This is a genomic window from Rhodococcus sp. P3_B8, assembly GCF_056402775.1.
In genome coordinates, this window is record NZ_JBFUGT010000029.1 from 1 (window position 1) to 57,422 (window position 57,422).

At 68.5% G+C, this 57,422-nt stretch carries 20 protein-coding genes and 2 pseudogenes; 4 read left to right on the forward strand and 18 right to left on the reverse strand.

What is annotated here, in order from left to right; translation table 11 throughout:
- Positions 1-247: pseudogene (locus AC1D1G_RS13750) on the forward strand (prephenate dehydrogenase/arogenate dehydrogenase family protein); the annotation flags it as partial.
- A complete protein-coding gene (locus AC1D1G_RS13755) occupies positions 244-1,203 on the forward strand; it encodes a diiron oxygenase (RefSeq protein WP_477952515.1) in 960 nt (319 codons plus the stop codon). The pseudogene AC1D1G_RS13750 and the gene AC1D1G_RS13755, both read left to right, overlap by 4 nt.
- A gap of 73 nt (positions 1,204-1,276) precedes the next feature.
- Here AC1D1G_RS13755 and AC1D1G_RS13760 read toward each other — a convergent pair whose 3' ends face one another.
- The 7 genes from AC1D1G_RS13760 to AC1D1G_RS13790 all read right to left on the reverse strand — a co-directional run bounded on the left by AC1D1G_RS13760 (position 1,277) and on the right by AC1D1G_RS13790 (position 44,413).
- Positions 1,277-35,002, reverse strand: a complete 33,726-nt coding sequence (locus AC1D1G_RS13760; protein WP_477952516.1) for a non-ribosomal peptide synthase/polyketide synthase — start codon at positions 35,000-35,002, stop codon at positions 1,277-1,279.
- Between the two features lie 1,324 nt (positions 35,003-36,326).
- A complete protein-coding gene (locus AC1D1G_RS13765) occupies positions 36,327-38,270 on the reverse strand; it encodes an acetoacetate--CoA ligase (RefSeq protein WP_283332959.1) in 1,944 nt (647 codons plus the stop codon).
- A 48-nt stretch (positions 38,271-38,318) separates the two neighbouring features.
- Positions 38,319-39,164 carry an HpcH/HpaI aldolase/citrate lyase family protein gene (locus AC1D1G_RS13770; RefSeq protein ID WP_283332958.1) on the reverse strand — a complete coding sequence of 282 codons (846 nt, stop codon included), beginning with the start codon at positions 39,162-39,164 and terminating at the stop codon, positions 38,319-38,321.
- Complete coding sequence (locus tag AC1D1G_RS13775; RefSeq protein ID WP_105412677.1) at positions 39,161-39,646, reverse strand: MaoC family dehydratase; 486 nt, start codon at positions 39,644-39,646, stop codon at positions 39,161-39,163. Before AC1D1G_RS13775 ends, AC1D1G_RS13770 begins: the two co-directional genes overlap by 4 nt.
- On the reverse strand, positions 39,643-40,803 hold the full coding sequence (locus AC1D1G_RS13780; RefSeq protein ID WP_105412678.1) for an acyl-CoA dehydrogenase family protein: 1,161 nt from the start codon (positions 40,801-40,803) through the stop codon (positions 39,643-39,645). Before AC1D1G_RS13780 ends, AC1D1G_RS13775 begins: the two co-directional genes overlap by 4 nt.
- Positions 40,800-42,809 carry an acetyl/propionyl/methylcrotonyl-CoA carboxylase subunit alpha gene (locus AC1D1G_RS13785; protein ID WP_317569202.1) on the reverse strand — a complete coding sequence of 670 codons (2,010 nt, stop codon included), beginning with the start codon at positions 42,807-42,809 and terminating at the stop codon, positions 40,800-40,802. Before AC1D1G_RS13785 ends, AC1D1G_RS13780 begins: the two co-directional genes overlap by 4 nt.
- Positions 42,810-42,823: 14 nt before the next feature.
- Positions 42,824-44,413: a carboxyl transferase domain-containing protein gene (locus AC1D1G_RS13790; RefSeq protein WP_283332957.1), complete on the reverse strand. Its 1,590-nt coding sequence runs from the start codon at positions 44,411-44,413 to the stop codon at positions 42,824-42,826.
- 116 nt (positions 44,414-44,529) lie between these two features.
- Between AC1D1G_RS13790 and AC1D1G_RS13795 the strand changes: the two genes are divergently transcribed.
- Entirely contained in the window at positions 44,530-45,135 is a 606-nt protein-coding gene (locus tag AC1D1G_RS13795; protein WP_029539478.1) for an SACE_7040 family transcriptional regulator, read from the forward strand.
- A gap of 109 nt (positions 45,136-45,244) precedes the next feature.
- Here AC1D1G_RS13795 and AC1D1G_RS13800 read toward each other — a convergent pair whose 3' ends face one another.
- The 3 genes from AC1D1G_RS13800 to AC1D1G_RS13810 all read right to left on the reverse strand — a co-directional run bounded on the left by AC1D1G_RS13800 (position 45,245) and on the right by AC1D1G_RS13810 (position 47,488).
- On the reverse strand, positions 45,245-45,514 hold the full coding sequence (locus tag AC1D1G_RS13800) for a GlsB/YeaQ/YmgE family stress response membrane protein (protein WP_105412681.1): 270 nt from the start codon (positions 45,512-45,514) through the stop codon (positions 45,245-45,247).
- A gap of 148 nt (positions 45,515-45,662) precedes the next feature.
- A complete protein-coding gene (locus AC1D1G_RS13805; protein ID WP_477952517.1) occupies positions 45,663-46,289 on the reverse strand; it encodes a response regulator in 627 nt (208 codons plus the stop codon).
- Entirely contained in the window at positions 46,286-47,488 is a 1,203-nt protein-coding gene (locus AC1D1G_RS13810) for a sensor histidine kinase (RefSeq protein ID WP_477952519.1), read from the reverse strand. The genes AC1D1G_RS13805 and AC1D1G_RS13810 overlap by 4 nt, the downstream gene beginning before the upstream one ends.
- A 163-nt stretch (positions 47,489-47,651) precedes the next feature.
- Here AC1D1G_RS13810 and AC1D1G_RS13815 point away from each other — a divergent pair, with 163 nt between their 5' ends.
- Complete coding sequence (locus AC1D1G_RS13815; protein WP_280783599.1) at positions 47,652-48,236, forward strand: GlcG/HbpS family heme-binding protein; 585 nt, start codon at positions 47,652-47,654, stop codon at positions 48,234-48,236.
- 85 nt (positions 48,237-48,321) lie between these two features.
- Here the strand turns inward: AC1D1G_RS13815 and AC1D1G_RS13820 are convergent, their stop codons facing one another.
- The 8 genes and pseudogenes from AC1D1G_RS13820 to adh form a co-directional block, all read right to left on the reverse strand.
- Entirely contained in the window at positions 48,322-49,959 is a 1,638-nt protein-coding gene (locus tag AC1D1G_RS13820) for an AMP-binding protein (RefSeq protein WP_477952521.1), read from the reverse strand.
- Positions 49,960-50,120: 161 nt separating this feature from the next.
- The gene (locus AC1D1G_RS13825) at positions 50,121-51,461 is read right to left on the reverse strand and encodes an MFS transporter (RefSeq protein WP_411194600.1); all 1,341 of its coding nucleotides are present in this window, start codon (positions 51,459-51,461) and stop codon (positions 50,121-50,123) included.
- A 122-nt stretch (positions 51,462-51,583) separates the two neighbouring features.
- Positions 51,584-52,129, reverse strand: coding sequence for a hypothetical protein (locus AC1D1G_RS13830; protein WP_105412686.1), 546 nt, complete (start codon positions 52,127-52,129; stop codon positions 51,584-51,586).
- A gap of 78 nt (positions 52,130-52,207) precedes the next feature.
- Positions 52,208-52,975 carry an ethanolamine ammonia-lyase subunit EutC gene (eutC, locus tag AC1D1G_RS13835; RefSeq protein WP_283332952.1) on the reverse strand — a complete coding sequence of 256 codons (768 nt, stop codon included), beginning with the start codon at positions 52,973-52,975 and terminating at the stop codon, positions 52,208-52,210.
- Positions 52,972-54,384: an ethanolamine ammonia-lyase subunit EutB gene (locus AC1D1G_RS13840; RefSeq protein WP_265147272.1), complete on the reverse strand. Its 1,413-nt coding sequence runs from the start codon at positions 54,382-54,384 to the stop codon at positions 52,972-52,974. The genes eutC and AC1D1G_RS13840 overlap by 4 nt, the downstream gene beginning before the upstream one ends.
- Positions 54,381-55,835 (reverse strand): ethanolamine permease, encoded by a 1,455-nt coding sequence (gene eat, locus AC1D1G_RS13845; protein ID WP_477952523.1) that lies wholly within the window; start codon positions 55,833-55,835, stop codon positions 54,381-54,383. Before eat ends, AC1D1G_RS13840 begins: the two co-directional genes overlap by 4 nt.
- 154 nt (positions 55,836-55,989) lie before the next feature.
- Positions 55,990-56,532: a DUF779 domain-containing protein gene (locus tag AC1D1G_RS13850; RefSeq protein ID WP_280783594.1), complete on the reverse strand. Its 543-nt coding sequence runs from the start codon at positions 56,530-56,532 to the stop codon at positions 55,990-55,992.
- A pseudogene (adh, locus tag AC1D1G_RS13855) lies at positions 56,532-57,422 on the reverse strand (aldehyde dehydrogenase); the annotation flags it as partial. The gene AC1D1G_RS13850 and the pseudogene adh, both read right to left, overlap by 1 nt.

The window sequence follows — 57,422 nt, forward strand, 5'->3', positions numbered from 1 at the left end:
CTACCGGGACATCCAGGCGGGCAATCCGTTTGCGGGCGAGGCCCGCCGCGCGCTCGCCGCCGCACTGACCACTCTCACGGAAACCGTCGAGCGGGGCTCGGAGGACGATTTCGCCTCGCTCATGTCCCGCTCGACGTCGACGCTCGGCGACCGGAGCGAACCCCTCGCCCGGCTGTGCGCCGACCTCTTCACCGATCTCGTTCGCAGGCAGCCGCAGTCGTGGGACAGGAACGGAGATTCGTCATGACGCCCCAGAAGACTCCCTCGCTCCCGGAGTACGACCCGGCGGATCCGGTGGAGAGCGCCGTCGTGTCCCGGCTCGCCCGGAACTGGGGACAGCGGGCGACCGTGAAGAAGCCGGAACCGGACCTCGACGCGCTGTTCGATCTCGACAAGCAGGACTACCCGAACGAGTTGCTGCCCTTCGCCGATCACGATCGGTTCCTCGGCATGCGCGAGGAGCAACGGAACCAGCTTCGGGCCTGGGCCTGGATCGCTTTCAACAAGAACGTCATGGACATCGAGCAGTACGTGGTCAATCCTGGGTTCGACCTCGTCGCGCACGATGCCCTGGACACCGGGCTCGGGGACACGTTCGCCGTGGCCGTCCACCAGGCGATGGTCGACGAGCAGTACCACACCCTCATGCACCTGAACGCGAGCGCGGTCACGCGCAGGCAACGCGGTTGGGCGATGCCGAACAACGCCCTTCCCGACGTCCTGACGTTGCGCCGTCAACGCGCGGCGACTGCCGATGCCGCCGACCCGAGGAAGCGGGCGATCACCACGTTCGCCTTCATGACGGTGGCGGAGATCTCGATCAGCTCCTACCTCGACCTGATCTCCGAGAACGACGTCATCCAGCCGGTCAACCGGGCGACGGTCCGCCTCCACAACCGCGACGAGTACTGTCACGCCTCGATCGCCGACGACATCGCGGTCGTCGTCTACGACACGCTGAGCCCCGACGACCGCCACCACTTCCTGGACGGGCTCGTCGACGCGATGACGGCATTCAGCAGCAACGACTACTCGACGTGGCACACCATCGTCGACATCCTGGAGCTGGGCGGCGGACAGGCGATGATCGACGACGCCGAACACGACACCCGCCGATCCGCACTGGTCCAGGATTTCGGTGRCATCCACAAGCTGTGCAAGCACCTCGGCGTCGCGGGCGAGATGTCCTTCGAGTGGGCCTGACTCCGCGGCGACGGGAACCGACGGGGCCACGTGGTGGGAAGGCTCGGGGCCTTCCCACCACGGGCCGCGGAGATCAGCGCCCGGATCGCTCCTCGGCCTGAGCCACGAGCGCGGCGAGCGCGGCCACCCAGAACTCCCCGAAACGGTCCACCTCCGGCGTCGAGAGGACGCCGGGCGGGAAGGACATGAACGCCGACAACTGCAGGCCCTCTGCGGTTTCCGAGATCACCGACTGGATGTCGAGAACGGCCTGGGCGGGCATCGCGCTCTTCTCGAATCCACCCGTGACGGGCGATTCGAAATCGGGCAGCCAGTCGAGTCCGCGTACCGCCTCGGGAACCTCGGCCGCGCTGACGCGTCCGATGTAGTTGAACACGATCTGCGGTTCCGACCAGTTCCTCATGACCGCCGACGTGTCGGGGTTCAGGTACCGGAGCAGCCCGTACCCGATTCCCCGGTCCGGGATCGCGCTCAGCTGATCCCGCACCGCGTGTACGGCGTCCGCCGCGCTCGCGCCACCCTGGAGGGCATCGGCGATGTCGACCCCGGCGAGGTCGAGACGTGCCGGGTACATCGTGGTGAACCAGCCGACCGTCCGCGACAGATCCGCGCCCGGCACCGTGGACTCTTCACGTCCGTGGCCCTCGAGGGTGACGACCGTCGACGAAGCCTCGACTCCGCGGTCGCGCCGCCATGCGGCCACCGCCAACGCGAGCGCTGCCGCGAGGACGTCGCCGATCTCACCATCGAGCGCACCCGGCGTGCCACCCAGCAATGCCTCGGTGACCGGTGCCGGAACATCCACCCGGGTTCGTTCCAGCGTGCTGACCAGATCGGTTCCCAGGTCCAGCTCACGCGATCCGAGCAGCGGATCCGGGCCGGTCAGCATGTGTTCCCACACCTCGAGTTCGGCCACCCGCTCCGGCTTGACCGCCGCCTCGAGCAGACCGTCGGTCCAGCGCCGCAGCGACGTTCCGACCGGCTCGAGTGACGGCGACGTGCCGGCGGCGATCTGCGCGCCCGCGGTCGCGAAGTCCGGCACCAGGATCCGCCACGACACGGAGTCGATGACGAGGTGGTGCGGCACCACGAGGAGCCGTCCGCGCCGATCCGACTCGGCGGGGTCGAGCCAGACGAACTGGAGCATCGACCCGGTGCGCGGATCGAGGCGATCCAGCGCCGCGTCGAAGGCCGCACTCGCCACCGCGTCGAACTCCGGCGAACCGGGCTCGTCGCCGGCCGCGATTTCCACCCGCTGCACGGTGGCGTCGATATCGACGCTGCCCGCGGGTGCGATCTCGAGCGCGTCCTCTACACCGGACGTGACCAGAGTCGATCGCAGCACGTCGTGCTTGTCGACCACGGCGGCGATCGTCGCGGTCACCTGCTCGCGTTCGATCCCGGCGGGCAACGTCAGCATCAAGGGCATGACGAACCGGTCGAAGTCGCCGCCGCGCTCCACCATCTTGCGGGCGACCGGGGTGAGCGGCACAGTTCCGACGCCACCACCCTCGTACTCCTGCAGTGCGGCCGCCGCGGACTCGCCCGAATCGGCCACCGCGGCCAGCTCGGCAACGGTGCGCCGCTCGAACACATCTCGCGCGGTGAAGTGGATACCGGCCGAACGTGCCCGCGCCACCAGCTGGATGGACACGATGCTGTCGCCGCCGAGCTCGAAGAAGGAATCGTCGATTCCGACGCCCTCCCGGCCGAGCAATTCGCCGAACACGGTCGCGAGTGCACGCTCGGTGTCGGTGCGCGGCGCCCGGAAGTCGGCCGCCGACGCGAAGTCCGGCACCGGCAGCGCGCGCCGGTCGAGCTTGCCGCTGGTTCCCAGCGGAAGTTCGGCGAGAATCATCACGGAATCCGGAATCATGTACTCGGGCAGCGATTCCGCGACGAACCCGTTCAGTGCCGCCGGGTCGAGAACCGCGTCCGGCTTCGGCACGACGTAGGCGACGAGCCGCGCACCCACCTCGCTGTTGTGGACGATCACGGCGGCCTGCGCCACGTCGCGATACCGGACGAACGCCTCCTCGACCTCGCCGAGCTCGATACGCAGCCCGCGCACCTTCACCTGGAAGTCGGTGCGGCCCACGAACTCGAGGACGCCGTTCTCGTTCCACCGGACGAGGTCGCCGGTGCGGTACATTCGCGCACCCGAATCGCCGAACGGGTTCGCGACGAACCGTTCCGCGCTCAACGCGGAACTGTTGACGTATCCGCGAGCGAGTTGCGCGCCGTCGAGGTACAGCTCAGCGGGAACACCGATCGGCGCCGGGTTCAGATGAGCGTCGAGCACGTAGGCCCGCGTGTTCCAGGCCGGCGAACCGATCGGTGCGATCGTCGTCGTTCCCGACGGCTCCACCACGTGGGCCGTCGAGTTGATGGTCACCTCGGTCGGGCCGTACAGGTTCACCAATTTCGCGGAACCGAGACCGGCGACCCGCTCGGCCGCCGACTGCGGCAGCGGCTCACCGCCCGCGAAGACCAGGCGCAGCGAACCGCACCGGTCGGCCGTCGCGGCATCGAGGAACATGCTCAGCACCGACGGGACGAACTGGATCACCGTCACCGCTTCCGTGCCCACGGTCGCTGCCATGTAGTCGGGGTCGCGGTGACCGTCCGGCGACGCGATCACGAGAGTGCCACCGACCACCAACGGCAGGAACAGCTCCCACACAGAGGCGTCGAACGTGAACGGTGTCTTCTGCAGCACCACGTCCTGCGCGCCGATGCCGTAGACGTCCCGCATCCACGCCAGCTGGTTGGCCAGCGCCGAATGCGGAATCGCCACGCCCTTCGGACGTCCCGTCGAACCCGACGTGTACAGCGCGTAGGCCAGGTTGTCCGGGCGCAACTCGGCGAGCCGCTCGGAATCGTCGACCGGGCCGTCCGCGTACTCGGACAGGTCGAAGTCCTCGACCAGGTACACCGGCACGTCCACGTCGAGATTCGCGATGTCGTCGGCCAGGCTCAGCACACACGTCGGCATGGCACTGTCCACCACGTACGAGGTGCGGTCCGCCGGGTGCTCCGGGTCGATCGGCACGTACGCGCCGCCCGCCGCGTGGACGGCGTAGAGGCTGATCACCATGTCGAGCGAGCGTCGCATCGCGATGCCCACCACCGAGTCCGGCCCCACCCCGATCGACATCAGGTGCCGCGCCAGACGATTCACCCGCGCGTCGAACTCCGCGTAGGTGAGGCGCACATGGTCCGCCACCACCGCCGTTCGATTCGGTGTGCGGGCGACCTGGGCGCCGAACATCGACACCACGGATTCGTCGGTGACGTCGTGCCCCGAGTCGTTCCACCCGGACAGGACGAGTTCGCGTTCGTCGCCGGTCAGCAGATCGAGATCGCCCACCAGCGTGGAACTGCCTGCCGCGATGGTCTGCAGGATCCGGTTCAGCCGGGACCCGAGCCGCTCGACGGTGTCGGCGCCGAACACGTCCGGGAGGTACTTCAGGACCAGTTGCACCTCGCTGTCCGACTGGGCCAGCAGGCTCAGCGGGTAGTGCGAGGCGTCGCTGATCTGCACTCCGGCGACCCGGAGCCCGTCGATGTCGCTGTCCTCGGTGAGACCTGCGCGGTCCACCGGGTACGACTCGAACACCGTCAACGTGTCGAACAGCCCACCGATTCCGGCGATCTGCTGGATCTCGGGAAGACCGATGTGATGGTGGTCGAACAGCGTCGACTGTTCCGCCTGCAGTCGCTCGAGCAGTCCGAGGAGCGACTCACGGGGATCGATGCGCACGCGAATCGGGATGGTGTTGATGAACAGGCCCACCATCGACTCGATGCCGGCGACCTCCGGCGGGCGACCCGAGACGGTGGCGCCGAAGACGACGTCGTCCGAGGCCGTCATGCGGGCCAGCAGCAGACCCCATGCCGCCTGGACGATCGTGTTCATCGTCAGGCCGCGGTCCCGGGCGATGCGCGCCAGGTTCTCGCTGACCACCTCACCGAGGTGCAGCGCGAACTCGGCCGGCTCGGGTCGGTCCTCGCTGCTCGGCGCCGGGGCCAGCACGGTCGGACCGTCCAGTCCCGCCAGTGCGTGCGCCCACGCGCTGCGCGATGCGTCGGTGTCGCGTTCGGACAGCCAGCCGAGGAAGTCGCGGTAGCTGCGCACACGCGGCAGCACCGAACCGTCTCCGCGGGTCGCGTACAGCACCAGCAGGTCCTTCATCAGCAACGGCATCGACCATCCGTCGAGCAGGATGTGGTGGTTGCTGATGGAGAACCGGTAGCTGTTCTCACCCGTGCGGATCAGCAGGAACCGCATCAGGGGCGGACGACTCATGTCGAACCGTGCCGAACGATGTTCGCTCAGAACGGAACTCATCTGCTCCTCGCGTTCGGTCCCGGACAGACCGGAGAGGTCGAGCTCTTCCCAGGGCAGTGCGACGCGGTCGACGACCACCTGGACCGCGGTCCCCGAATCGTCGGGGACGAACGCCGTGCGCAGGTTCGCGTGACGTGCGATCAACGCCTCCGCCGCGCCGCGGAGCCGGCCGGTGTCGACGATGCCCTGGAAGTCCAGCACCACCTGAGCGGTGTAGACGTCGAACGCGTCCTCGGCGAGAACGGAATGGAAGAACATTCCGGACTGCAGCGGGGCGAGCGGCCACACGTCGGTGGCGTCGGGGTAGCGCCGCTCGAGCGCCTCGAGGTCGTCCTGCGTCACGGACACCAGCGGAACGTCGGATGGTGTCAGACCGCCGCCGTTCGGCCCGGAGGCGTGCTCGGCCAGCGCGGTCGCCGCGGCGTGCCACAGTTCGGCGAGCTCCCACACGTCCGCCTCGTCGAGAATCTCGGTGGCGAACGAGATCTTGGCTTCGATCTGGGGACCGGACGCCRTCTCCGACGTCACCGCGTTGATGCTGAGCACCGCGGGCGCCACCATGTCGTCGTCCATGGCACCGCCGAACTCACCCGAATCGCTGTCGGGGATCCAGCCGAGATCCCGGATCTCGGCGGGCAGATCCACCGAGCCCGCGCGACCGAGGTAGTTGAACCCGATCTGCGGAGTCGGCAACGATGCCAGCGCCGCAGCGGTCTCCTCGTTCAGGTAGCGAAGCAGGCCGTAGCCGATGCCCTTGTCGGGCACGGCAAGCAACTGTTCCTTGACCGCCTTCAGTGCCGCGCCTGTCGACGTCCCGCCGTCGAACGCGTCGTCGAGATCGGCCCGGGAGACGTCCAGCCGCACCGGGTACAGGCTCGTGAACCAGCCCACCGTGCGGGAGAGGTCGGCACCGGGCACGGTCGCCTCTTCCCTGCCGTGTCCCTCGAGGTTGATCAGCACCGAGCGATCCTCGGTCCCGTTGCGGAGTCCACGCCAGCGCGCGACCGCGAGAGCGAGAGCCGCGAGGAGGCCGTCGTTGACACCGCCGTTCACGGACTGCGGGATCGTGGTGAGCAGCGCCTGCGTCACCTGCGTCGAGAACGTCATGCTCAGGCGGTCGGTCCGGGCGATCACGTCGCGTGCGGGATCGAATGCACGCTTTCCGATCAGCGGATCCGTGCCCGCGAGCATCCCGCGCCAGAAGTCGAGTTCCGCCACGCGGTGCGGCGACTTCGCCTCCTCGACCAGGCCGTGCGCCCACGCACGGACCGAGGAGCCGACCGGTTCGAGCTGCGCCGGCTGTCCCGCCGTGATCTGCGAACCCGCGGTCGCGAAGTCCGGCAACAGCACTCGCCAGGACACACCGTCGACGACGAGGTGATGCGCGAGCACCAGCAGGCGGCCGCTCTGCCCCGGCAACGACGCCGCGGGAGCGAACCACACGAACTGCGTCATCCGGCCCGACGCCGGATCCAGCCGCTCCGCCGCACGGTCGAGAGCCGCGCGTGCCAGTCTCTCGAATCCGTCCGTTCCCGGCTTGTCGGTGAACTCGATCTGCTCGATCAGGTCGTCTGCACCGAACGCCTCTTCGGCGGGGAGAGCCTCGAACGCCCAGTCGTCCCCGGTCCGGGTGAGCCGGGATCGGAGAATGTCGTGGCGTTCCAGGACAGCATCCACCGTGGCCACCAGCTGATCCCGCGTGACCGCGGGCGGGGTGGTCAGCAGAACCGCCTGCGAGAACTTCTCGAAGGTCCCTGCCGTCTCCACCAACCAGTGCGCGATGGGCGTGAGCGGAATCGATCCGACGCCGCCGCCCGGCAGCTCCTCGAGCTTCACCGACTCGACGTCGGTGGCCCACGCGGCCACGTCGGCCAGCGCCGAGACGGTCTTGCGCTCGAAGACGTCCCGAGCCGTGAACAGCACCCCCGCGTTCTTCGCGCGGGTCGTCAGCTGAATGGACACGATGCTGTCGCCGCCGAGGGCGAAGAACGAGTCGTCGACGCTGACGCGGTCCACACCGAGCACCTGCGCGAAGACGTCGGCGATGGCCTTCTCCATCGGCGTCGACGGCGCGCAGTACTCACTGGCAGCCGACACGAACTGCGGCTCGGGAAGCGCCTTGCGGTCGAGCTTTCCGGCGGGCGTCAGCGGCACCGAGTCGATCGCCATGATCGACGACGGCACCATGTACCCGGGCAGGGTCTCGGACACGAACGCCGACAGTTCCGCGACGTCGATCGACGCGCCGGCAGCGGGCATCACGTACGACACCAGCACGGTCTGACCGGTCTGCTCGCGGTGATGGCCCAGCGTGACGGCGAAGTCCACGCTCGGGTGGCTGCCGAGTTCGGCGTCGATCTCACCGAGTTCGATGCGGAACCCACGGACCTTCACCTGGAAGTCGGACCTGCCGACGTAGTCGAGGACGAGGTCGCCGGTCTCCCCGTCGTGCACCCAGCGGACGACGTCGCCGGTGCGGTAGAGCCGCTCACCGGGACCTCCGAACGGGTTGGCGACGAAACGCTCCGCCGTCAGGGCGAACCGGTTGTGATAGCCGCGTGCCACGCTCGGACCCGCCACGTACAGCTCACCCGCGACCCCCACCGGGACGGGCGTGAGCCGGGAGTCGAGCACGACCACGTCGACGCCCCGGGTGGGACCACCGATGGTGACGGGCAGATCCGCCTTCATCGGGTTGCTCGACGTGCTCCAGATCGTCGCCTCGGACGGGCCGTACAGGTTGAACATGCGCCGGCCCGGCGCCCACTTCTGCATGAGTTCCGGCGGGCAGGCCTCGCCGGCAACCGACAGCACCTCGATACCGTCCAACCCGGCCGGGTCGACCGTGGTCAGAGCCGCGGGCGTGATGAACGCGTGCGTGACCTTCTGCTTCTTCAGCAACCGGGCGAGTTCGTCGCCGCCGTAGACGACGCCGGACGCGATGACCATCGTCGACGCGGCGGCCACGGCGTGCAGCAGTTCGAACACGGACGCGTCGAAGCTCGGCGAGGCGAAGTGCAGCACCCGCGACTGCGGAGTGAGGCGGAGTCGCTCGACCTGCTCGGTCGTGACGTTCGCCAGCCCGGTGTGGGTGACGACGACGCCCTTGGGCAGACCCGTCGACCCCGACGTGTAGATGACGTACGCCGCGTCGTCGACCCGGGTAGGACGGATGCGGTCGGCGTCGGTGACGGCCTCGCACGACACGGACGCGCAGTCGCCGTCCATCTCGTCCTCACCGAGCACCAGCCAGCGCACGGTGTCGGGCAGCTCGCCGACGTGGGCGCCGGTGGTGAGACCGACCTCCACGCGGGAGTCCGTGACCATGTGCAGGATCCGGTCGAACGGGTAGCTCGGATCGACGGGCACGAATGCGGCGCCGGTCTTCGCGACCGCCCAGATGGAGAGGATCGATTCGACGGAACGCGTCAGCGCCAGTGCGACGAAGTCGTCGGCCCCGATGCCCCTGCCGATCAGGACGCGGGCGAGACGGTTCGAGCGCTGGTCCAGATCACGGTAGGTGACCTGTTCGTCGCCGCACACGACGGCGACGGCATCGGGATCGACCGCTGCGGCGGTGGCCAGGATGCTCGACAGGAGCTCGGGTACGGCGCTGTCGGCGCCGCGCACGGGTGCCAGCACCGCGTGCTCGTTCTCGCTCAGGACGTCGATGTCCCCGATCAGCACGGAGGCGTCGGCAGTAATCGCCTCGAGGATGCGCTGGAAACGGAACGCGAACGACGCGATCGTGCGTTCGTCGAACAGATCCGTCGCGTAGGTGAAGACGCCCCGCATCGGCGCGGCCCCGTCCGCGCCGGCTGCGTCCGCGAGCGTGAGCTGCAGATCGAACTTCGCGGCGCTGATCCCACCGTCGAGTCCCTCGACCGTCAGACCGGGCAGCTCCAGGTGCGCCTGCTCGATGTTCTGGAAAGCGAGTGCCACCTGGAAGAGCGGCGAGAACGCCGTGGAGCGTTCCGGCTGGAGGATCTCGACCAGCCGCTCGAACGGCACGTCGGTGTGCGTGAACGCACCGAGGTCGTGCTGACGCACCTGCGCGAGGAGATCGGCGAACGTCGCGTCGACGTCGACCTGCGCGCGCAACACCAGCGTGTTGACGAACATGCCCACGAGGTCGTCGAGCGCGGCCTCGCCGCGACCCTCGATCGCCGTACCCACCGCGATGTCGTCCGTGGCGCTCAACCGAGCGAGCAGCACCGACAGGGCCGCGTGCGCGACCATGAACAGCGACGCGTTGTGCTCGCGCGCCAGCGCCCCGAGCCGGTCGCGCAGTTCCGCGTCGATCTCGAAGTCGAAGTTCGCGCCGCGCATCGACTGCGCGGGCGGCCGCGGCCGGTCCGTCGGCAACGGCAGCACGTCCGGCAGACCGCTGAGCGTGGTCCGCCAGTAGTCGATCTGCTTGGTGGCCAGTGAATCCGACGCGTTCTCGTCGCCGAGCAACTCGTGCTGCCAGAGCGAGAAGTCCGCGTACTGGACGTCGAGCGGCGCCCAGGCAGGTTCGGACCCGGCGGCGCGGGCGCTGTAGGCGATCACCACGTCGCGCGCCAGCGGTGCCGTCGAGGCACCGTCCGACGAGATGTGGTGGACGACGATGACCAGCACATGCTGCTCGGCGTCGATCCGCAGGAGACGCGCGCGGACCGGGACGGCCTTCGCGACGTCGAAACCGGCGGTGACGAGGGAGATCACGCGCTCACGCAGGGTGTTCTCGTCGGCGACATTCTCCACGTCCAGCGAGGTGAAACTCCGGGTCCGCGACAACACGACCTGGCCCGGACCGTCTCCGGTGTCGGGATACGTCGTGCGCAGCGTCTCGTGCCGTTCGACGACGTCGCCGAGTGCCTGCTCGAGCGCCGAGACGTCGAGGTGGCCGGTCAGCCTGATCGCCAGCGGAATGTTGTAAGCCGCCGACGCCGGGTCGAACTGGTTGATGAACCACATGCGGGACTGCGCCGGGGACAGCGGAATCCGGGCCGGACGCGGTTGCGGCACCAGGGCCGGGCGGCTCGCGCCCGCCGAATCGGACTGCTCGGCGCGAGCCGACAGCGCGATCACCGTCGGAGCCTCGAACAGTTCGCGCACACCGATCGACGTGTCGAGCGCGGCGTTGACGCGGGCGACCACGCGTGTCGCGACCAGCGAGTTGCCGCCGAGGTCGAAGAAGCTCGTGTCCACGCTGACCCGCTCGTGACCGAGCACGTCCGCGAAGACTCCCGCGACGATCTCCTCGACGGGCGTACGCGGAGCCTTGTAATGGTTCACGGCGCCACCGAACTCGGGTTCGGGGAGCGCCTTGCGATCGAGCTTGCCGTTGATGTTCAGCGGCAGCGCATCGAGGGCGATCAGCGCGGACGGCACCATGTATCCCGGCACCGACCGGCCGGCGAACGTGAGAACGTCCGCGTCGTCGACGGAGACGCCCTGCTCCGGCACCACGTAGCCGACGAGCCGGTCCCCGGTGTGACGGTCGTGGTGGACCACGACGACGGCCTGCGCCACCGACGGGTGCGCCACGAGCGCCCGCTCGATCTCGCCGAGTTCGATCCGGAAACCGCGGACCTTGACCTGGAAGTCGCTCCGGCCGACGTAGTCGAGGTTGCCGTCGCGGTTCCATCGCACCAGGTCACCGGTGCGGTACATGCGCTGTCCGGCGGCGCCGAACGGATTGGCGACGAACCGTTCCGCAGTGAGGTCGTGGCGGCCGAAGTAGCCGCGCGCCAATTGCTCGCCCGCGAGATAGAGCTCACCCGTGACGCCGGCGGGAACGGGGTGCAGACGCGAATCGAGAACGTACGTCTGCGTGTTCCATTCGGGCCTGCCGATCGGCACCGAACCGTCGCGCTCGTCGCCGCACCGGTAGTGGGTGACGCTGACGGCGGCCTCGGTGGGGCCGTACAGGTTGAAGATCTCCGCGTCGGAGACGTCGCGGAAGCGGAGCATCGTGTCGGCAGGCAGTGCCTCACCGATGCAGAGCACACGTGTCAACGACACCAGCTGGGCCGGTTCTGCCACCGCGACGAACGCCGACAGCAGCGAAGGCACGAAGTGGACGGTCGAGACCTGCTGCTCCGCAACGAGTGCGGCCAGGTACGACGGGTCGCGGTGGCCGTCCGGTGTGGCGACGACCAGACGTGCGCCCGCGGTCAGCGCCCACCAGAACTCCCACACCGACAGGTCGAACGTCGCCGCCGTCTTGAGCAGCACCGAGTCTTCTGCGTTGAGCGGGTATTCCGACTGCTTCCACCGCAACTGGTTGGCGATCGCTCGGTGCGCGATCGCCACACCCTTCGGGCGGCCGGTCGAGCCGGACGTGTAGATCACGTACACGGCGTTCTCCGGCCGCAGCGGCGCGATCCGCTCCGAGTCGATGAGCGGGGACGGGTCGATTCCGCCCAGATCCAGTTCGTCGAGAAGGAGGTAGTCGACCTCGCCCGGCAGTCCCCCGACGACGGCGCGGGTCGCCAGGACGCAGACGGGTTGCGCACTCTCGAGCAAGTACGCGGTGCGCTCGGCCGGATGGTCCGGGTCGATCGGCAGGTACGCACCGCCGGCCGCGGCGATCGCGTACATGCCGACCAGCAGTTCCACCGAACGCGGAATCGCCAGGCCGACCACGGTTTCCGGGCCGACCCCGCGGCCGACGAGATGCCGGGCCAACCGGTTGACCCTCGCCGAGAAGTCGGCGTACGTCAGCGACTCGCCCTCGAACACGAGAGCGGTGACGTCCGGGTTCTCCGCGGCGGCGGACGCGAACATGTCCGCGAGCGTCGTCTCCGGCAGGGCCCGCTCGGTGTCGTTCCATCCGGACACCACGAGCGCGCGCTCGTCGCTGCTTGCGAGCGGCAGGTCGCCGACCGCGGTCCGCGGCGAATCCACCGCGGCGGCCAGGACGCGGCGGAACATGTCCGCGAAACGCTTGACGGTGGCGGCGTCGAACAGGTCGGTGGCGAACGTGAACACGCCCGACATCTGCTCACCCTCGGGGCTGTCGCCCAGGATCAGATGGAGGTCGAACTGGGCGGTGTCGCCCTCGACCTCGAGCGGTGTGACGGTGAGGTCGGGCAGTTCCAGCTCGGCCTTCGTCGTGTTCTGGAACGAGTAGCCCACCTGGAAGATCGGATGGTGGGCCATCGAGCGTGCCGGGTTCAGGACCTCGACCAGGCGCTCGAACGGGACGTCGGCGTGCGAGAACGCCTCGAGGTCGGCCTCCCGGGCACGATCGAGGATCTCGTCGAACGTCTGCTGCCCGTCGACCTGCACCCGTAGTGCGAGGGTGTTGACGAACATGCCGACGACGTCGTCGAGGTCGCGCTCGCCGCGGCCTGCGATCGGGGTGCCCACCGAGATGTCCTCGGCGCCGGACAACCGGCTGAGCAGCACCGCGAACGCGGCGTGCACGGCCATGAACACGCTGGCGTTGTGCCTGCGGGCCAGCGCTGCCAGACCGCGGTGCACCTCGGCGTCGATGGTGAAGTCGATCCGCGACCCGCGCAGGGACTGCACGGGCGGTCGCGGCCGGTCCACCGGCAGCTCGAGGAGGTCGGGCACGCCGGCCAGCGTCTTCTTCCAGAAGGCCAGCTGGGCGGCGATCAGGCTGTCGGGGTCGTCCTCACTGCCGAGGAGTTCACGCTGCCAGATCGCGTAATCCGCGTACTGCACCGGGAGCGGCGCGAAGCCGGGTTCCCGGCCTGCCGCCCGCGACGCGTACGCCACCATGACGTCGCGCACGAACGGCGCCGTGGATTCGCCGTCGGTGGACACGTGGTGCACGACGAGTGCCAGCACGTAGTCCTGCGGGCCGACCTCGAACAGTCGCGTCCGGATCGGCGGAACGTCGGCGGTGACGTCGAATCCGGCGGTGACCATCTCCACCAACTGCTCGCGCAGTTCGTCGTCCGACACTGCGGCGGGCGTCAGGTCCAGCCGGACCTGGTCGGCGGAGAGGATCACCTGATGCGGGCCCTCCGGCGAGTCCGGGTAGATCGTGCGCAGCGACTCGTGCCGGTCGAGCACGTCGAGCACCGCGGACTGCAGCGCGTCCACGTCCAGCGCACCGGTCAATCGGACCGCGAGCGGAATGTTGTAGGCGGGCGAGTCCGGGTCGAAGCGGTTGATGAACCACATCCGGGACTGTGCCAGCGACAACGGGACGAAGGCAGATCTCTCCCGCGGCGCGAGGACGGGCCGCGGTCGGACGTTCTCGTCGGGGGTGCCGATGCGGGCGGCGAGGCCCGCGACCGTCGGCGCCTCAAACAGTTCCCGCACTCCGATGCGACGACCGAAGACCTGTCCGGCGCGCGACACGACACGGGTGGCGCTCAGCGAGTTTCCGCCGAGGTCGAAGAAGCTGTCGTCCACGCTGACCTGCTCGAGTCCGAGCACGTCGGCGAAGATGCCTGCGATCGTCTCTTCCGCCGGCGTCGTCGGGGCACGGAACTCCGCGCCCGCGGTGACGAACTCCGGCTCGGGCAGCCGCGCGCGATCCAGCTTGCCGATGCCTGTCAGCGGGATCTCGTCGAGGAGGATCACGACGGACGGCACCATGTACGGCGGAAGCGTCTCGCCGACAACCGACTTCAGCGATTCCGGATCGACCGTCGCGCCGTCGGCGGGCAGGACGTACGACACGAGGGTCGTCAGCCCGGCCGGGTTCTCGCGACCCACGGTCACCGCGAACTCGACGTTCGACTGCGCGGCGAGTGCGGCGTCGATCTCCCCGAGTTCGACGCGGAACCCGCGGACCTTCACCTGGAAGTCGGACCGGCCGACGTACTCCACCCGGTGTCCGTCCGCCCAGCGCACGACGTCGCCGGTGCGGTACATGCGCGCGCCGGGTTCACCGAACGGGTTGGCGACGAACCGCTCCGCCGTGACCGACGGACGGTTGTGGTAGCCGCGGGTCACCGACGGGCCGCAGATGTAGAGCTCGCCGGGAACGCCCTCCGGCACCGGACGCAACCGCGAGTCGAGGATGAGCGATTCGACGCCACGCAGCGGCGAACCGATCGTCACGCGCTCGCCCGCCACCATCGGTTCGGTGATGGTGACGATGACCGTGGTCTCGGTGGGTCCGTACGCGTTGCGCATCTCGCGGCCGGGAGCCCACCGCGCCACGAGTTCCGGTGTGCAGGTGTCGCCGCCGACCACGACGGACGTGACGGAGTCGAGGCCGTCGGGGTCGACGGTCATCAGCGCCGTCGGTGTCATGACCACGTTGTTGACCCGTTCGCGGCGGATCAGGTCGGCGAGTTCGTCGCCGCCGTAGACGTCCGCGGGCGAGATCACCAGGGTGGCGCCCGCGCTGAACGCGGCGAGCATCTCCCCGACCGACGTGTCGAAGCTCGGTGACGCCACGTGCAGGAAACGGGAGTCCGGTGACACGACGTAGTGCTCGCGCACCTCGCGGGTGAGGTTCGCCAGACCGCGGTGGGTGACCACGACGCCCTTCGGCTTACCCGTCGAACCCGAGGTGTAGATGAGATACGCCGGGTGGTCGACCGTCAGCGCGCGGCGCAGATCCGCGTCCTCCACCGCGTCCGCACTGCGGGCACCGATCTCCTCGGCAGCCGCGGTCTCATCGAGGACGATCCACGGCACCGTGCCGGGAAGGTCGTCGTGATGGCGGGCGACCGTCAGTCCGAGGACCGCCTCCGAATCGGACAGCATCTCGCCGATCCGCTCGAACGGCAGCTTCGGGTCGACGGGCAGGTATGCGCCGCCGGCCTTGGCGATCGACCAGATCCCGAGGATGGATTCGACGGAACGCGTGATCGCCAGGGCGACATAGGTCTCCGGCCCCACGCCCCGATCGATCAGGACGCGCGCCAGCTGATTCGACCGCTCGTCGAGTTGCTCGTACGTGACCTCGCGTCCCTCGAAGGTCACCGCGACCGACTCCGGGGCGATCTCGACACCCGAACGCAGCAGTTCGGGCAGTGTGCGCGGCTCGATCGACTGCGGTCCGCGGACCGGGGCGATCGCGGCCTTCTCCGCGGCGTCGAGGATCTCGATGTCGCCGAGGACCACGTCACGGTCGGCCGACACGGCATGGAGGATCCGGCCGAACCGGTCCGCGAAGCTCAGAACGGTCTGCTCGTCGAAGATGTCGGTCGAGTAGTTGAACGTCGCGGCGATACCCGCGGCGGCCCCGTCGACGTAGCGCTCGCCGACGCTGAGCTGGAGGTCGAATTTGGCGACCTCGAGTGGGGCGTCGAGCGCCGAGATCTCGAGACCCGGGAACTCCATCCGAACCGATTCGTTGTTGTCGAACGACAACGCCACCTGGAACAGCGGCTGGTGCGCCGTCGACCGTGGGACGTCGAGTACCTCGACGAGACGCTCGAACGGAACGTCGCTGTGGCTGAACGCATTCAGATCGGTGGCGCGCACCTGTGCCAGCAGGTCGGCGAAGGTGTCGTCGGGACGCACCGACGCGCGGAGCACGAGGGTGTTGACGAACATGCCCACGAGCCTGTCCAGTTCCTGCTCGCCGCGGCCGGCGACCGGCGTGCCGATCGCGACGTCCGTCTGCGAAGACAGCCGCTCGAGCAGGACCGCGAGCGCGGCGTGCACGACCATGAAGAGGGTCGAGTTCGTTTCCTGGGCGATCGCGAGCAGCCCACGGTGGGTCTGCGCGTCGATCGTGAACCGTGCCGACGCGCCGCGCAGCGACTGCACCGGCGGCCGGGGCCGGTCGGTCGGCAACTCGAGCACCTCGGGGAGCCCGCCGAGCGCCTGCTGCCAGTAGCCGAGCTGGCGGGAGACCAGCGATTCGGGGTCGGACTCGTCACCGAGCGACTCACGCTGCCACAACGCGTAATCGGCGTACTGGACGGGCAGCGGTTCCCACCCGGGAGCGCTGCCGGCGGAACGCGCCGCGTAGGCGGTCATGATGTCGGTGAAGAGGGGCGCCAGCGACGCACCGTCGGCCGAGATGTGGTGCACGACCATCATCAGGATGTGGTCGGTGGGGTTCACCTCGAAGCAGGCGACCCGCACCGGCACCGTCTCGGTGACGTCGAATCCGGTGGCGCCGAGTTCACGCAACCGCGCGTACAGGTCCTGCTCGTCGGCGACCGGGGTCGGGGTCAGATCGGACACCACGTCGGCTGCGGGCAGCACGAGCTGGTGCGCGTCCTCGTCGCCGACCGGGAAGACCGTCCGCAGCGACTCGTGCCGCTCGACGACGTCCGCCCACGCCGCATTCAGCGCCGCCGGGTCGATCGAGCCGGTCAACCGCACCGCCAGCGGCAGGTTGTACGCCGGGGAGGACGGATCGAACTGGTTGACGAACCACATCCGCTGCTGAGCCAGCGACAGCGGGATGCGGTCGGGCCGCGGACGGGCGACGAGCGCGGGACGCTGTTCGCCGGTACTCGCGGTCGCCTCGAGCAGCTCCGCGAGTTCCGCGACCGTCGGATTTTCGAAACACTCCCGTACCGACAGGTGCGCACCGAGCGCGACCCTGAGCCGGGCCGTGAGCCTCGTCGCGCTGATGGAGTTGCCACCGAGGTCGAAGAACGAGTCGGTGGACCCGACTCGATCGGCGCCGAGCACCTCTTCGAAGACCCTCGCCACGATCGTCTCGACCGGCGTACGAGGGGGTACGTACTCCACCGCGACGGTGGTGAACTCGGGCTCGGGCAATGCCTTTCGATCCAGCTTCCCGCTGGCACCGAGAGGGAAGCTGTCCAGGACGACGATGCGGGCGGGCACCATGTACGCGGGCAGGAGCTGCGCCGCTGCGTCCTGCACCGACTTCGTGTCGATCTGGGCGCCGGACCGCGGAACCACGTAACCCACGAGATTTTCGCCGGTCGCGTCGCTTCGATGGATCGTGACCGCGGCCTGCGCCAACGACGGATGCGACAACAACGCAGCCTCGACCTCGCCGAGCTCGATCCGCAGGCCACGCAACTTGACCTGGAAGTCGCTGCGTCCGAGGTACTCGAGGTTCCCGTCGGCGCGACGTCGAACGACGTCGCCCGTTCGGTACATTCTCTGCCCGGCGCCGCCGAACGGGTTGGCGACGAACCGGTCGGAGGTCAGATCGCTACGTCCGACGTAGCCGCGCGCCAACTGGGTGCCCGCGAGATACAGCTCGCCGGGGACCCCGACCGGCACCGGACGAAGACGCGAATCCAAGACGTGGAGATCGGTGTTCCACACCGCACTTCCGATGGGCACGGTGCCGCGAACGTCCGGGTCGACGTGCCCGGCGGTCGCGTGCACGGTGAATTCCGTCGGACCGTAGAGGTTGTGCAATTCGGCATCCGACAATCCGCGGAACGCCTCGGCGGTCGCCGGCGGAAATGCCTCGCCCGCGACGAGCACCACTCGAAGGCTGAGCAGGTCGTGTCGATCGGCTTCGCCGACGAACACCGACAGCATCGACGGCACGAACGACGTTGCGGTGACGCCCTCACGCGCAATCAACGCCGCGAGATACTCGGGATCACCGTGACCGTCGGGTGACGCAATCACCAGACGAGCACCCGAGACGAGCGTCGCGAACAACTCCCAGATCGACACATCGAATGTCGCCGGAGTCTTCTGCAGCACGACATCGTGTGCGCCGAGCCCGTACTCGTCGACGATCCACGAGATCTGGTTCAGGACCGCCGCGTGGCTGACCGCGACGCCCTTCGGCCGTCCCGTCGAACCGGACGTGTAGATGACGTAGGCAGGGTTCGACGGCCGAAGGGCCCCCCGGCGCTCCTCGTCGCGCACCGGCGCGGCCGAAGCGTCGACAGGAAGCTGGTCGATCTCCACCACGCGGTATCCGTCGGGCAGGGTGAGAGCATCTCGCGCAACCGTCAGGACACAGAGCGGCGAGGCGCTGTCCAGAACGTAGGACGTGCGGTCGGCCGGATGGTCGGGGTCGAGCGGAACATAGGCGCCACCCGCCTTCACGATGGCGTACATCGCGACCATCGAGTCGATCGATCGCCGAATCGCGAGAGCGACCCTCACCTCCGGCACGACACCCATCTCGATCAGGCTTCGCGCGAGTCGATTGACGCGATCGTCGAACTCGGCATAGGTCAGCGTCTCGTCGCCGGACACCAGGGCCACCGCGTCCGGCGTCCGCGCCACCTGCTCGTCGAACAGGTCGACGAGGGTGCGGCTTTCGTCCGTGCCTGCCGCGGTACCGGCTGCGGTGGCGTCCGCGATCACGCCGGCGAGGACACCGGCGAACGTGTCCGCGAATCCTTCGCCCGACGAGCCGTCGAGCAGTCCGGGCAGCAGGGTGGACAGGGCCACCGTCACCGCGGCCTCCGGGCCCACGCCCACACCGGCGAGCGTGCGCGCGAGTTCCGCGGACTTGTCCCGCAACTGCGCGTACGTGACATCGGTGCCGTTGTGCGACAGCGCGATTCCGTCCGGGTTGATCGACGCCGCGCCGTCGAGGAGTTCGGGCAGCGACTTGGTGGCCGTCAACTCCTCCGAGATCGAGTGCGACATCAGGGACTGCGCCCCCTCGTCCGGCACGGCCAGACCGGCCTTCTCGTCCTCGGTTAGGATGTCGATGTCACCGACGACGGCGTCCGCGTCGGCCGTGACGGCCTCGAGCACGCGAACGAAGCGATCGGCGAAACCGCGGACCGTCGACTCGTCGAACAGATCGGTGGCATAGGAGAACCAGCCTCGCATGCCGTTCGCGACGGATCCCGCGTCGAACCGCTCCTCGACGGCGACGCCGAGATCGGTCTTGCTCGTGGTGAGTCCGCTCTCGAGGACCTCGACGGTCAGCCCGGCGAGCTCGAGCTTCGGCCGTTCCAGGTTCTGGAAGCTCAGCATCACCTGCGCGAGAGGCGCGTACGCGGCGGTGCGCGACGGACGGAGCACCTCGACGATCTGCTCGAACGGCACGTCGGCGTTGCCGAATGCATTCAGATCGACCTCGCGTGCCTGCGTGAGCAGCGTGCTGAAACGGGCGTTCTGGTCCACATCGGTGCGCAGCACGAGCGTGTTGACGAACATACCGACGAGATCGTCGAGCGCGCGGTCACCGCGGCCCGCGACAGGGGTGCTGACGGAGATGTCGCTGGTGTTGCTCAGTCGCCCCAACAGCACGGCGAGTGCGGTGTGCACCACCATGAACAGCGACGCCTGGTGGGTCTGTGCGAGTTCGTTCAGCGACCGGTGCACGTCCTGCCCGATCTCGAACTCGATCAGACCGCCCTGCGGGTTGCGGACGGCCGGGCGCGGCCGGTCGGCGGGGAGGTCGAGAACCTCCGGTGCATCGCCGAGCGCGTGCGTCCAGTACGCGATCTGCTTGCCCGCGAGCGACTCCGGGTCGTCCTCGGAGCCGAGGAGATTCCGCTGCCACAGGGCGAAGTCCGGGTACTGCACGGGCAGCGGCGAGAAGCTGGGCTCCTCCCCCTGCACGCGAGCGCCGTAGGCGCCGAACAGGTCCCGCGCGAGCGGGGCCATCGACGAGCCGTCCGCCGAGATGTGGTGGACGACGACGACGAGGACGTGGTCGCGTTCCCCGAGTTCGAACAGGGCGGCGCGCACCGGGACGTCGGCGGTGACGTCGAAGCCGGCCGATGCCAGCGCGACGACCCGCTCCCGCAGTTCCTGCTCGTCGGCCACGCGGACGACGTCGAGCCCGGACTTCGTGTCGGATGCGGACAGGACGACCTGGTAGGGGCCGTCGACGGAATCCGGGTACACCGTGCGCAGCGATTCGTGCCGGGCGACGACGTCGGCGATCGCCGAACGCAGCGCGTCGGCGTCCAGTGCGCCGGTGAGCCGCAACGCCAACGGGATGTTGTACTCGGCCGATTCGGGATCGAACCGGTTGGCGTACCACATCCGCTGCTGGGCCAGCGACAGCGGCAGCCGGTCCGGACGCGGTCCGGCGGTGACGGGCGGTCGGGCGCCGCCGTCCACACCGAGCTCTTCCAGCCTGCGCGCCAGCTGCGCCACCGTGGGAGCCTCGAAGATCTCGCGCACCGGAGCGTCGATGCCGACGGCCTCGTTGATCCGCGCCATCACGCGGGTAGCGGCGAGCGAGTTTCCGCCGAGCGTGAAGAAGGAGTCGTCGGCACCGACCACGTCGACACCGAGCACCTCCGCGAACACTGCGGCCACCCGCTGCTCGAGAGCGGTTCCCGCGGCACGGAACTCACGGTCCTCCGCCAGGAACTCGGGCTCGGGCAGGGCGCGGCGGTCGAGCTTGCCCACCGGGGTGAGCGGGATGGCGTCGAGGGTCACGATCGTCGACGGCACCATGTACGTGGGCACGAACTCGCCCACGAAGTCCAGCATCCGGGTGACGTCCACCTCGGCGCCCGGCACCGGAAGCACGTACGACACGAGGACCGAATCCCCGGACGGTCCCGGCAGCACGGACGTCGTGGCGAAGTCGACGGCGGGGTGCTTGGCGAGCACCGCGTCGATCTCGCCGAGTTCGATGCGGAACCCGCGGACCTTCACCTGCTGGTCCGAGCGGCCGACGTAGTCGACGGTCAGCGCACCGTCCGCGTCCTTCGTCCAGCGCACGACGTCGCCGGTGCGGTACATCCGGTCGCCCGGCTCACCGTACGGGTTCGCGACGAAGCGTCCCGCGGTCAGCGGCGTGCGCCGGTGGTAGCCACGGGCGAGTCCGAGACCCGACAGATAGAGGTCACCTGCGATACCGACCGGAACGGGGCGGAGCCGATCGTCGAGGACCAGCGCGCTGGTGCCGCGGATCGGACCACCGATCGTGACCGGGCCGTCGGCGGCCATCGGGTCGCTGATGTTGGTCATGATCGTGGTCTCGGTGGGACCGTATCCGTTGAACAGCGAACGTCCGGGTGCCCAGCGCGCCGCGAGTTCCGCCGGGACGGCCTCGCCGCCGGCGACGACGAACTGGAAGTCGTCGAGCCCGGACGGATCCACGGACGCCAGCGCCGAAGGCGTGACGAAGCCGTGCGTGACGCGGTGCTCGCGCAGGAACTTCGCGAACTCGGGTCCGCCGTACACATCGGTGGGAGCGATCACCATGGTGGCACCGGCGCCGACCGCGAGCAGCAGTTCGAGAACGGACGCGTCGAAGCTCGGCGACGCGAAGTGCAGCGTCCGCGAGTCCGTCGTCACCTGGTAACGCTCACGCTGTTCGGCCGCGAAGTTGGCGAGACCCCGGTGCGTCACGACGACGCCCTTGGGTTGCCCGGTGGTGCCGGACGTGTAGATCACGTAGGCGCTGTTGGCCGGTGTCACCGCCGTGCGACGCTCCGCCTCCGCGACGGGAGCGGTGGAGTACCGCGCGGCGGCATTCTCGAAGTCTTCGCTGTCGAGGACCAGCCAGTCCACGCCCGCCGGAAGCCGGCCGACCTCGGAGCTCACGGAAAGCCCGAGCGCCACACCGGAATCGGTGACCATGTGCGCGATGCGCTCGTCCGGGTACCCGGGGTCGATCGGCACGTACGCGCCGCCGCTCTTGGCGACCGCCCAGATGCCGGCGATCGACGCGATCGAGCGGGTGATGCCGAGTCCGACGAACGTCTCCGCGCCGACTCCGCGCTCGATCAGGATGCGCGCCACACGGTTCGAGCGCTCGTCCAGCTCGCGGTAGGTGATGCTGCCGCCCGAGACGATCGCGACCCCGTCGGGGTTCGCGGCGACCGCCGCGGACAACAGTTCGACGAGAGTCGTGGGCGGTGTGCCCTCGATACCGCGGACCGGTGTCAGTTCCGCTGTCTCCTCGGCGTCGAGGATGGGGATGTCCCCTACCGCGATGTCGGTTCCGCCGTCTGCGACGGCGGCGAGGATCCGCACGAAACGGTCCGCGAAGCCCTGCACGGTCTCCGCGTCGAAGATCTCGGTGGCGAACCCGAGAACGCCGGTGATCCCGGTGGGCGCACCCTCGTCCGACCACAGTTCGCGCAGGTCGACGGTGAGGTCGAACTTGCTGAACTCGACGTCCACGGCGCCGGGTGTCGCCTCCAGTCCGGCGAATTCGAGCGACGGAATGCCGTTCACCTGATGGGTCAGCACGACCTGGAACAGCGGCGAGTACGCCGTGGACCGGGTCGGCTTCAGGGCGTCCACCAACTGCTCGAACGGGACATCCTGATGGCTGAACGCGGCGAGGTCCTGGGTGCGGACCTGCTCGAGCAGTTCGGCGAAGGACGTTCCGGGCTCGACCTCGGTCCGCAGCACCAGTGTGTTGACGAACATGCCGACGAGGTTCTCGAGCGCCTCGTCACCGCGACCGGCCACGGCGGTGCCGATGGCGATGTCGGTGCTCGAACTGAGCCGTGCCAGCAGAACGGACAGCGACGCGTGCAGCACCATGAACAGCGACACGTTGTGTGCGCGCGCGACCTCACCGAGACGACGGTGGATGTCCTCGTCGACGGAGAAGCCCACGGAGGCGCCTGCCATCGACCGCACCGTCGGGCGGGGCCGGTCGGTGGGGAGTGCCAGGACGTCGGGCACACCCGCGAGGGTCTTCGACCAGAAGTCGATCTGCGCCGCGGCCAGGGAGTCGGGGTCGTCCTCGGAACCGAGCACGTCCCGCTGCCACAGCGCGTAGTCGGCGTACTGGACGGGCAGCGCCGGCCAGGCGGGCTGCGTCCCGTCCTGACGGGCCGCGTAGGCCGTCATGACGTCGCGGGCCAGCGGCAACGTGGACGCGCCGTCGGACGCGATGTGGTGCATGACCAGCACCAGGACGTGGTCGGTCGCGCCGAGCCGGAACAGGCGGGCCCGGACCGGGATCGTGTCGGTGACGTCGAAGCCGGTGGAACCGAACTCGAACATCCGGTCCCGCAGGTCCTCCTCGCGGACGTCGACCGGCTCGAGAGCGAGGTCGATGCCGGCGGCGGGCAGGATCACCTGGTGCGCGCCGGAATCGGAGTCCGGGAACACGGTCCGCAGCACCTCGTGCCGCGCGACGACGTCGGACAGCGCCGCGGCCAGCGCGGCGACGTCCAGCTCGCCGCGCAGTCGCACGGTGAGCGGAACGTTGTACGCCGGCGACGACGGGTCGAAACGGTTGAGGAACCACATCCGCTGCTGCGCGAGCGACAGCGGCAACTCCCGGGGGCGCTCGCCCGCGACGAGTGCCGGCCGGGTGGAGCCGTGGTGAGCCCGGTCCTCGACGAGCTTCGCGAGGGTCGCGATCGTGGGGGCCTCGAACAGATCACGGATCCCGACCTCGGTGCCGGTCGCGGACGTGACGCGGGCAGCGACGCGGGTGGCGCTGAGCGAGTTGCCGCCCAGGTCGAAGAACGACTCGTCGACACTCACTCGCGTCGCGGAGAGGATGTCACCGAAGATGCCGGCGACGACCTCCTCGAGCGGGGTGCGCGGCGCGACGAATTCGACCGTGCTCGTGGCGAAGACCGGCTCCGGGAGGGCCTTGCGGTCGACTTTGAGATTCGCGTTGAGCGGCATCTCGTCGAGCACCATCACCGTGTCCGGGATCATGTGCGACGGCAGCACGTGCCGCAGTGCGTCGAGCGTCGCATCGACGTCGAGTTCGGCGCCTGCGGTCGCGGTGACGTATGCGACGAGCCGGGGACCCTGCTCGCTGTCGTGGACGACCACCACCGACTTCTGCACCGCGTCGGTCGCGTTGAGTGCGGATTCGATTTCGCCGAGTTCGATTCGGAGACCGCGGATCTTCACCTGGAAGTCGCTGCGGCCCACGAACACGAGCCCGCCGTCGGCACGCTCGCGGACGAGGTCACCGGTCCGGTACATGCGGGCGCCGGGCCCCTCGAACGGATTCGCCACGAATCGTGACGCGGTGGTGCCGAACATGTTGCCGTACCCGCGGGCCAGGACCTGGCCGCCGATGTAGAGGTCACCGGTCACTCCCGGCGGCACGGGGCGCATCCGGCCATCGAGCACGTGGTACCGGACACCGCGGAACGCGGCGCCGAACGGGACCGGCCACGACTCGGCATCCCCGGTGGACAGGTCCAGTTCGTACGAGGAGCAGGTGACCGATGCCTCGGTCGGGCCGTAGTTGTTGAGCAGGCGCGAGTCCGTGCCGATCAACGCCGTGCAGGCTGCAGGCCGCAGCATCTCACCGCCGAGGAGGACGACCTTCAGATTGGGCAGGACGCCCTCGGTGTCCAGTTCGGTGAGGACTTCGAACGCACTGGGTGCGAGGTTCGTGATCTGGACCTCGCCCGTGCCGATCATGCGGAGAATCGGTCCCGGATCGAAGCCGTCGTCGGCGAGGTGGAGCACACCGCCGTACGCGAGACCCACCCAGATGTTCTTCTGGGTCTGGTCGAACAGCGGGGAGTTCGCGATCAGCAGTCCGGTGCCGTCCTTCACCCGGAGGTCGCACTGGTACGACTGATAGTTGTTGGACAGGCCCAGCATCGGCACCATCGTGGGCTTGGGCCGCCCGGTCGAGCCCGACGTCGAGATGACGTGCCCGAGGCGCGTGCCTGCGTGCTCGTCCGACCACGGGTCGTGCGGGAAGTCGGTGTCGTCGAGCGATTCGAGGTGGCGCGCCGTCTCGGGGTCGTCGAGCACGATCGGGTCGTCGAGCGCCGCGTTCCCCGTGGGTGCCTCGGTGAGCCCGCTCCAGGACCGGGTGGCCACCACGGTCCGCGTGCCGCTGTCCTCGACGAGGCCCGTGATCCGCTCCATTCCCCACTTCTGGTCGAACGGGGAGTACGCCGCGCCGACCTTCCAGGTGGCGAGCATCCCGATCACCCATTCGACCGAACGGGGGGTGAGCAGTGCGACGACGTCGTCGGGGCGGACACCACGGGACAGCAGTTCGCGTGCGAGCTGGTTGGCCCGGCGGTTCAATTCGCCGCGGCTGGTCTCGACGCCGCCCGCCACGACGGCGCGAGCCTCCGGGTCGCGCTCGACCCACTCCTGCCAGCGCGTGACGAAGAGTTCGAGGGGCCATCCCGACGTTTCGGTGACCTCCGCCTCCGGCGTCGCAACGATCTCCGGTGCGGGCGCGGCGATCTCGATGTCACCGACGAGGGCGTGCGCGTCCGCGATGACCTGGTCGAGGATCGTGCCGAAGCCGTCCTTCCCGTCCTCGGACGGCGGAGCCATCATGATCGTGGGAACCAGACCGGACAGCACCACGGAGACGATCGCGTCCGGACCCATCCCCCGCTCCGACAGCGGCGCGGACATCAAGCGGAGCCGCTCGTCGAACTCGCGGTACGTCACCTGCATGCCGTCGTGAGCGACGGCGACGGCGTCGGGAGCGACCTCGACCGCAGCGGCCAGAAGCTGCGGCAGCTCGCGAACGGTCATCGTGCGTGCGGGCCTGACAGGGCTCAACTTTGCTCTCTCGTGTTCGGTGAGAATGTCGATGTCGCCTACAGCGACACCGGGATCGGTGACGACGGCCTCGAGGATCCGGACGAACCGCTCGGAGATCCGTTCCGCGGTGCTCCGCTCGAACAGGTCGGTGGCGAACGTGAACCTGCCGCCGAGGCCTGCCGGTTCACCCGACTCGTCGGCCTTCTCGGTGATCGTCAACGTGAGGTCGTACTTGGCGCCCTGCGCCATGTCCTCGATCACGCGCACGGTCAGCCCGGGCAGTTCGAGCGCGTCCATCCGGTTGTTCTGGAACGACAACATCACCTGGAACAGCGGCGAGTACGCCGCCGAGCGCCGGATCCGCAGTGCCTCCACGATCTTCTCGAACGGCACGTCGGAATTGCCGAACGCCGCCAGGTCGCCTTCGCGGACCCGTTCGACGAGATCGGCGAACGAATCCCCCGGCCGCACGCGGGTGCGCAGGACGAGGGTGTTGACGAACATGCCCACCAGGTCGTCGAGCGCCTGATCGCTGCGTGCGGCGAGCGGGGTGCCGACGGTGATGTCGTCGCTCGTGCTCAGCCGCGACAGCAGCGTCGTCAACGCCGCGTGCGTCACCATGAAGAGCGAGGCGCCGCGTTCCCTGCCGACCGCTTCGAGGCCGCGCCGCAGTTCGGGGGTGATCGCGAAGTCGATCGAATCGCCTCGCATCGACTGCCTGGCCGGGCGTGCGTGGTCCAGCGGGAGGTCGATCAGCTCGGGTGCCCCGGAGAGGGTGTCGGCCCAGTGCGCGATCTGCTTGCCCGCGAGCGACCGGGTGTCGGCGGGGTCGCCGAGGACCTCGCGCTGCCACAGCGCGAAGTCGGGGTACTGCACCGGCAGCGGCTGCCACAGCGGAGCCGCACCGGCGGTGCGCGCGCTGTACGCGACCATGACGTCGCGCGCGAGCGGCGACATCGACGCGCCGTCGGCGCAGATGTGGTGTACGACGAGGACGAGCAGGAACTCGCTCTCACTGGTGGCGAACAGCCGGATACGCAGCGGGGGCGCGACCGTGACGTCGAATCCTTCGGTGGCGAATTCGGTGAGCGCCGTGTGGAGTTCGGCCTCGGTCACCGGGACGGGCGTCAGGTCGAACGGAACCTGCGCGGTGTCGACGACCTGCTGGTACGGGCCGTCACCGGAGTCGGGGAACACGGTCCGCAGCGACTCGTGCCGCGCGAGTACATCCGACACGGCCGACGACATCGCGTCGATGTCGAGCGAACCGGACAGACGCACGGCGAGCGGAATGTTGTACGCCGAGGACGCCGTGTCGAACCGGTTCATCAGCCACATGCTCTGCTGCGCCATCGACAGCGGAACCCGCTCGGGGCGCGGCCGCGCGACGAGAACCGGCCGGTCGGAGCCGGTGCCGGCCTGCTCGGCCACCTTCACGGCGAGCCGTTCCACGGTCGGCGCCTCGAACAACTCGCGCACACCCAGACGGGTACCCGCGGCAGCGTTGAGCCGGGCGACAGCCTTCGTCGCCACGAGCGAGTTGCCGCCGAGGTCGAAGAACGACTCGGCGACACTGATCTTCGCGAGGCCGAGCACGTCGGCGAGCACACCGGCGACCAGTTCCTCGGTGGGCGTGCGCGGCTCGATCATCTCGCCCTGCAGGGCGTCGAAGTCGGGCTCGGGCAGAGCCCTCCGGTCGAGTTTGCCTGCGGTGGTGAGCGGGATCTCGTCGATGACGAGGACGGCGCTCGGCACCATGTGCGCCGGAAGCATGTCGCCGACGAAATGCGTCACCTCGGCCACGTCCACCGCGGCGCCCGCGGTGGGCAGCACGTACGACACGAGGGCGGTCGAACCCGACGGCATCGACGTGCCGAGGGTGGCCGCGAATTCGAGGTCCGGGTGCTTGACCAGAGCGGCGTCGATCTCGCCGAGCTCGATCCGGAAACCACGGACCTTCACCTGGAAGTCACTGCGGCCGACGTACTCCACGCCGTAGCCGGCGCGGTGCCCGTGGTCGACGACGAACCGGACGATGTCGCCCGTGCGGTACATCCGGCTCCCGCTGTCGCCGAACGGGTTCGCGACGAATCGTTCGGCGGTGAGGCCGAGACGGTCGTGGTAGCCGCGGGCGAGGCCTGGGCCTGCGATGTACAACTCCCCCGCCACGCCGACAGGTACCGGGCGTAGCAATTCGTCGAGAACGTAGACGGTGACACCGCAGACGGGACCGCCGATCTCGATCCGGCTCCCGGGCACCAGCAGGTTGCTGACGTTGCTCATGATGGTGGCCTCGGTGGGTCCGTAGCCGTTGTACATCCGACGACCCGTCGCCCAGCGTTCCACCAGTTCCGGCGGACACGCCTCGCCGCCGACCACGACGACCTCGAGCCGGTCGAGTCCGGCCGGCTCCACCGACGCGAGCGCGGCCGGCGTGACGAAGGCGTGGGTGACTTCGTTGTCCGCGAGGAAGTTTCGCAGTTCCTCACCGCCGTACAGGTCGGCGGGCGCGACGATCATCGTCGCGCCGCAGCCGAAGGCGAGCAGCAGTTCGAGGACGGACGCGTCGAAGCTCGGGGACGCGAAGTGCAGAGTCCGCGCCGACGGGCTCACCCCGTAGTGGGTGCGCTGCTCGGCGGAGAAGTTGGCCAGACCGGTGTGGGTGACGACGACGCCCTTGGGCAGACCGGTGGTACCGGACGTGTAGATCATGTACGCCGGATGCTCGAGCCGAACCGACGCGGTCCGCTCGGAATCCGTGACCGGCTCCGCCGACTTCGCGGCGCACAGCGCGTCGCACTCGGACGAGTCGAGGGCGAGCCATTCGACGTCCGAGGGAAGGGTGTCGCGCTGAGCGGCCACGGTCAGGCCGAGAATCGCACCGGAGTCGACGACCATGTGTGCGATGCGCTCGGACGGGTAGCGGGGGTCGACGGGCACGAAGGTGCCGCCGGCCTTGGCGACGGCCCACGTTCCGATCACCGAGTGCAGCGAGCGCGTCATCCCGAGCGCCACAGACGTTTCCGGTCCCACACCGCGATCGACGAGAACCCGGGCGAGCCGGTTCGAGCGCGCGTCGAGTTCCGCGTAGGTCAGCGATTCGCCATCCGCGACCAGCGCGATGCGCTCACCGTTCTCGGCTGCGGTCACGGCGAGGATCTGCGGCAGCGACAGCGGTGCGGCGGCGTCGGTGCCGTGCGCCGCCAGCAGGGACGCACGCTCGCCGGGAGCGAGGATGTCGATGTCCGCGACGAGCGTGTCGACGTCCCCGGACAGCGCACCGAGCACACGGACGACCCGCTCCATGATCTCCTCGACCTCGGCGGCCTCGAAGATCTCGGGAAGGAACTTGGCCGTCAAGTGCAGCCGCGGGTCGGTCATCGCGACGATCGCCAGCGGGTAGTGGGTGGCGTCGTTGGACGTCACGTCGAGAACGCGGAGACCCTCGATGTCGCTGCTCTTCGTGAGCGCCTCGCGGTCGAGCGGGTAGGACTCGTAGACCATCAGCGTGTCGAACAGCGCGCCGAGGCCGAGTCCCTGCTGGATGTCGGTGAGCCCGACGTGATGGTGATCGAGCAACTCGGTCTGCTCGTGCTGGATGCGGTCGAGCAGGGTGCGGACGGCGTCGCCGGCCCGGACGCGCACCCGCACCGGCAGGGTGTTGATGAAGAGCCCGAGCATGGACTCGATGCCGGGCACCTGGGGCGGACGACCCGAGACGGTGGTGCCGAACACCACGTCGTCCCGTCCGGTCAGCCTGCCCAGCACGATTCCCCACGCGGCCTGAACGAGGGTGTTCATGGTGACGCCGAGTTCGCGCGAGCGCGCGGTCATGTCGGCGAGCAGGTCGTCCGGCAGGTCGATCACCAGCTCACCGGGGGTGAGCGTCGGGGCGGTCTCCGCGTGCGCGGGTGCGAGGAGGGTGGGCTCCTCGATGCCGCTCAGGGCCTTCGTCCACGCGGCCACGGGCACCTGCGGGTCCTGCGCGGACAGCCACTCGAGGTAGCTGCGGTACGGACGCGGCTGCGGCAGTGCCAGCGCGTCGCCGTCCACCGCGTACAGGGTCAGCAGATCCTGGATGAGGATCGGCAGCGACCAGCCGTCGAGGAGGATGTGGTGGTTGGTGACGGCGAACCGGTAGCGGTCCTCGCCCGTCTCGACCAGCAGGAATCGCACGAGAGGCGGCGCGGTCATGTCGAACCGGTCGGTCCGGTTCGCGAGCATCAGCGCCTCGAGTTCCGCAGCACGGTCGGACTCGGACGCGGCCGAGAGGTCGACGTGCGTCCACGGCACGTCCACCCGGTCGACGACCACCTGCATACCGGTGCCGTCGTCGCCCGCGACGAACGCGGTGCGCAGGTTGGGGTGCCTCGCGACGAGTGATTCCGCGGCGCGGCGGAGGCGGTCGGTGTCGACGGACCCGCCCAGGTCCATCACCAGCTGGGTGGTGTACACGTCGGTGGCGGTACCTGCCAGCGACGCGTGGAACAGCAAGCCCACCTGCAGCGGGGCCAGCGACCAGACGTCGGCGAGTGCGGGGTAGTCGCTCTCGAGGGTGTCGATCCGGCTCTGACTCAGGGAGACGAGGTCGAGGTCCGACGGCGTCCGGCCACCGGCTCCGGGCCGCTTCGTGTGTTCGACGAGCCCTTCGAGCGCGCGCGTCCACAGGCCGGTGAGCTCGCCCACCTCGGCGTCGGTGAGGACGCCCTGGGGGAAGTCGACGGTGGCCGAAAGTCGCTGTTCTCCTTCGACATCCACGATCATCGCGTTGATGTCGAGGGCGAAGTGCACCGGCATCTCGCTGTTGCGGGTACCGGTCAGCTCCATCGTGTCGGTGTCGGGCACCCAGCCCGCCGCCCGGAACGCGTCGGGGATCTCGCCCACCGATACGCGGCCGAGGTAGTTGAAACTGATCTGCGGGCTCGGCAACGCCGCGAGAACCGCGCGGGTCTCGGCGTTGAGGAATCGCAGCATTCCGTAGCCGATGCCGTGCTCGGGTACCCGGGCGAGTTGTTCCTTCACCGACTTGACGGCCCGACCTGCGGCCGCGCCGCCGGCGAGGGCGTCGCGCACGTCGACGCCGGGCGCCGACAACCGGACCGGGAACATGCTGGTGAACCAGCCGACCGTGCGGGAGAGATCGGCGCCGGGCAGCACCGTCTCCTCGCGGCCGTGGCCTTCGAGGTGCACGAGGGTCGAGGACTCGGTGACGCCGCGTTCCGCGCGCCACGCCGCGACGGCGAGGGCGAGGGCGGTGAGGAGGCCGTCGTTGACGCCGCCGTGGAACGCGCGCGGCACGTCGGTCAGCAGACCGTCGGTGACGTCGGCCGGGACCTCCAGGCGGACCCGGCCGGTGGTCGAGACCGTGTCGCGGCCGTCGAGGGCGCGCGAACCGATCAGCGGGTCCGCACCGTCGAGAGTGGTGCGCCAGTGGTCGAGTTCGGCCACGCGGCGGGCGCTCCGGGCGTTGTCGGCGAGGCCGTGCGCCCAGCGGCGCACCGACGTGCCGACCGCCGGGAGCAGCGGGTCGGCACCGGCGGCAATCTGCGCCCACGCGGATGCGAAGTCGGGCACCAGCACTCGCCAGGACACCCCGTCCACGGCGAGGTGATGGATCACGACGAGCAGTCGTCCCGTCTGCGGGGTGCTCTCGTCCTCCCCGCTGACGCCGTCCTCGCCGTCCCGCGGTGCAAGATCGCCGGAGTCCTCTGCGGGCGCGAACCAGACGAAACGCACCACGCTGCCGGTCGCCGGGTCCAGCTTGTCCACCGTGCGGTCGAGGGCGTGCGCGGCGAGCGCCTCGAACGAGTCGGTGCCGGGTCCCTCGCTGAACTCGACGCGATCGACGAGCCGGTCGACGTCGACGGAGCCGATCGGTGCGACCTCCAGCGACCATCCGGCCGGAGAGTCGGTGCGGCGCAACGACGAACGCAGAGCGTCGTGGCGATCGACGACGGCCGCCAGCGTGCGCACCAGGCGGTCCCGCTCCACCTTCGGCGGCAGGGCCAGGAGAATGGACTGGGAGAAGCGGTGGAAGTCGCCGCCCAGCTCCGTCATCCAGTGCACGACCGGTGTCAGCGGCATCGTGCCGATACCGGCGCCGGGAAGTTCCTCGAGGACGTGCACCGTCGCCGACTCGGATGCCGACTTCGCGACCTCGGCGAGCGAGGCCACGGTCTTGCGCTCGAAGACGTCGCGGGCCGTGAACAGGACACCGGCTTCCTTCGCGCGGGACACCAGCTGGATCGAGACGATGCTGTCGCCACCGAGCGCGAAGAACGAGTCGCCGACACTGACCCGCGGCAGACCGAGAACTTCGGCGAACAGTCCGGCGATCGACTCCTCCATGGTGCTGCGAGGGGCCACGTACTCACTGGACTCCGCCGCGAACGTGGGTTCGGGCAAGGCCTTCCGGTCGAGTTTGCCGCTCGCGCCGACCGGCATCTCGGCGATCACCACGACGGCGTCGGGAACCATGTACGAGGGCACCGCGCGGCCGACGTGGACCGTCAAATCCTCGACGTCCACCGCCGAACCGGGTTCGGGGACGACGTACCCGACGAGCCGCTGTCCCAGGGAGCTGTCGTGCACGACCGCAACCGATTGCGCCACATGCGGATACGAGGACATCGCGGCCTCGATCTCGCCCAGTTCGATGCGCAGGCCGCGCACCTTCACCTGGAAGTCGGTGCGGCCGAGGTACTCGATGCTGCCGTCGACACGCCACTTGACGAGGTCGCCGGTGCGGTACAGACGGGTTCCCGCGGCGCCGAAAGGATTGGCCACGAAGCGTTCTGCCGTGAGCTCCGGCCTGCCCTCGTAGCCGCGCGCGACCTGGGCGCCCGCGAGATAGAGCTCTCCTGCGGATCCGATGGGAGCGGGCCGGAGGTGGCCGTCGAGCACGTACGCCTCGGTGTTCCACACCGGGGTGCCGATGGGAATCGTGTGGAGGGTCTCCCGATCCACCTCGCCTGCGGTGGCGTGCACGGTGAACTCGGTGGGGCCGTACAGGTTGTGCAACCCGGCGTCGGACTTCGCGCGGAACGCCGCGGCGACGGCAGGCGGAAACGCCTCTCCCGCAACGAGAACGACGCGCAGGCTGACGAGTTGTTCGCGGTCCGCTTCGGCGACGAACACCGACAGCATCGACGGGACGAACGATGTCGCCGTGACCTTCTCGCGCGCGATCACGTCGGCGAGGTAGGCGGGATCGCGATGCCCCTCGGGTGCGGCGATCACCAGGCGCGACCCGGAGGCGAGTGCGGCGAACAGTTCCCACACCGACACGTCGAACGTCGTCGGGGTCTTCTGCAGCACGACATCGTTCGCATCGAGCTCGTAGCGCGACGCGATCCACGTGACCTGGTTCAGGACCGAAGCGTGGCTCACCGCCACGCCCTTCGGACGTCCGGTGGACCCGGACGTGTAGATGACGTAGGCCGGGTTCGCCGGCCGCAGATCGGCTGCCCGTTCGTCGTCGCGGATCGGGCCGGCCGGGACGCCGCTCAGATCCAGGGCGTCGATCTCCAGGACGTCCTGATCGGCGGGAAAGACGAGGCCGTCGCGCGCGACCGTGAGGATGCACAGCGGGCGGGCACTCTCGAGTACGTACGCCGTGCGCTCGGCGGGGTGGTCGGGGTCGAGTGGCACGTACGCGCCGCCCGCCTTGACGACGGCGTACATCGCGACCATGGAGTCGAGCGAGCGGCGGATCGCGAGGGCGACCTTCGTCTCCGGACCCACTCCCCTGCCGATCAGCGTCCGGGCGAGACGGTTCACCCGCGCGTCGAACTCGGCGTACGTGAGCTCCTCGCCGTCGAAGACGAGTGCCGTCGCGTCGGGGGTGCGCCCGACCTGGGCGTCGAACAGGTCGACGACGGTCCCCGCCGGCGGCGACACGACGTCGCCGTTCCACCCGGTCACGACCTGTGCGCGTTCCTCGTCGCTCATCGCGGCCAGGTCCGACACCGAGGCGTCGTCGCCGGCGCCGAGGAAGCGCTCGAAGAAGTCGAAGAAGCGGCTGTGGTGACGGTCCAGCTCGTCCGCGGAGTACAGGTTGGGGTTGGCCTCGAAGTCGATGTGGATCTTGCTGCCTGCCACACCCTGGTAGATGTTCAGGGAGAGATCTTCGACCGGTCCGGTGGTGAGGACGTTCTGGTGTCCGGTGACCGTCCCCAGCTTGATCTCGCTGTGGAACATCATGATGTTGATCGAGGGACCGAAGAAGCCACGCTGCCCCTGGGGCGCTCCCGCGTCCCGGCGGATGTCCTCGTGGCGGTACCGCTGGCGGCGCAGGGCGCCGGTCAGCTCGATCTGAACGCTCTTGACCAGCTCGGGGACGGTCATCTCCGGGGTGATCTGGAGCCGGAGCGGAACGATGTTCGACACCATTCCGCCGGAACGGCGCAGCGTGGCGGTGGTGCGCGCCGAGACCGGGAGGCTGAGGACGACGTCCGTCCGGTCGGTCATGTGGGCCAGGTACGCGGCGAATGCGGCCACCACGATGGGCGCGGAGCTGGCGTTGCTGCCGCCGAGGGCCTCGTCGAGCAGGGTGGCGGTGGACTCGGGCAGTGCCTCGGAGGAGAGCCGCGCGAACTTGCCCACCATGGCCGCACGACCGGCGAGGCTCGGGGCCTCGGGCAGGTGCGCGGTGCGTTCGGCCCAGTATTCGCGATCCTTCGCGAACCGCTCGGAGTTGCGGTACCGCTGCTCGTCCTCGACGATCCGGACCAGGTCCTCGGCGCGGCAGGCCGGCGGCTCGGTGCCCTCGACCAGCGCCGTGTAGATCTCGGCGATGCGTGCGATCAGCGCCATCGCGCCGAATCCGTCGAGCGCGATGTGATGGATGCGGCAGAACCAGAAGTAGTGATTCTCCCCGACGTGGAGCAGGTAGACCACGACGAGGCGGTCTTCGAGGAGGTCGACGGGGGCGCTGTAGTTGGCCCGCATCCACTTCTCGGCGGCGTCGACGGAATCGCCCTCGCCGCGGAGGTCGACGTAGGTGATGGCGTCGTCGAGGGACTTGTCGACGTACTGGTAGGGCATCCCCTCGATCTCGACGAGGCGGAGGAAACCGGAGCCGAACTCCCGGCCGGTACGGACCGTGGCCTCGGTCAGCAGGTCGAGGTCGATGTCACCGCGAAGCTCGATGTACTGGGCGATGGTGAGAGGAACCTCGCCCATCGCGTGTTGCGCGAACCAGATGCCTCGCTGCGCAGCCGACAGCGGAAACGCCCCTTCCGGAGCACCGCTACTACCCGCTGCTTGTCCCGACCCCAAGGGTTACTCCGTTCTCGAACGCGTGGCGACTGCCGCCTGTGTCTTTGGTGATTCGTAGCTCTCGGTCCCACGGACTGCGTCGTGAGCCGGTCTTCCGATGAACGCCATCACACGAACAGGCCCTGCCGGTTCGAAGCATCTCGCGGAGCGGGGACGTGCCGGGCATGGGACGCCCTGCGCTGATCGAAGAGTTCCACCACACTCGGAGTCGATGTCAGACGATCGTCCGAAACCCGATTGCCTGCGACGCTGAACACTCCAAGGCCCTTACATCCCGAACTACTTGCGGTGAGCGGGTTCATACGTGGCTCCGTTCTCTCATCGATCCAACAAGCGGCCACCCAATCGGTGCTCGTCATCCTCCGAGTCGAGAGCCGAGTCTACGGCGCTGGTGGAGGAGCGAAACATCGTCGCGATCATTGCTTCGGCCTCCTCTCGCTCGGTGGTGACAATCTCGGTTCGTACGGTTCTGCGGTAGCGCCGGGAATTACATCGGTGTCGGATCCACTGCCGTTACCGGCGCCGGTGTGACGTACCCAACCCTCGATACTTCCAGAACCAGGCCTAGATTCGATCTTCGACGCGCACATATTCAACAGGCCGGACCGCATTCCGGGCACTGTGTACAACCAGAACACGGATACCGTACCGAGAGTCGGAATTTCACTAGGTGTACAACTGTCGTATCCAGTTTCATGTTCCGCCTCCCGACTGTTATCCGTGCACGGTGCAGCCGATCTGATGACCGGCCGCGGCGTTGAACACTCACTGCCCCCCGTGACCGCAGTTTTGCCAACCACCGTGTCTACCAAAGCCCCGCGCAGGTCTCAAAACGCAGAGCACCCGAAGTTGCATACCGGGAATAACCGAGCAGGTTCGTCGCGTAGTCGCATCGAACGAAAACTTGGACGTTCACGTGAGCGCTCGGGTGCCGGCAGATCGCCCGCTGACCTGCCACGAGGACGCAGACACGCGTCCCCGGCGAAGGGATGTGAACCGGCGACACCCCGGTTGTATCCCAGCATCTGGAACACCCTCCCGACGCTCGGCACTGTCGATGTCCGATTAGTCGCGATCGCCGCCGCGCGACCGATCGCGGGCAGACGGGAGATTTCTCACATTCAGGGACGCGCCGACATCAGGAAGAACGCTTCTACCAACGAGTAACTAAAGTAAGTCTAACCTAACCGTTGTCGCCCAACGATACTGACATCGACCGACTCGCCGCTCACCGTCCGTGGCTCGCGAACCAGTCGAGCAGATCGGGGTCGTCCACGGCGCTGCGGTCCACCGTGCGCCCAGCATCCGCACCCTGAAAAATGCGCTTGAGGGGCACCTCGAGTTTCTTGCCGGTCCGGGTGTGCGGGATGCCGGGCGCCTCGATGATGTCGTCGGGCACATGCCGCGGAGAGGCCTGCTCACGAATCGCTGCGCGGATACGCTGCCTCAGCGCGTCGTCGAGTTCCGCCCCCTCCGACAGGACCACGAACAGCGGCATCCAGTATCCGCCGTCCGCCAGATCGACACCGACGACAAGCGCCTCGGCGACCTCGGGGAGCTTCTCCACCACCTGGTAGATGTCGGCGCTACCCATCCGAATCCCGTTGCGATTCAAGGTGGAATCGGACCTTCCGTGCATCAAGACGGTCCCGCGATCGGTGATCGTGATCCAGTCGCCGTGCCGCCACACTCCCGGAAACACATCGAAATATGCTTCGCGGTACCGCTTTCCGTCCGGATCGTTCCAGAACGACACCGGCATGGACGGCATCGGCGCCGTCACGACCAGTTCACCGACCTCACCTCGCACCGGTTGCCCAGACTCGTCGAACGCGTCGACGGCGACACCCAGGCACGGGGCGGACAGCTCCCCCGGCCAGACCGGGACGTTCCGCGCTCCCCCGACGAACGCCGACACCACGTCGGTCCCACCGGTGATCGACACGACGGGAACGCGGCGACCGACGTTCTCGGACAACCACAGTGACGACGCCGCCGGCAGCGTGGACCCGGTCACCCCCACCGCCCGGAGTGCGCTCAGATCGTGCTCGCGCACGGGGACCACACCCGCCTTGTCGCACGCGAGAACATAGCCGGGACTGGTGCCGACCACGGTCACACCCAGCCGTGACACCAAGGACCACAACGCATCCGGCGTCGGATAGGACGGACTTCCGTCGTAGCAGACGATGGTGGCCCCCACCAGCAGGCCCGCCGTCTGGAAGTTCCACATCATCCAACTGGGACTGGTGTACCAGAAGAGGGTGTCGTCGCGGCCGATGTCGAGTTGGAGCGCGAGCGACTTCACGTGCTCGAGGAGAACGCCGCCGTGACCGTGCACGATGCCCTTCGGCAGGCCCGTGGTCCCCGAGGAGAACACCACCCACAGCGGGTGGTCGAACGGGACGGCGACGGACTCGAGTGCGGCGTCCCGGCCGGTGGCCTCCGCCCAGGTGAGGGTGCCGTCGACGGCGGCGTCCGGATCGAGACGCGGCACGACCACTGTGAGGGCCAGCGACGGCAATCCGCCGCGCAGGTCGGCCGACGCGGCGAGTCGATCGTGTTCCTTGCCCCCGAACCGGTAGCCGTCCGCGGTGATCAGCGCTTTCGGTTCCAGTTGACCCAGTCGATCGAGCGCGGCCGGCGCGGAGTAGTCCTGTCCGCACGCGGCCCACACGGCACCGAGCGACGCCGTGGCGAGGAACGCGACGACGGCCTCGGGAATGTTCGGGAGGTAACCGACGACCCGGTCACCGACCCCGACTCCGTGCTCGCGGAGAGTCGCGGCGAGGCCCGCCACCGCGGACCGCAACTCGTCCCACCCGACGGAGATGTCGGTGGCGCCCTCACCCGCGTACAGGATCGCCGGTGTGCCGGGGCGGGCGTTCCGGAAGACGTGGTCGACGTAGTTGAGGGTCGCCCCGGGGAACCAGACGGCCCCCGGCATCGCGTCGTCCGCGAGGGCCGGTCCGGGGTCGGTGGCGGACCGGATATCGAAGTAGTCCCACACGTCCTGCCAGAACGCCGCCGGGTCGGCGACCGACCAGCGCCACAGCGCCCGGTAGTCGTCGACTCGGACGCTGTGACGCCGTGCGACGAAACGGGCGAAATCGGTGACGACCGCGTCGCACACGTCGGATTCGGTGGGCACCCATTGCGGATCGGCAGTCATGGGCACCATCTTCCCCGAGAGCGCGACCGTTCCGCGCTCTTTCGCCGCCTACTGCGGGGACTCGGACGTGCTCTTCCCCTTCGAACCGACCTGGGAGCGGCGCAGGATCGCCTCGGCGTGACGCAGGACCGGCGCGTCCACCATCTTTCCCTCGAACGCGAAGACTCCCCGTTCGTCGGCGACGGCGGCGAGAACCCGCGTCGCCCAGTCGACGTCCTTGTCGGACGGCGCGTACGCCTCCCGGATCACCGCGATCTGGCTGGGATGGATGCCGACCTTGATGTCGAATCCGACGGCGACGGCGTCGACCGCCTCCGCGCGCAACCCGTCGAGGTCTTTGATGTCGAGATATACGGAATCCAGGGCGAGCCGGTGATACGCCTTGGCCGCCAGCAGTGTCGACGACCGCACGTGATTGGCGACGTCACGATAGCTGCCGCCCTCGCGGCGACTGGAGTTGCCGCCCATCGCCGCCACGAGATCTTCGGCGCCCCACATCACGCCGATCGTGCTCGCCGCCAGCGCGATCTCGCTCACCGCGAGCGCACCGAGAGGCGACTCGACGAGGGCGATCACCTCACGCGGCGCCAACGACAGCACCTGGTCGGCGGACTCGCACTTCGCCAGCATCAGCCTCGTGTAGCGGGTGCCGTCGAGTGCCAGAAGGTCTCGCTCGTGATCCTCGGTTCCGACCGGATTGACTCGCACCACCGTGCGATCCGGATCCAACGGGGTGTCGATCAGGGCGACCCGCGCCGCTTCCTTGTCCGCGGGCGCCACCCCGTCCTCGAGGTCGAGGATCACGACGTCGGCTGCCGCAGCCGCTTTCGCATACCGTTCGGGCCGGTCGGCCGGGCAGAACAACCAGGCGGGCCCGGGCAGTTCCCAGCTCATGACGGCTTCTTCTGGACGAGGGTCTTGCGGACCGCGATCGCCACCACGTCGCCGTTCTGGTTGCGGCCGGTGTGCTCGAGCGTGACGATGCCCTCGCCGGGCCTGCTCTTCGACTCGCGCTTGTCCACGATCTTCGTCTCCGCGTAGAGCGTGTCGCCGTGGAACAGCGGTTTCGGGAAACTGATCTCCGAGAACCCCAGATTCGCGACGATCGTCCCCTGCGTCAGTTGTGCCACCGACAATCCGACCACGGTCGAGAGGGTGAACATCGAGTTGACGAGGCGCTCACCGAACTGGGTGTTCTCGCTGTACGCGGCGTCCAGGTGCAGTGCCTGGGTGTTCATCGTCTGCGTCGTGAAGAGGACGTTGTCGGCCTCCGTGACGGTCCGGCCGGGACGGTGCTCGTACACCGCTCCCAGCTCGAACTCCTCGAACCACAGGCCCCGCTGAACGATTCGCTTCGGTTCGGTCGTCGCGGTCACAGGCCGGCCTCCCGCGCGATCAGCATCAGCTGCACCTCGGTGGTGCCCTCGCCGATCTCCAGGATCTTGCTGTCACGGTAGTGCCGGGCCACGGTGTACTCGTTCATGAATCCGTAGCCGCCGTGGATCTGGGTGGCGTCCCGGGCGTTGTCCATCGCGGCCTCGGAGGCGACGAGCTTGGCGATGGCGGCCTGCTTCTTGAACGGCTTGCCGGACAACATCCGGGCAGCGGCGTCGTAGTACGCGGTGCGCGCGGTGTGGGCGCGCGCCTCCATGCGGGCGATCTTGAAGGCGATGGCCTGGTTGTGGCCGATGGGCCGTCCGAACGCCTCGCGTTCCTTGGCGTACTTGACCGACTCGTCGACGCATCCCTGGGCGGCGCCGACGCTCAGCGCGGCGATGGCGATGCGGCCCTCGTCGAGGATCCGCAGGAAGTTCGCGTACCCGCGGCCACGCTCGCCGAGCAGATTCTCCTCGGGAACGCGCACGTCCGAGAACGTGAGCGGGTGGGTGTCGGAGGCGTTCCAGCCGACCTTGTTGTACGCCGGCTCGGCGGTGAAGCCCGGCGTCGACGTCGGCACGAGGATGGTGGAGATCTCCTTCTTGCCTTCCTTCGTTCCGGTCACCGCGGTGACGGTGACGAGCTTGGTGATGTCGGTGCCGGAGTTGGTGATGAACTGCTTGTTGCCGTTGATGATCCACTCACCGCTGTCGAACTTCGCGGTGGTCTTCGTCCCGCCGGCGTCGCTTCCGGCACCCGGCTCGGTGAGCCCGAACGCGGCCAGGCTCTTGCCGCTCGTCAGCTGCGGCAGCCACTCCTGCTTCTGCTCCTCGTTGCCGAACCGGTAAATCGGCATCGCGCCCAGCGACACGCCGGCTTCCAGGGTGATCGCGACACTCTGGTCGACCTTGCCCAGTTCTTCGAGTGCCAGGCAGAGTGCGAAGTAGTCGCCGCCCATTCCGCCGTACTCCTCGGGGAACGGCAGGCCGAACAGGCCCATGTCGGCCATTCCCGCCACCACCTCGTAGGGGAACGTGTGGTTGGCGTCGTGTTCCGCCGCGACCGGTGCCACCACGTTCTTGGCGAAATCGGCGACGGTCTTCGCCAACTGCTGGTACTCGTCGGGAAGCTGGCCGGTGGCAAGGAATTCGGTCATGACGCGTCTTCTTTCGTGTCGGTGGTGTCGGTGTGCGGGGTGACTCGCGCGAGCAGCTGGTCGACCATCACCTGGTCACCGGGTGCGACGAGGATGTCGACGACGCCGTCGACGGGGGCGGTGAGCGAGTGCTCCATCTTCATCGCCTCGACCACGACGAGTGTCTGGCCTGCGGTGACGTGGGCGCCCGCTTCGGCACCGACGGCGATGACGGATCCGGGCATGGGGCTGGTGATCTCGGCCTCGCCGGCGTGGACGTCGCCGGTGCGGACACTGAGTTCGCGAACCTCACGCAGCATCGTCGTGCCGTCGGAACCGGCGAGCCAGATGTGCCCGTCGGTCTGGGCGACCCGGTAGGTTTCGCGCCTGCCGTCGATCACCACGGAGAGCGTGGCCCCGTCGAGCGCCGCCGTCAGGGAGAGGGTGTCGCCGTCCTCGACCTGCGCGGTGGCCTCGGACGGACTGCCCGTGATGCGCACGTGGTCGGTGCGGGTGGCAGACGACAACCGGATGCTGGTGGGCGCGGGAACGCCGACCCGCCAGCCGCTGGGAACGTCCCACGGATCGGCCTGTGCCCGCTCGGGCCAGCGCTGCAACCAGCGGAAAGCCGCAGCGGCGATCAGGGCGGCGTCGGTGGCCTCCGCGGCGACGAAGTCCTCGAGCCGTCGGTCGAGCAGACCGGTGTCGAGGTTGCCGGCCACCACGTCGGGATCGGCGAGCAGGAAGCGCGCGAACTCGATGTTGGTGACCACTCCCAGCACACCGGTGCCGGCCAGCGCCCGGTCCAGCTTGCGCAGCGCACCGGCGCGGTCGCCGGCGTGGGCGATGACCTTCGCCAGCATCGGGTCGTAATCGCTGCCGACCACCGTGCCGGGCTGCAGCCCGGAGTCGACCCGGACACCGGGACCGGCGGGTTCGACGACGTCGGCCACGAGTCCGCCGGTGGGGAGGAATCCGCGACTCGGATCCTCGGCGTAGACGCGGGCTTCGATGGCATGACCGGTGAGGGTGATGTCGTCCTGGGTGAAGCCGAGCGGCTCACCGGCGGCCACTCGCACCTGCCACTCGACGAGGTCCAGGCCCGTGACGAGTTCGGTGACCGGGTGCTCGACCTGCAGCCGGGTGTTCATCTCCATGAAGAAGAACTCGTCGGGCTTGTCGGCGGAGACGATGAACTCGACCGTTCCCGCTCCGGAGTAGTCGACGCTGCGCGCCGTATTGCAGGCGGCCTCGCCGATCCGGGCGCGCGTCGCCTCGTCCAGCAGCGGCGACGGCGCCTCCTCGATGACCTTCTGGTGGCGACGCTGCAGACTGCATTCGCGCTCACCGAGATGGACGACGTTCCCGTGCCCGTCCGCGAGGATCTGCACCTCGATGTGCCGGGGCCGCAGCACGAATCGTTCGAGGAAGAGGGTGTCGTCGCCGAACGCCGACGCCGCCTCCCGCCGCGCGCTGCGTAGTGCCTCGGCGAGTGCGCCCGGCTCCTCCACCAGTCGCATGCCCTTGCCGCCGCCACCTGCCGACGGCTTGACGAGGACGGGGTATCCGATGTCGCCTGCGGCCGCGATCAGTTCGTCGTCGGACAGGCCGGGACGGGCGATGCCGGGGACGACGGGCACGTCGAACTTCGCCACCGCGTTCTTGGCGGTGATCTTGTCGCCCATCACCTCGATGGCGTGCGCGGACGGGCCGAGGAACGCGATTCCCGCGTCCGCGCAGGCCCCGGCGAACTTGGAGTTCTCCGACAGGAACCCGTAACCGGGATGGATGGCCTGCGCGCCGGTGGCGCGGGCCGCCGCGATCACCTTCTCGATGACGAGGTAACTCTCCCGGGCCGCGGCCGGACCGAGCAGCACCGCCGTGTCGGCCTCACGGACGTGCCGCGCGTCCCGGTCCGCCTCGCTGAACACGGCGACGGAACGGATTCCCATGGCCCGCAACGTGCGGATCACGCGCACCGCGATCTCGCCGCGGTTGGCTACCAGGACGGTATCTATCCGAGTCATTTCAGTCATTCCACTCACATCCGGAAAACGCCGTAGGAGACCGGTTCGATCGGTGCGTTCGCACACACCGAGAGCGCCAGTCCGAGAACAGTTCTGGTGTCGGCGGGGTCGATGATGCCGTCGTCCCACAGCCTGGCCGTCGAGTAGTACGGATTGCCCTGCGCCTCGTACTGATCACGGATCGGCGCCTTGAACGCCTCTTCGTCCTCGGCCGACCACGGGTTGCCCGCGCTGTCGAGTTGCTCGCTGCGCACCGTCGAGAGCACCGACGCCGCCTGCTCGCCGCCCATCACGGAGATCCGGGCGTTCGGCCACATCCACAGGAACCGCGGCGAGTAGGCCCGCCCGCACATCGAGTAGTTGCCCGCCCCGTAGGAGCCGCCGATCACGACGGTCAGCTTGGGAACCCGGGCGCACGCCACCGCGGTCACCATCTTGGCGCCGTGCTTGGCGATGCCGCCCGCTTCGTAGTCGCGACCGACCATGAAGCCTGCGATGTTCTGCAGGAACAGAAGTGGAATCTTGCGCTTGTCGCACAGCTCGATGAAATGAGCGCCCTTCATCGCGGACTCGGCGAACAGCACGCCGTTGTTGGCGACGATGCCGACCGGGTGGCCCTCGATGTGCGCGAAACCGGTGACCAGAGTCTTGCCGTACTCCGCCTTGAACTCCTGGAATTCGCTGCCGTCCACGATGCGGTCGATGACCTCGTGGACGTCGTACGGGGTGCGCGGGTCGGTGGGGACCACGTCGTAGAGGTCGGTCTGCGATGCCGACGCGGGGACGGCGCTGATCACGTCCCACGGCCGCTCGGCGCGCGGGCCGAGGGTCGCGACGATGTTCCGCACGATCCGCAGCGCGTCCTGGTCGTCTTCCGCGAGGTGGTCGGTGACGCCGGAGACCTTCGAGTGCAGGTCGCCGCCGCCGAGCTCCTCCGCTGTCACGACCTCACCGGTGGCGGCCTTCACCAGCGGCGGACCGCCGAGGAAGATGGTGCCCTGGTTGCGGACGATGACGGCCTCGTCGCTCATCGCGGGCACGTAGGCGCCGCCCGCGGTGCACGAGCCGAGGACCGCCGCGATCTGCGGGATGCCCTGCGCGCTCATCGTGGCCTGGTTGTAGAAGATGCGGCCGAAATGCTCGCGGTCCGGAAACACCTCGTCCTGCCTGGGCAGGAACGCGCCGCCGGAGTCGACGAGGTAGATGCACGGCAGCTGGTTCTGCAGCGCGATCTCCTGCGCCCGCAGGTGCTTCTTCACCGTCATCGGGTAGTAGGTGCCGCCCTTGACGGTCGCGTCGTTGGCGACGATCACGCATTCCCGCCCGGACACCCGGCCGATGCCGGCGATGACGCCCGCTCCGGGGCATTCGTCGTCGTACAGGCCGTTCGCGGCGAGCGGGGAGATCTCGAGGAACGGGCTTCCGGGGTCGAGCAGGGTGTCCACTCGCTCGCGGGGCAGGAGCTTGCCTCGGCTGACGTGCCGCTCGCGCGACTTCTCGCTGCCGCCGAGCGCGGCCACGGCCAGCCTCGACTTCAGCTCGTCCACCAATTTCGTGTGCCCTGCCCGGTAGCCCTCCCGTGCAGTGGTTCCGCTCAGTGCCATCCTGCCGCCTTCTCGTCTTGACGCCCGTGCCGAGTGAGTTAATACTCGATAACTGAATCTAAGATAACTGTGATTAACTGAGTTGTCCAGACCACATCCGAGAAAGAGCTAAGGCGATGACCACAGACGTCGACGGCACCGAAGCGCCGATCACGCGCCGGGAACAGATGAAGGCGGATCGTCGCCGCCAACTGCTCGACGCCGCCGCCCGCCTCATCGCCGAACGGGGCTTCCTCGGTGTCCGCCTCGAGGACCTCGGTTCCGCGGCGGGAATCAGCGGCCCCGCCGTGTACCGGCACTTCCCCAACAAGGACGCCGTCCTCGTCGAACTGCTCGTCGGGATCAGCACGCGCCTGCTCGAGGGCGGGTCGCTCGTCGTGGCGGAGGCCGCCTCCCCGGAAGCGGCCCTGGAGGGTCTGATCGACTTCCATCTGGACTTCGCGCTCGGCGAACCCGACCTCATTCGCATCCAGGACCGGGACCTGGAGAGCCTGCCCGCCGAGGCCCGCCGGGAGGTCCGGCAGACGCAGCGGCGCTACGTGGAGATCTGGGTGAAGGTGCTGCTGCAGGTGGACACGTCACTGGACGAGACGGATGCCCGCACCAAGGCACACGCCACGTTCGGGCTCATCAACTCGACCCCGCACAGCGCCGATCCCACGACCCCCTCGCGCACCCGGAAAGTACTGCGCGACATGACGCTTCTCTGCCTGCGCCCGTGAGTACTCGTTAACGTCCGGCGGTTGACAAGTACGCACGGGCGGCGAAGCCGCAGAAAGGCCCCGCCCTGACCGGACGGGGCCCTTCTCGTGACGGTGCGATGTGGCGCGCCTACACCCTGTTCTTGCTCGTCATCGAGGTGTATCCGAGGGTCAGCACGGCCGCTACGGCGATGCTGATGATCCACCGGATCCAGTCGATTCCGCCGGTGTCCCCCTTGTCGAGGAGCCCCTCCCACACCCAGTACCCGATCAGCGCACCGATGATGCCGAGCACGACGGTGATGACCCACCCCATCGCCTGCTTCCCCGGAATCACGAGACGCGCCAGAACGCCGATGACCGCACCGAAGATGATGGTGCCGATGATGTCCATGACCATGGCCCTTGTCCTCTCAACACGCAATTCATGGTGCGAGCGGAAGGTCACCGCTCATTTCGAACATAGCCACCTGGACACCCGTTCGACAGGGCTTCGGCAAATCGTTGCCAAAAGGTTCACGCGGCGTACCGCTGTGAACCCCCTCCGTTCAGCGAATGCCCTGCCGTCGCAGGGCAACGGACACCGCCGCGGCGCGGGTGTCGACACCGAGTTTCGCGTAGATGTGGGCGAGATGGGTCTTGACCGTCGCCTCGCTGATGAAGAGGGCTTTTCCGAGTTCCTTGTTGGTCATGCCCTTGGCCAGCAGGGTCAGCAGTTGGGCCTCCCGCGGCGTGAGAGCTTCCTCGGGGCGCTGCATCTGCTGCAGGAGTCGCGATGCGACGGGCGGCGACAGCACACTCTGACCTGCGGCCGCGCCGCGCACGGCGGCGAAGATCTCCTGGGGTGTCGAATCCTTCAGGAGGTATCCGATGGCACCGGCGTCGATGGCGCGCACCACGTCGGCATCCGTGTCGTAGGTCGTGAACACCAGCACCGGCAGGGCCCGATCGACCTGCCGGATGCGGCGAATGGCCTCGACCCCGTCGATACCGGCGCCCAGGGCGAGGTCCATCGTCACAAGTTGCGGCCGGCAGGTGCTCACGGCGTCGACCGCCTCCTCCCCCGTGCCCGCCTCGGCGATCACCTCGATGTCCGGCTGCGAGTCGAGAAGCGCTCGCAGCCCGGCACGAACGACCACGTGATCGTCGACCAACAGCACGGTCACTGGCGTCATGCCGCGGTTCCTCTCGCACACGGTATCTGGGCGGCCACCACGGTGCCCTCGCCCGGCGCGCTCTCGACGGTGAACGTGCCGCCCAGTTGCTCGACGCGGCTGCGCATCGCGCGCAAACCGTATCCGCCGCGCGCCGAGGGAGATCCGGTGGGCGCGGGGTCGAAACCGGTGCCGTCGTCGAAGATGTCGAGGGCGACGGCCTCCGGAAGGTATGTCAACGTGACGCCCACGGTCTCGGCGTGGGCGTGCCGGGCGATGTTGGACACCGCGCTCTGGGTGATCCGCAGCAGAGCGTGCGTCACCTCCGCCGGAATCGCGATCGGAGTGCCCACGATCCGGAGCTCCGCCCGCGGGTGGTGCGTGCGCGCGGCGGCGAGCAGTGCCGCGTCGAGTGGCTGGGATTCCAGTTTGGGCGCCGCGAGATGGTGCACGAGACTGCGGGTTTCCGCCAGGTTCTCGCGCAACGTTCCGGTCGCCACGCGGACGTCCTCACGTGCCCGTTCCTCCGTCCGCGGATCTGCCTGCGCCCAGATCTGCTCGGCCGCCTCGAGGCGGAGCAGGCTGCTGGTCAGCCCCTGCGTCACGGTGTCGTGGATCTCGCGGGCCAGTCGTTCACGTTCGGCGAGCACCCCCGCCTCCCGCTCGGTCTCCGCGAGCCGGGACCGGGTCTCCGCCACCTGGCGGAGCAGTCGCATCCGTTCCCGGCCGTCCCGCTCGATCTGGCTGTACGCCATGACGATCAGCGCCCCGGTGCACAGCGGTCCCACCAGMACGGCCCACTCGGTGCGGCCGGAGAAGGTGAAGAACGCCACCGAGGTGAGGACGGCTAGAACCCCGACGACCGGGTACGCGATCCGGCTCGGGTACGCCCGCGTGCACAGGAAGAACATGGGAAATGCACACCAGGCGAAACTCGGCGCGAGCCAGACGAGCACCGCCCACGTCGTCAGGACCGGCCATACCCACGGTTCCCACACGCCTCCCCGCCGTGCGACCACGGCGGTGACCGTGTACGACGCGGCAAGCGCGGCGATCAACGCGACCACCACGACGAACCGTCCGCTCACGCCGTGGTACGTAAGGTACCGCGCCGTCGACGTCGCGAGAAGGACGTAGAACGACACATGGATGGCGGTAGCGAGCGGGCCGCGCAGACCCGCGCCGTCCGGCCTGTCCACTCCGTCCACGGGTGTCGTCACGTCGACTGATCCTACGGATGTGCCGTGGGTCGCGGATCCACCGTTCGGATGATCTGCCGGGGCCGGACGGATGAGTTCGGGAGCGCCGGCGGCCCGATGCGGTCACCGGCACCGCCGGGCCAGGCTGGTCACGTCAGCTCGTCACTTCCCGAAAGGCCCTCCGATGCGCACCTTCCACCGCCTGCCCCGCATTCTGGCGATCACCGTCCCGCTCGCCGCGATCGTCGCCACCTCGGCGTGCGGCACGTCCGCGTCCGACGAGGCGAGTCCGACGTCCACTCCGGTGGCGACCGCCGCCGCGCCGGCCGCGATCGACGGTGCGGACGGCGTGGTGAGCCAGAACCGTCTCGGTATCGGCACTGCGCAGGCCGCAGCGCAGGCGGCGCTCGCGAAGTGCCAGGCCGACGGGCTCGGGTTCGTCACCGTGTCGGTGGTCGATCGCGCCGGCAACGTGCAGGCGATGTTGCGCGGGGACAATGCCGCTCAGCACACCGTGGAGGCGGCGCGTCAGAAGGCGTACACCGCTGCCGCGTTCGGCGCGAACACCAGTGATCTGAGCGAACGGGCCAAGGGCGACGGCGCGACGGTCGCCGACCTTCCCGGCACGTTGTTCCTCGCCGGCGGGGTGAGCGTGAAGTCGGCCGGCGGGTCGATCGCGGGAATCGGCGTCGGCGGCGCTCCCGACGGAATGCGGGATCAGGCGTGTGCGGCCGCCGGGCTCGACGCGATCGCCGGGACGCTGGGGTGAAGAGCTGCCCCCGTGTCGACGCCCGAACTGGAACACGCTGTTCGACGCCGTCGCGACGTTGCTGCGGACCAGGTGACGAGGCGGGTCAGGTGCGCCCGATCAGGTCGAGGGACTGCTCGCGCATCTCGACCTTGCGCACCTTGCCCGTCACCGTCATCGGGAAGTCGTCGACGACGTGCACGTATTTCGGGATCTTGTAGTGGGCGAGCTTGCCGGTGCAGAACTCGCGCACCTTCGCCGCGTCCAGGGGTTCGGTACCGTCCTTCATCCGCACCCACACCATCAGTTCCTCGCCGTACTTCGCGTCCGGCACCCCGATGACCTGGGCGTCGAGGATGTCCGGATGCGTGTACAGGAACTCCTCGATCTCGCGGGGATAGACGTTCTCGCCGCCGCGGATGACCATGTCCTTGATCCGCCCGGTGATCGCGACGTAGCCGTCGGAATCCATCACACCGATGTCGCCGGTGTGCATCCATCGTCCGGCGTCGATCGCTTCGGCGGTCTTCTCCGGGTTGTTCCAGTACCCGAGCATCACCGAGTAACCCCGGGTGCAGAGCTCGCCCGGCGTGCCCCGCGGAACGGTCAACCCCGTTGCCGGATCGACGATCTTGACCTCGAGATGCGGGCCGACCCGGCCGACCGTCGACACGCGCTGATCGATCGTGTCGTCCGACCGGGTCTGCAACGACACCGGCGACGTCTCGGTCATGCCGTAACAGATGGAGACCTCGGCCATCCCCATCTGTTCGATGACCTGCTTCATCACCTCCACCGGGCAGGGTGATCCGGCCATGATTCCGGTCCGCAGACTCGACAGGTCGAACGATGCGAAGTCCGGTTCGGCGAGTTCGGCGATGAACATCGTCGGCACCCCGTACAGCGACGTGCACTTCTCCGCTTCGACGGCCTGCAGCGTGGCTTTCGGGTCGAAGGACGGCCCGGGGATGACCATGGTCGCGCCGTGACTCGTGCAGGCCAGGTTGCCCATCACCATGCCGAAGCAGTGGTAGAACGGCACCGGGATGCAGACGCGGTCGTTCTCCGTGTAGTGGCACAGCTCGCCGACGAAGTACCCGTTGTTCAGGATGTTGTGGTGGCTGAGCGTCGCGCCCTTGGGGAATCCGGTTGTCCCCGAGGTGTATTGGATATTGATCGGGTCGTCCGAGGACAGGGCCGCCTGCGCGGCAGGCAGCAGGGACGGGTCGGCGGCGTGCGCAGCCATGCCGTCCGACGCCAGCCGGCTCCACTCGGCACTGCCGAGGAGCACCACCATCTCGAGGTCGGGGCACTGGGGCCGGACCTCCTCGATCATGGCCGCGTAGTCGGAGGACTTGAACTCGGGCGCCGACACCAGCAGACGGATACCGGCCTGATCGAGCACATACTTCAACTCGTGCGCCCGGTAGGCGGGGTTGATGTTGACGAGCACGGCGCCGATCTTGGCCGTCGCGAACTGGATCAGCGTCCACTCCRGGCAGTTCGGCGCCCAGATCCCCACCCGGTCGCCCTTYCCGATACCCCGCTTCAGCAACCCCGCCGCCACGGCGTCGACGTCCCGCCTCAGCTCCGCGTACGTCCACCGCCGCCCCGAGGGCCGGTCGACCAGGGCGTCACGATCACCGTGAGCCGCCACGGTCCGGTCGAAGTTGTCTCCGATGGTGTCGCCGAGCATCGGGGCGTCCCACACGCCGTTGGTGTAGCTGGGAAGCGGGGTTGTCATCACTCTTCCTCTCCAGGAGCCCGTTCGGGCGCCTACGGGACGGGCAGACCCGAAGGCCCTTCCGCGGTCGAACTTACTCTTGGTTGATGTGATCCAGGGCATACTGCACGGCGAGGGGCGACGGTATCTGTGCGAAGTCCGGACACCCCTCGCCGGCCCTGTCAGAGCGCGTCGTCTTTCGTTTCCACCAGGGCCTTCGTGCACAGCAGGCTCACCACGCCGAGGACGGCGAGCATCACGCCGATCGCGGCGCTGCCGTACGCGGACGCCAGCGGTGCGGCGATCAGCGGCGGCACGGCGCCGCCGAGCACGCCGGCGAGGTTGTAGCCGAGTCCGGCGCCGGTGTAGCGGTAGCGCGTCTGGAACATTTCCGGAAGCAGGGCGCCGCAGGGGCCGTACGCGATTCCGAAGATGGCGAGCGTGACCATCACGCCGATCGTGAACGCGAGGGGTGAACCGGTGTCGAGCAGCGGGAACAGTGCGAGCGCCCACACGACGGCCAGTCCGCAGGAGATCATGATGACCCGTCGACGCCCGATCCGGTCCGAGTACAGAGCGGAGACGACGATCGTGAATCCGAAGACCACGGCCGAGGCGATCCCGACCGTCAGTACGAACGGGCGGCTGAACCCGAGGGTCTTGGTGCCGTAGCTGGTGAGAAACGCTGTGCCCATGTAGAAGAACGCGAACAGTGTGGCGAGCGCGCCGGCCGAGAGGAGGATCTCCTTGGTCTGGTACCGCCAGGCGTCCATCAGCGGGAGGCTCCGCGGGGTCGCGTCGGCACGGTCGGCCAGCTGGGCCGCGCGGAACACCGGTGTCTCCTCGATCGCCAGCCGCATGTAGAGGCCGATGCCGACCAGGACGGCGCTGAACAGGAAGGGAATCCGCCACCCGTACTCGAGGAAGACCTCGTTGGTGTCGCCGAGCAGGGTGCCGGTGACGAGGAACGTGGCGCTGGAGAGGATGAAGGCCACCGCGGGGCCGAGTTGCGGGAACATCGCGTAGAGGCCGCGCTTGCCCGGGGGTGCGTACTCCGCCGTCAGCAGTGTGGCGCCCGCCCACTCGCCGCCGACGGCGAATCCCTGACCGAAACGCAGCAGCACCAGCAGGATCGGTGCCGCGACCCCGATCGTCGCGGCACCGGGCAGCAGGCCGATCAGGAACGTCGAGACACCCATCAGGATGAGCGTGGAGATCAGCGTCTTCTTACGTCCGATCCGGTCACCGTAGTGGCCGAACAGCATCGCACCCACGGGCCTGGCGACGAACGCGACGGCGAAGGTCGCGAAGGAGGCGACGGTGCCAGCGGTGGAGCCGAGGGCGGGAAAGAACACCGTGGGGAACACCAGGGCTGCGGCGGTGCCGTAGATGAAGAAGTCGTAGAACTCGATGGTCGTGCCGATGCCGCTGGCGATGGCCACCTTGCGGACGCTGGTACCGCCCTGGCGCACCGGTGTGGGGGCGTGGGGGGCGCCCGCACCCGAGTTGGAGACTGTGGTCACTCGATTCCTCCGTGGTCCGTGGGGAACACCCTGGGTGGGCGTATCCCGGATGAGAGGAAAAGTAGTGATCCGGCTCACTGCGTCACCACCCCCGAATAGGGGGGGTGGTGACGCGTGTCACGTCACTCGGCGGTGCCGGACGCGCCGAGCAGTTCCTTGCGGAGTTCGGTCCACACGGTGGCGTACGAGTCGATCACGGGTTCCGAGATCCACTTCGTCTCCCCCGCAGCGACTTTCGCGAGGGCGTCGGCGAACAGGTCCTGGTAGCGGGACAACCGGGGCACGAACGCCGACAGGTCGTCGAACACGACCGACGCCCGGCGGTCCAGGTCGGCCAGCTGATCGGCGTCGGCCGAATCGATCAGTCCGACGAACTCCTCATGGAACGGCACGAAGCTCTCGTACACCTCCGCGATGGAGTCCTCGTCGATGGACACCCGCTCGGCGTCGAGCTGATCCTCGAGCTCCGACAGCCCGGCCTCGGTGAGCCCGATCCGGCCGTCCGAGACTTCCTGCGCCTTGCCCTGGGTCAGCAGCGCGTCGTAGGCGGCCTGCGCGGACGCGGCGCTCACGCCGAGATGCTCGGCCAGAACAGCCGCGCTGACCTGCTCTTTCAACCGGACCGCCTGCAGCAGGGCCAACTCGTCCACATTGCCAGCGAAGGCCATAGATCTCTCCTCGTCACACCCCGTCCAGGGCGGTTCTCCGCAGGTCCGGCCGGACCTGCCGCCCTTTAGATAACACGACTACAGTTCGAGGATCTCCGAGGGGGCTGCGAGCGCATCGGCACGGGACGTGTCCTTCAACTCCACTCCGGACCGGCCCAGTTTCCTGGCGCCGGACACGAGACCCGCCACGACGCGGGCCGCGAGTTCGTAGCCGAGCCCTTCGGGTGGGTGGATGTTGGACACGCAGTTCCGGTCCGCGTCGGTGCGTCCGGGACGCGCGAGGTGCGTGAGGTAGACACCGACACTGTCGGCCACCGACAATCCGGGCCGCTCCCCGATCAGCAGGACGAGCGTCTGCACGCCCAGCGCCTGCGCGATGTGGTCTCCGAGCGCCACCCGGGCCTGGGTCGCGATCACCGGCGGCGCCAGCGAGTACGTCCCGCCGAACTCGTCGACCAGAGCGGACAGCAGGGACACCCCGTGATCGGTGAGCGCCCGGGGCGACAACCCGTCGGCGAGGACGAATCCCACCTCGGCCGTTCCCACGGGAACCGCGGACAGGTCGGCCGGCGTGCGGCCCAGGTCGGGCCGCCGCAGGTACTCGCTGCGGTCCGACGCCTGACTCGTGACGACCACCGGCCTGCCCAGGCCCACGGCCTCGACCTGCTCGGCCAGCGCCTCCGCGTCGAGCGGCTGGTGGACGGCGTCACGTGCGGCGGCGTGCGCCGACCGGAACTCGAGGACGCGCTGCGTGGGCAGGGCGTCACCGGTGCGGCCGAGACCGATACGCGCCTGCGTCGTGGCCCGCAGTTCCGCCCAGAAGTCTTGCACCACAGGATCGCTCATCGTGCCACCGTCAGCGCCCGCAGCGGCGACGCCGCAGCGTCGACCGGCAGGACCCGTCCCGCGTCGTCGACCATGCCGAGACGGCGCATCCAATCCTCGAATTCCGGTGCCGGTCTGAGTCCGAGCACCTGACGTGCGTACAGCGCGTCGTGGAACGACAGACTCTGGTACCCGAGCATGACGTCGTCCGCGCCGGGTACCGCGATGACGAAGGCCGCGCCTGCCACCCCGAGCAGGGTGAGCAGCGTGTCCATGTCGTCCTGGTCGGCCTCGGCGTGATTGGTGTAGCAGACGTCGACACCCATCGGCAGGCCCAGGAGCTTTCCGCAGAAGTGATCCTCGAGCCCGGCCCTGATGATCTGCTTGCCGTCGTACAGGTACTCCGGACCGATGAACCCGACCACCGTGTTGATCAGCAGTGGTTCGAGATCACGGGCCACCGCGTACGCCCTGGTCTCGAGGGTCTGCTGGTCGACGGGCCTGCCACCCGTGCCGAGGTGGGCGCCCGCACTGAGCGCCGAGCCCTGACCGGTTTCGAGATACATGACGTTGTCGCCGACGGTGCCGCGTTTCAGGGACCGGCCGGCCGCGTTGGCCTCACGGAGCAGCGAAATGTCCACACCGAAACTGGAATTGGCGCCCTGTGTTCCGGCGATGGACTGGAACACGAGGTCGACGGGAACGCCTTCCTCGATCAGGCCCATCGTGGTGGTCACGTGCGACAGCACGCACGACTGCGCCGGAATGTCGAAGCGCTGACGGATGTCGTCGAGCAGGTGGAGCAGTTCCGCGGTGGCGTGCGGCGAATCGGTGGCCGGGTTGATTCCGATCACGGCGTCACCGCAGCCGAGCAGCAGGCCGTCGAGCGTGGCGGCCGCGATTCCGCGCGGGTCGTCGGTGGGATGGTTGGGCTGCAGCCGGGTTGCCAGGTGTCCCGGTACGCCGAGCGTCGTCCGGAACCCCGCGGTGACGGTGACGGCCCGCGCGACCGCGATGAGGTCCTGGTTGCGCATGATCTTGCTGACCGCCGCGACCATCTCCGGTGTCAGCCCCGGGGCGACGCGACGGAACGTCTCGGCCGCACCGTCTCGCGCCGCGACGTCCAGCAGCCAGTCGCGCAGGCCGCCGACGGTGAGATGGGAGATCTCGCCGAACGCGACCCGGTCGTGCGAGTCGATGATGAGCCTCGTGACCTCGTCGTCCTCGTAGGGAACGACGAGTTCGTTCAGGAACGTGCCGAGCGGGACGTCGGCCAGCGCCCACTGCGCGGCGGCGCGTTCGGCGTCGGAGGACGCCGCGCACCCGGCCAGTTCGTCTCCGCTGCGGAGCGGAGTCGCCTTGGCCATGAGGTCGACGAGACCGTCGAACGTGTACCCGGTTCCCGCGACTCCGTGACTGTAGGTGGTCATTCCAATTCTTCCTCTGCCTTCGCAAGAACAGCAAACTCCTCGTCGGGCGAATTGGCAACGAGGTGATGGCGGCTGTACAGGCCGAAGTACGCCATGAAGGCCGCGAATGCGATCAGCGTCCAGAGTGCGGCGACCGGATCGACGAGGAAGGTGGCGATCACCGCGGCGGCGGCGATGACGAGCGCGAACGACGTGGTGATGATGCCGCCCGGGGTGCGGTACGGCCGCTTCATCTCCGGCTCACGCCTGCGGAGGACGATGTGGCTGACCATCATCAGCACGTAGCTGACGGCCGCGCCGAACACCGCCATGTTCAGCAGCATCGCGCCTTCACCGGTGAGCGACAGCACGAACCCGATGACACCCGGCACGATGAGGGCGAGAGTGGGCGCCTTCCGTGAGTTGGTGATCGACAGACTCGTCGGCAGGTAGYCGGCGCGGGACAGCGCGAACGTCTGCCGCGAGTAGGCGTACATGATCGAGAAGAAGCTGGCGACGAGGCCGGCCAGTCCGATGTAGTTGACGACCTTGGCCGCGGTTCCGTCACCGAGCGCCTCGACCAGCGGATTGCCGGACGTGGACAGGCTCTCGGCACCCAGCGCTCCGGTAGCGAGGAACAGGACAGTTGCCCCCGTGACGATGAGGATGAGCATGCTGATGATGATGCCGCGCGGCACGTTCTTCTCCGGCTCGCGGGCTTCCTCCGCGGCCAGCGGCACGCCTTCGACGGCGAGGAAGAACCAGATGGCGAATGGGACGGCCGCCCAGATTCCGAATGCGCCGAACGGCAGGAAACTCGACGCGCCCACCGCATCGGTCGCGGCGATGTCGGTGAGGTTGCCCGCGTCGAACAGACCGATCGCGGAGACCGCGAAGATCACGAGACCGACCAGTGCGATCGCCGTGATGACGAACATGGCCTTGAGTGCCTCGCCGGCGCCGGTCAGATGGATTCCGATGAAGATGGCGTAGACCGCCAGGTACACCCACCACCCGTCGGTGATACCGAACAGGTTCAGTGACTCGACGTAGCTGCCGATGAAGGTGGCGATGGCGGCGGGCGCGATCGCGTATTCGATGAGAATGGCCGTGCCGGTGGCGAATCCGCCCCACGGCCCGAGTGCGCGCCGCGCGAACGTGTAACCGCCGCCGGCGGCGGGCAGGGCGGACGACATCTCGGCCATGCCCAGCACCATGGCCAGGTACATGCCCGCGATGACGACACCGGCGATCAGCAGGCCGCCGAATCCACCCTCGGCCAGTCCGTTGTTCCATCCGGCGTAGTCGCCGGAGATCACGTAGCTGACACCGAGGCCGGCGAGCAGCACCCAGCCCGCCGAACCCTTACGGAGCGTGCGTTTTTCCAGGTAGCTGCTGTCTTCCGAGTGGAAATCGGCAGCATCGTGATGTTGACCGGTTCCGGAATTCTTGGATGGTTCTACGAGTGACATTCCGTCCCCTACGTCGATCCGAATGGTGCCTCGTCCGCACCGCTCGGGGAGCGGAATCGAACGGCCGAGGCCAATGGTGAACGAGTTGTGTACACGTCGTGTCAGCAGAACGTGACCGCGACGTAAAAACCTGGGTCGTAGCGCGCTTCGGGTGCTATGGGACCGGGCGGCGGGCGGGCACGGGACATGCGTCGACGGCTTCGGCGACCACTTGTGGTTCGAGGGACGGGGCGGGCCTCCAGCCCTGCTCCCACCGCTGGCCCACGATGACCTCCTCCGCGGCGAGGCTGGTGTTCTCCTCCGGGGTGAAGGCCCGTGCACGACTGAGAAAGCGCATGCCTTCGGGACTTTCCAGGCTGAATCCCGATCCGCGGCCGGGCACCACGTCGAGCACCAGCTGAGTGTGCTTCCACGCCTCGAACTGCGAACCGGAGATCCACACGGGCACGGCATCGGCACCCTCGGCCCGGGTGGACGGGATCTCCCCGACACCGAGACGCAGGTCGAGGACGCCGAGCAGCACGTCGCGGTCGCCGACGATGAATTCACCGTCGGGGTAACACATCGGCGCGGAGCCGTCGCAGCACCCGCCGGACTGATGCATCATCAGCGCCCCGTGGGTACCGCCGAGGCGGCGGAGAAGCTCCACCGCCCCGGCGGTTGCCTTCAGGCGCGCAGGCGCCCGGGCTGCGTCCATCAGAAGAAGCCCTGAGCCTTCTGGGCGTAGCTGACCAGCAGGTTCTTCGTCTGCTGGTAGTGCTCGAGCATCATCAGGTGGTTCTCGCGGCCGATGCCGGACTGCTTGTAGCCACCGAACGCCGCATGCGCGGGGTACTGGTGGTACGTGTTGGTCCACACGCGCCCGGCCTGGATGTCGCGACCCGCCCGGTAGGCGACGCCACCGTCCCGCGACCACACGCCGGCGCCGAGGCCGTACAGCGTGTCGTTGGCGATCTCGATGGCCTGGTCGTAGTCCTTGAACGACGTGACGGACACGACGGGACCGAAAATCTCCTCCTGGAAGATCCGCATCTTGTTCTGACCGGTGAAGATCGTCGGCTGCACGTAGTAGCCGCCGGACAGGTCGCCGCCGAGTTCGGCACGCTCACCGCCGGTGACGACCTTGGCGCCTTCGCCCTTGCCGATCTCGATGTACGACAGGATCTTCTCGAGCTGATCGTTCGAGGCCTGCGCACCGATCATCGTGTCGGTGTCGAGCGGGTCGCCCTGGCGGACGGCCTTGGTGCGGATGGCCGCCATCGCGAGGAACTCGTCGAAGATGTCCTCCTGGATCAGCGAACGCGACGGGCAGGTGCACACCTCGCCCTGGTTGAGGGCGAACATCGTGAAGCCCTCGAGCGCCTTGTCCTGGTAGTCGTCGTTGGAGGACAGCACGTCGGAGAAGAAGATGTTGGGGCTCTTGCCACCGAGTTCGAGGGTGACCGGGATCAGGTTCTGCGACGCGTACTGCATGATGAGCCGGCCCGTGGTGGTCTCGCCGGTGAACGCGATCTTCCGGATCCGCGGGCTCGAGGCGAGCGGCTTGCCCGCCTCCACACCGAAGCCGTTGACGATGTTCACCACACC

Excerpts from the sequence above, each read along its gene's own strand:
- AC1D1G_RS13765 (WP_283332959.1), bottom strand. The coding sequence starts at position 38,270 with ATGACTGCCGATCCGCAATGGGTGCCCACCGAATCCGACGTGTGCGAC.
- AC1D1G_RS13770 (WP_283332958.1), bottom strand. The coding sequence starts at position 39,164 with ATGAGCTGGGAACTGCCCGGGCCCGCCTGGTTGTTCTGCCCGGCCGAC.
- AC1D1G_RS13780 (WP_105412678.1), bottom strand. The coding sequence starts at position 40,803 with ATGACCGAATTCCTTGCCACCGGCCAGCTTCCCGACGAGTACCAGCAG.
- AC1D1G_RS13785 (WP_317569202.1), bottom strand. The coding sequence starts at position 42,809 with ATGACTCGGATAGATACCGTCCTGGTAGCCAACCGCGGCGAGATCGCG.
- AC1D1G_RS13790 (WP_283332957.1), bottom strand. The coding sequence starts at position 44,413 with ATGGCACTGAGCGGAACCACTGCACGGGAGGGCTACCGGGCAGGGCAC.
- AC1D1G_RS13795 (WP_029539478.1), top strand. The coding sequence starts at position 44,530 with ATGACCACAGACGTCGACGGCACCGAAGCGCCGATCACGCGCCGGGAA.
- AC1D1G_RS13800 (WP_105412681.1), bottom strand. The coding sequence starts at position 45,514 with ATGGTCATGGACATCATCGGCACCATCATCTTCGGTGCGGTCATCGGC.
- AC1D1G_RS13805 (WP_477952517.1), bottom strand. The coding sequence starts at position 46,289 with ATGACGCCAGTGACCGTGCTGTTGGTCGACGATCACGTGGTCGTTCGT.
- AC1D1G_RS13815 (WP_280783599.1), top strand. The coding sequence starts at position 47,652 with ATGCGCACCTTCCACCGCCTGCCCCGCATTCTGGCGATCACCGTCCCG.
- AC1D1G_RS13830 (WP_105412686.1), bottom strand. The coding sequence starts at position 52,129 with ATGGCCTTCGCTGGCAATGTGGACGAGTTGGCCCTGCTGCAGGCGGTC.
- eutC (WP_283332952.1), bottom strand. The coding sequence starts at position 52,975 with ATGAGCGATCCTGTGGTGCAAGACTTCTGGGCGGAACTGCGGGCCACG.
- AC1D1G_RS13840 (WP_265147272.1), bottom strand. The coding sequence starts at position 54,384 with ATGACCACCTACAGTCACGGAGTCGCGGGAACCGGGTACACGTTCGAC.
- AC1D1G_RS13850 (WP_280783594.1), bottom strand. The coding sequence starts at position 56,532 with ATGGACGCAGCCCGGGCGCCTGCGCGCCTGAAGGCAACCGCCGGGGCG.